Raw genomic sequence first — 52,684 nt, 5'->3', positions numbered from 1 at the left:
AATGCCACAGATTGCAAAGGTTTTTTGTCTCTCGCAGATCCCGCAGATTTAGCAGATAATTTTTAAAGAAATCTGCGAAAATCTTTATTCGGTATCCAAATCTGCTTTATCTGCAAAATCTGCGAGAAAAAATGCCACAGATTGCAAAGGTTTTTTGTCTCTCGCAGATCCCGCAGATTTAGCAGATAATTTTTAAAGAAATCTGCGGAAATCTTTATTCGGTATCCAAATCTGCTATATCTGCAAAATCTGCGAGAAAAAATAGCCACAGATTAGAAGAATTAAAAAGATTTTTATTAGCCACTAATTACACGAATTTTCACGAATTGATTTGTGCCAATTAGTGTAATTCGTGGCAACATAAAAAAAAATCTGCGAAAATCCTTTTAATCTGTGGCAAACTAAAAAAAGAATTTCAACCGGACTATCTATAATTATAAAACTGGTATGCTTTATTGGTACGGTAAGAAGCTACTTTTGCCAAAAAAATAGCAAACCAAAATGAAAAAAATCTATTTTGCTGTATTTACAGTAATTTGTACCAATTTTTACGCACAGACAAAGCAAGATTCCATTAACCAAATGGATGAAGTTATTATTAATGAAGGGCGTTTTAACACACCAATTTCCAAACAAAACAGAAACGTCTATGTGATTTCTAGCGAAACCATAAAAAAACTGCCAGGAAGAACATTGCAAGAAGTATTGCAATATGCCAACGGAGTAGACATTCGCCAAAGAGGACCGTTTGGAACTCAAGCCGACATTAGCGTTGACGGAGGAAGTTTTGAGCAGACTGTAGTTTTGCTAAACGGAGCCAAAGTTATCGATTCGCAAACGGCACATAATATGCTGAATCTGCCTCTTCCGGTTGAAGCGATCGAAAGAATTGAAGTGGTGCGTGGTCCGGCAGCGAGAATTTACGGAATCAATAGTTTAACGGGAGCGATTAATATCATTACAAAAAAGCCAACCGATTCTGGATTTATGGTAAGCACTTACGCGGGTTCTAATTTCGAAAAAGATACACAAGATACAGGAGATACTTTTTACGGAGCGGGAATTCAGGCAGGAGCAGTTTTAGGAAAAGAAAAACAGCAGCATTTAATTTTTGCTTCACACGATAAAAGCAACGGTTACCGTTACAATACAGCATTCGAAAACAATAAAATTTTCTATCAAGGAAATGTACAAATCAATGATAAAAACGAAATTTTAGGTTCTGCAGGTTACATCAACAACGGATTTGGTGCTAACGGATTTTACGCTGCGCCGGGAGATAAAAATTCTACTGAAATTGTGCAGACTACATTTGCCAATCTTCAGTCAAATCATCAAATTACAGACAGTTGGAAAATTATGCCGAGAGTAACGTATCGCTACAATTATGACGATTACCGTTATTTAGGAAATTCAAATTTAGCAGTTGGAAGAAGCCAGCATTATACGAATTCTATTGCGGGAGAATTGAACTCTACAGTGAAATTGTCTAAAGGCGAAATTGGTTTTGGAGCCGAGTTTAGAAACGAAAATATTCATTCTTCAAATATTGGAGATCACGATCGCGAAAATGTTGGTCTTTATGCAGAATATAGAACAAGTTTTACGGAAAAACTAGATGTAAATATCGGAACATATTTAAACTATAATTCCGATTATAAATGGCAGATTTATCCAGGAATTGATGCAAGTTATGCGATTACAGACGCTTTTAAAATTATTGGAAATGTGGGAACTAGCCAAAGAATTCCGTCATTCACCGATTTGTATTTGAAGCAAACAGGAAACATTGGAAACGCAGATTTAGATTCAGAAAATGCTTTTCAGAGCGAGATCGGATTTAAATACAATAAAAGAGCTTTGAGTTTTAATGCCAATTATTTCTACAGAAAAATCGACAACTATATCGACTGGATGCGTAATCTTACGACACAGCCATGGCAAAGCCAGAACACTGGAGATTTGAATACTAACGGAATCAATTTGCGTGGAACTTATAGATTCGATTTTTCTAAAGATTCTAGATTGAATATTCTTTTAGGGTACACGTATTTAGATTCTGAATTTAAAACGATGCGTACAGAAACGTATTCAAAATATGCTATTTCATCCTTAAAACATCAAATTACCAATACAATAGATTATCAGTTTAAAAACTTATCGGTAATGTTTGCTACTCGTTTTAACGAAAGAATTACAGGACCGTCTTATTGGGTAAATGATTTTAGAGTAAGTCAGACAATAAATAAATTTACTATTTTCTTAGACGGACAAAATATATTTAATGCAACTTATTATGAAGTTGGAGCAGTGCCATTGCCTTCTAGATGGTTTACTTTGGGAGTAAAACTGGTTACTTTTTAAAAATACTTTTATTTAGGATTAGATTGTTATAAAAGCCTGCAAACTTTGTGTTTGCAGGTTTTTTGATCTATAAATATTCTTATATTCGCTAGAATATATTTAAAATATCAACAAAAAAACGTTTTGTTGGCATATAAAAGGAGGTAACAATTGTTTTATTCGAAATGATAAAAAAATAGAAATGAAAATAAAATTAATCAGTACAATTATTCTGCTAACTTTTTTTACAAAGGCTCAATGTCAGTATGTAACAAACTTTAAAGCTGATTTTAAATTGTCTTTGAACAAATCATTTAATGAAGATCAACTAAATGATTTATTTACAAAATATTCAAATCTTTTAACTCCGCAAAGCGATATTACACAATTGAGCTCTAGGTTGAAAGGAGAAACTTTGTCGAATTTTCCTTTAAGCGATTTCAAAAATGACGATTTATATATTGAGAACATTGATAAAATGTTGAATTCAGTAAACGCTTATCAACGCTTATTTTCCTATTTAATTATTGGCGCCTCCAATGATCTAACTAGAGAAGAACAATTATTAAATAAACTAAAAACAGAGAAGGATAAAGGGAATTTGATTTGGTGCGGAATGGCGCTTCTTCATTTAAAAACAAAGCATACTACTGAATTGTTTGATTTTTTAGTAGAAAATGAAAATTTTGGAGATGCTCATTTACTACCATTATTTTTTAAATTAGATAAAAATAATTTACAAGAAACAGCTTATCAAAGATATAATAGTGATAACATAAAAGCTAGAATTTTAGCAATTCAGATCTTATCAAAAACTGGAAAAAACCCCGAAACGGAGAAAATTGTTTTAGATGCTGTTAAAAATTGGGATATGAACATTAAAGGATATGCAATTTATACGGTAAAAGAACTTCAAATAGGGAATTTGCTAGAAACCGTTAAACCATTTTTAGATAATGATAATACAAGAAAAATTACTTTGCAAGCTTTAGCAAATAGTCCAACCAGTAGTGACAATGAGTATTTAAAATTATTAATAAATGAAAAAGAGACTGTTTCAGATGATTTATTAAATTGTTTTCTTGAATCGAAAAACATTGAAAATGTAAAATACTGGTTAGAATTACTGAAATCGAAAAAGGTTTCAAATGATTATTACTTTTCAGTTCCGCTAAATAAAATTCTTTATTCTGACGAATTATTGCCCTATATTCAAAATACTTTAAAAGAATGTAAAAACGAAAAAATAATTGAAGAACTAGTTAGAGCATTACAAAGTAGAAATGATGTTGAAAGTACAACTATTTTGTTAGGCTTTTTAAAACACAAAAACGAAACGATAAGATATTGGAGTGCAGATGCATTAAAAGGAAATAAAAGTCAAAAATTAATTGACCTTTTGCCAAGTTTAATAAATGATGAGAAATATAGAACAGTAGCTTTGGTAAATTTATTTGTTGAGAATAATGTTAATGATCAGCAAATTACATTTGAAAAAATATATAAAAATAATAGCAAAGACTCCGATTGGGAAAGAGGATCAATAGAATATTTAGCAAATTTTCCTTTAGAAAGGTATACACAACTTTTTAGAAAAATTTTAAAAAATAATCAATCAGATTTTGCCATTAGATATGATGCCGCATTGGGATTAGGAAGATTAAAAGATGTTGATTCTGTTGATTTACTGATTCAAGTTTGTGAAGAAACCAGAAAAGAAAGCGATGTAAATTCAAGAATATACCTGCAGGCATTAGCAATGATTAAAGGAGAAAAAGCACGAAATGAAATTAAATCATTTTTAAATAGCAATGAACAAGTTGTGGTAGAACTTGCAATCGAATTATTAGACAATTGGGATTAAATATGGACAATGCCAATTAATGAGCTATCAAATAGAATCATATAAACTTTCTCCAAAATAATGTAACAATTTCTTGGCGTAATTTGCTGAATTTTACCAATCTATGAAAACGAAGTAATAATCATACTTTCAGTTTCTTCAGTTTCTGATGGTATAAAAAACGAATTAAAAATGGATACAAGAAATGAACCAAACGATTTATTCCAAGATGGAATCGATCGTACGCAAGAATCAAATTGGGATCCTATTTTGGGTTATCAGATGTATTTTCCAAGTGAAGAAAATAAAGATGATCAGCTGAGTGAAAGAAATAATCCTATTCAACAGCCTAATACTGGAGATTGGGGAGATGATGCCGATTATGAAGAACTTAGGCATAAAGATAATTTGCACAGAGACATTGCAGAAAATGATGCCACAAAAATAGATTAAGAAAGAGAGCAGTATTACTACTGCTCTTTTTTTGTTGATTTTGTTACAAAATATCAAAATAAAAACACCTGCACAGTAAATTGCACAGGTGTTTTCAAATTAAAAAAATGAAAAAAGTGAGGGTTTATTTTTAAATAATTTGCAAATGAGGTCTTACTTGGATACTGACTATATCGCAACGTTTCGGCTGTGCCAAACAGAACAAAACGCTCATTGCGATGTCTTTTGCTTCAAGCATTTCCATATCTTTTATTTTTTCTTTTTGTTCTTCTTTTGAATCCGGCTGCATATCGCTCATTACTGCTCCCGGTTCTACATGCGAAACTTTAATTCCCAACGGATTTATTTCTTTTCGAAGTGCAGTGCTAAATCCTCTAATCGCGGTTTTGGTTGCGACATAGATAACGCCTGTTTTTTCTTTTACTTCGGCACTCATAGAACCAATATTGACAATATGACCTGATTTCTGTTCTTTCATTCGATTGACAGCTTCTTTCGCGAAAGCGATATATCCAAGAATATTAGTTTCTAAAATATATTTCCAGTCATCATATTCGCCTTCAATAATTCCTCTGGCAGGAAGAGCAGCATTATTAATTAAAATATCGATGCCGCCAAGAACTTTATCGACCCTGTCCCAGATTCTTTCAATATCTTCTTTTTGGGTAATATCTGCTGTTTCTCCATAGATTTCTCCTTTCGATGATTTCTCCTTAATATCATCCATGGCTTTGTAAAAGTCGTGTTCGTCCCTTCCAAAAATAAACACACGGCCACCAAGAGAAACAAGCAAATCTGCAATTGCTTTACCAATTCCTGTTGTACCGCCAGTGATCACAATTCGTTTGTGGCAGATAGTATCTTTAAAGTAATTCGACAAGATTTCCATATTATATATTTTTATTATTTTATTTTAAGATCTTTTAAGTTGCTTTCGGCTGGGCCATTAATTACCGTTCCATCAGAAGAAAATCTCGAGCCGTGGCAAGGACAGTCAAACGATTTTTCGTCAGAATTCCATTGTACCACACAGCCCAAATGCGGACAAACCGCTGAAAAAGCATGTAAGGTTTTGTCATAATCTCGGTACACCGCAATTTTTCGCAAGCCGACAGAAAGAATCCCGCCGTCTCCAGCTTCTAAGTCAGCTGTATTGTTAAGGTCAGATGCCGTAATCCAGTCCAGATATTGTGAAGCCATATTTCCAGCTTCTTTCAAATAATCGCCCATAGCTTTAAAAGTTATTCGCGACGGACTGTACAAATCCTGCCATTTGTTTTCAATTCCCTGAATCATATCTGTAATAATCATAGCTCCAATCGTAGCATGCGTCATTCCGTTTCCAGAATCTCCTGTAATCACAAATACATTTTTGTCTCCAGGATTTCTGCCAAGAAAACCTAAAGAATCAAAAGGTTCCATAACTTGTCCTGACCATTTATAACTGATTTCGTCTAAAAGAGGAAAGTATTTTTTAGCCCAAATTTCCAAAAGTTCGTAGCGCGAAAATTCAGAAACTCCTTCTTCATCGGATTGTCCGGTTTTGTGGTCTTCTCCGCCAACAATCAGTAAATCATATTCATCATCAAAATTTTGCAAGCGTACATAATGATAAGGCTGCGCGACCCATTTCGATTCTGGATCTCCAGTATCCCACCATAAAGCGTGAGGGAGACTGCCTTTCGGAATTTTTCCTGCAATCACATATGTTCTGTAAGCGTGCTGTTTGGTATGCATGGTAAGAACATCATTAATAGGCGTATTGGTTGCCACAACTATATATTGAGCAGAAAAATTATAGCCATTTACAGTGGCACCTTTATCGTCTATATTTTCTGCGTGAGCTTCGGTATAAATAGTTCCGCCCAAATCTATTACCGCTTTAGAAAGAGCTTTTAAATAATGCAAAACATGAAACTGCGCCTGATTTTTAAATGCTAAACATCTTTGATCCTGAGCTTCTGCCAAAGAAGGAGTATGATTTAAAAGAACCGTTTCCAGTCCTGCGTTTTGAGTGGCTTCAAACTCTTTATCGAGATTTTTTTCCTTGTCATTTGGGTGAAGAAATAAATAGCCATTTACGCGTTCAAAGTCGCAATCTATATTTAATTCAGTAACAATTTTTTCAATTTCGTCAATAGCAACAGAATGGCTTTCGGCAGCAAGTCTTGCATTTTCTTTTCCAAAAGTGCTTTGAAGGTAGTAATATCGATCGTCTAGCGCACAAGTCAGATGTGCTGTAGTTCGTCCAGTTTCTCCGCTACCAATGAAACCGTCTTCAGCCAAAACTACTTTTTTTCCTGCTTTCAAAAGTTTATAAGCAGTTGTAAGTCCAGCAATACCGCCTCCAATAATCAAAACTTCCGTTTTAATATCCTGATTTGGCTTTTCAAAGGCAATTATATCGGTAGAATCAATCCAGAAAGAAACATTATCGCCAGATGAGATACTGCCTTCATTTATATTTTGATTTAGATTTTCCATTGTTTATTCTTTTTAAGGCGCTAAAACATTTATATCAAAGCTACTAAGTAAAAATAGGAGAAGGCTTACAGCATTATTTCTAAAATTTTATAGGATTTCCAGTATGATTTTATATAACAATAAAAAGAAATGGTATAAACGTAACCGATTTATAAATAGTTACTTAGCTTTTACGAAATCAAACAAGTTTAAAAATAGAAAAGCAATTATTATGAAAGCAATTCAGCAAACGACAATTATGATTCTGATTATCTTCAGCGGATTATTAATTTCTTGTAAAAACAATAAAGACGGCTATAGTGATGAAATAGATACCGTTATTTCACCCCTTGACAGTGCAAAAAGTACAACAGACAGCATAAAAACGGAAGAACATATTTCTACCAATATCGAAACGACACAAAAAAACGGTTCTGAAAGTACGGCGGGAACAGGAAGTGGACCTGGAGAAAGTTCGCAAGACGGCTCGACTTATACCAGTGCTGCCGGACTGCAGAAAGATAGTTTGAGACACCAAAGAGATACGGTAAAAAGTAAAAAGAAGTAATTCATTATATAAGAAGTTTTTAAAATTGTGTAAAAATCACATTTGTAAAAACGGTTATTTTTATACTTATTAAATTAAAAATATTCATTTAAAAATATAATTATGAAAACGCAGATTTTAACTAGAGCCGCTTTCTTGGTTCTTCTGACAGGATTGGTATTTTCTTGCAAGAAAAATGAAAGCGCAACAATAGATTCATACGAAAATGATACTATTCAAAATACGATTGACACAGTGGGACCAGAAGTTGATACGATCAATATGGACACCACAACGACCGTTAAAGCCGATTCTATCAAGCAATAACGATTCGTAATAAAAACAAGTAAAAGCTGAATCTTCATGATTCGGCTTTTTTTGATTTTTTAATTCAAATACAAAGAATTTATAGATGATTAAATTCACTTTAACAAATCTTTAAAGTAATTGCCTTTTTCTCTATATTTGAGAAAGAATTTAACAAATTTATATGCCTTTGGTATCCAGAAACAACATTAGAAAGTATTCTTACTCAGTACGATAATGGAGCTAATAAATAATTTAGACCTTTTTCAGACCGTTTTTAATTCTGCACCAAATGGTATTGCAGTGCTAAAATCTTTGCGCAATAGCAAAAATAAAATTCAAGATTTTTCGATACTGTTATTGAATACTTACTTTGTCAACTGGATCAAAAATGAAGACTACAAGGGAAAAAGATTCAGCCATATTTTCTCCAAAATAGAAGGCAATATTCTTGAAAAGCTTATTGAAACTGCAGAAACTGGAATTGCCACCAATTTCGAACAATCGTACCAAGGCGAGACCGCAAAATTCTGTCTCAAATTTACCGCTGTCAAACAAGATGATTTGTTAGTAGTGACAATGGAAGACATTACCGAAAAGAAAGAGGCAGAAAGGGCTTTGACCAATGCATTGGCAGACGCAGAGAAACAGAAAAGACTTTATAATTCCATTATATATGCAACTCCCGATTTGGTTTACGTATTTGATCTTGACTATAAGTTCACGTACGCAAACAAAGCCTTATTGAATATGTGGGGGAAATCGGCAGAGGATGCCATCGGCCGCGGATTAAGAGAAAATGGTTATGAAGAATGGCATGCCGAAATGCATGAACGAGAGATAGATACTGTAGTGGCAGAAAAAAGAGCCGTGAGAGGAACAGTTTCTTTTCCGCATGCTGAATTGGGAAGAAGAATTTACGATTATATTTTAGTTCCTGTATTTAATGATAAAGGGGAGGTTGAGGTGGTTGCCGGAACGACTCGAGATATTACAGAGAGCAAGCAGGCCGAAGAAAAATTGCAGCAAAGCGAAAATCGTTTCCGAAAAATGATTCATCAGACTCCTGCACCAACTTTAGTGCTTAAAGGTGACGATCTTGTTATTGAGCAAATCAATAAACACATGTTGCAAATGATTGGCCGCGGAGAAGAAATTATCGGCATGCGATTGATCGATGTCTTGCCCGAACTCGAAGGTCAATATGTGTGGGAACAGGTTCTAAAGGTTTATAACGAAGGAATTCCTTTTGACCAGAGTGAAGTTTTGGTGCCGCACAATCGTACAGGAGAACTTAAAAATTACTATTATAATCTGGCTTATCGTCCATTAATAGAAGATGGACAGATAACAGGAATGATTCAGGTAGCCGTTGAGGTGACACAGCAAGTTGTGGCACGCCAAAAGATGGAAGAAAGTGAAAGCCGTTTTAGAGCTTTAGTCAATGCCTCATCCGATTTGGTTTACCGTATGGACGCCGACTGGATGATTATGCACAGTCTCGAAGGAGGTGGAAGACTTTCTGGCGCTGGCGGACACGGCATTAACTGGCTGGATAAGTTTGTGCATCCTAGCGATTTGGAACAGGCTGTTCATCTCATTTCTAAATCTATTGTAGAGAAAAGCATTTTTGAAATGGAGCACAAAGTCATCAATGCAGACGATTCTGTTAGCTGGGTTTTTTCGAGAGTGGTACCGATATTAGATGACAAACAAAGAATAATAGAATGGTTTGGTGCAGCAAGTGATATTACTTCGCAAAAAGAACTTCAAAATGTAATTGCAGAAAGCGAGGAAAAATTCAGACAGCTTGCAGATCTGGTTCCGCAAATTATTTGGACAGCCCAGCCAGACGGATTTATAGATTATTATAACAGCCGCTGGTACGAATATACAGGTTTTAACAAAAATGAATTTGGCGATTCGAGTTGGGTTCCGACACTTCATCCAGATGATGTTTCTATGGTTTTAAAAACTTGGTACCAAAGTGTTCATGCAGGGACTTCGTATCAGATAGAATTTCGTTTAAAAAATGGAAGCACAGGCGAATACCGCTGGTTTTTGAGTAAAGCGCTTCCTATTAGAGATAAAGAGGGAATAATTACGAATTGGTTTGGTACGTGTACCGATATTCACGAGCAAAAATCTATTACCGAAAAATTAGAAATTTTGGTAGCAGACCGCACCAAAGAATTGCAAAGATCGAATGATGATTTACAGCAGTTTGCGCATGTTGCGTCGCACGATTTAAAAGAACCTGTCCGAAAAATAAAAACTTTTGTAAGCCGTCTAGAAGATCACTTGGAAGGAAAACTAGACGAATCGGCATCCAAATATATTGAGAGAGTTCACGTTGCGGCAGACCGTATGTTTAATATGATTGATGGCGTGCTGGCGTATTCTAAAATCAATGCCGATTCGCAAAAAGCAACAATGGTCGATTTAAATGAAGTCATTAAAAATATAGAAACCGATCTCGAAATTGCACTTCAAAAAACAGGCGGTAAAATTTATTATGAAGAACTTCCAGTTTTGGAAGGAGCTTTGGTATTATTGTATCAGCTTTTCTATAATTTGATTAACAATTCCATTAAATTTGCTAGAGAAAATACGCCTTCGCAAATTACGGTTACAGCGACTGAAAAGATGGAAGACGGCAACAGAATTGCAATAATTACTGTAGAAGATAACGGAATTGGTTTTGACCTCGATCAGACGGGACGTATTTTTGAAACTTTTACCCGCCTAAATTCTAAAGACCGTTACGAAGGAACTGGCCTAGGTTTATCGCTGTGTAAAAAAATAGCAGAACGTCATGGAGGAAGTATTACCGCAACAGGAATTGCCAATAAAGGAGCTGTTTTTATTGTTACATTGCCATTTGAACAAAAAGAAAAAGACATTTAATTATGAGTAAAAAGATAATTTTATTAGCTGATGATGACAGAGACGATACAGAAATGTTTTGTGAAGCTCTGGCTGATATCGATGAAAATATTATTTGTCATTGTGCTGAAAATGGTGATAAAGCACTAAAAATGCTTAAAAACGAAGATAAAATTCCAGGTGTTGTTTTTCTAGATTTAAATATGCCCATTCTAAATGGCTGGGAATGTTTGAAAGAATTAAAAGCAGATGAGCGCTATAAAGAAATCCCTGTGATTATGATTTCTACTTCTTCGCATAAAAATGATATGGACACAGCAGCAAATCTTGGCGCTGTCTGTTATTTTGTAAAGCCAAATAATTTTAACGATTTAAAACAAGTGCTTCAATTTATTACTTCTAATCTCGAAAAAGGATTAAAAGAAGCGCTTCCAACTCTCGAAAAAAATAAATACTTGCATGTTTTTTCTTTTTAAATGAATAAAACGTCTGAATTTCTTTTATAAAAAAGGTATCATAACAAAAAATAACTTTGTTTTAATTTGTTGTTTTTCAGTTGCTAAAGTGTGCTGAAAGAGTTTTTAAATAAATTTTACAAAAAAACACAATTCAAACTATACTAATTCGGTAGAATTAATATATATTTGTAACACAGAAAATTTATATAATGATACTTATCCAGAAAGACTGAGGGAATAGGCCCATTGATGTCTTAGCAACCTGTTGCCGAATAAGGTGCTAAATCCTTCCGCTGTGTGCGGGCAGATAAGAAAGATTTCTCCGTAAATCTGTTTAAGATCATAATGTTAATCTTTAATTTTTTTTAAATGAAAGCAGAATCCATTTTGTACGCGAGTTACGAGCTTTTGAATTTAATTTTCGAAGAAAACAGCTTTGCCTTTTTCTGAATGAGAAAATTCTAGTTCCACGAGATTCTTTCTTTAATCATATCGCTAATGGCTTTTGTCATTGGCCTGAAATTCTTTTGTCTAATCTAAAAACTAAAAATAAAATGAAAAAAATACTATTAGGTTTTGCTTTGCTTCTGGGTGCTTTTCAAACTCAAGCGCAGGAAAATAATTTACAGTTAAAAGGAACCGTTGTCGATACTGTGGTACAATATGTCTACTTGCAGAAGTTTCACAATAAAATGTTTACCACAATTGATTCGGCAAAAGTAAAAGACGGAAATTTTAGTTTTAAAACCAAAGTAAAAACACCAGAATTATACGGATTAAGCGTTAATACCGAAAGTTCGCCTTTGTATATTTTTCTCGAAAAAGATCCCATTACAGTAAAATTAAATCCGAAGAAATATTATACCGCTTCAGTTGTTGCAGGTTCGGCCTCTCAGGACTTGTTCGAAACTTACAAAAAAACGAAGGACGTCGAAATCAGCAAATTCATAACAGAACATCCAAAATCTATTGTTTCGGCTTATGTGCTGTATAGAAACTGGTCGTACCGATTAACGCCAGAACAGATTACGCAAAACATTGCTTTATTAGATAAAAGTCTTCAAAATACCACTTACGTGAAAGAATTAAAAGAACTGGTTACCGTTTTAGACGGATTAGCGGTGGGTAAAAAAGCCCCTGATTTTACAGCCAATGATCCTGAAGGAAAACCAGTTCGCCTTTATGAAAACTTAAAAGGCTACACTTTGGTCGATTTTTGGGCTTCTTGGTGTGGACCATGCAGAAAAGAGAATCCGAATATTGTGGCGGCTTACAAGGAATTTCACGATAAAGGATTCAATATTGTGGCAATCTCATTAGATAAAAAGAAAGAAAATTGGATTAAAGGAATTAAAGACGATAATCTAACATGGACACACGTTTCTGATTTGCTTTTCTGGAACAGTGCCGTTGCCAAATTATACGGAGTAAGAGCCATTCCGGGAAATTATTTAATTGATTCTAAAGGAACAATCGTTGCCAAAAACCTTCACGGAGAAGAATTGCAGACTACGTTAAAATCACTTTTAGAGAATAAAATTTAAGACCCAATCTTGTCATTCCGAGGAACGAGGAATCACACTAGAGAATCCATATAGAAAGTCGCCAATCTTTGTCGAGTTGCGTGTGAGATTCCTCGTTCCTCGGAATGACAAAAATTGGAGTGAACAATACAACAATACAATTTAGTTAATTTAAAAAATGTAAAGGATATGAATGCTATTGAGCCAACAGTAAAACCAACAGAACCGGAGTGTTACTTTTCTAAGTTTAGAGAAAACACGGTAGGAATTAATCATACTTTCGAATCGGTTTATGGAGAACAGAATTTAGTATACGCCGACTGGGTGGCCAGCGGAAGATTATACCATCCGATCGAAGAGATAATGCTTAATAAAATTGGTCCAATGATTGCCAATACGCATTCACTTTCAAGTCAGACCGGAAAAACGTCGACTTATGCTTATCAATATGCGAGAGATATTATAAAAAAATCGGTCAATGCGAGCGAGTCGGATGTTTTGGTCGCTACGGGAAGCGGGATGACGGCGGCTTTATCGAAATTGCAACGCATTATGGCGCTCCGAACAAAATCAGAAGAAGACAGGCCTGTGGTTTTTATTACGCATATGGAACACCATTCGAATCAAGTTTCTTGGTACGAAACAAATGCTGAAGTTGTGATTTTGGAACCTGATGAAAATAATTTGGTCAATCCAGAAGCACTTTCTTTAGCAATGAAAAAATATGCGAATAGAACTTTAAAAATCGGTTCGTTTACAGCTTGTTCGAATGTTACTGGAATTATTACGCCTTATCATGAATTGGCCAAAATCATGCATCAAAATGGCGGACTTTGTTTTGTCGATTTTGCTGCTTCGGCACCGTATGTTGCAATCGATATGCATCCAGAAGATCCAGAACAGCAATTGGATGCGATTTTCTTTTCTCCGCATAAATTTTTGGGCGGACCTGGGACTTGCGGCATTTTGGTTTTTGATGAAAAATTATACCAATCCGATTTTCCAGATAATCCGGGCGGTGGAAACGTAAAATGGACGAATCCGTTAGGGAAATATTGTTACAGCGATAGTATAGAAGTTAAAGAAGATGGCGGAACTCCGGGGTTTCTACAAGTTATTCGAACTGCTTTGGCTTTAGAATTAAAAGAACAAATGGGAGTGGAGAATATCAAAAATAGAGAAAAAGAATTGCTTGATCTCTGTTTTTCAAGACTTCAGAAAATATCAGGATTGTCCATTTTAGGAGATTTAACAACAGAAAGAATTGGCTGTGTTTCTTTTGTGATCGAAGACATTCATTACAATTTGATTGTACGTCTTCTAAATGACCGTTTCGGAATTCAGGTTCGCGGTGGCTGGTCTTGTGCGAGTACGTATGCGCACTATCTTTTTAATATTAATGAAAAGAAGTCGGCTGAAATTACAAATGAATTGTTGCAACGAAATCAGACCAATAAGCCAGGTTGGGTTCGTTTGTCGCTGCATCCGATTATGAGCAATGAAGAGCTTTTTTATATCTGCGACGCGATTGAAAAAATAGCTTTGAATTATAAAAAATGGAAGAAAGATTATGAATATAATCCCGTTTCAAATGAATTTGAAAATCCAGCAATAAAAGATAACATCACGAGAGATGTAGAAGATTGGTTTAAGTTAGTTGAGTAGTTAAGTGTTCCGTAGGAATATCTAGTCAGTAGTTCTGCGGAATTAAGTTTTGTTTTTTTTTGTTAAACCCGACAGTTCCGAGATTTCGCAACTGTCGGGTTTTAAAATAACATAACAGAGATAATTATAAATTCCGTAGGAATATCTCATCGGTAGAAAAAAAATAGGATTGTTTGGTGTTTGTGCCCTGTAGGGACACCCTGATAGAGAATTATATTTTGTGTCAATCAAACGTTCCTACGGAACGTATAATCGCTACCTAAATTTGATTGTACCAACGAAACATTCCTATGGAATGAAGTTGTTGTTTTGTGTTTAAACCTGACAGGTTTTTAAAACCTGTCAGGTTTCTGAGACAACCTCACGAGCAATGCAAGTTAGATTGAGGAATATATATTCCGTAGGAATATCTCGTCGGTAGAAAAAATAGGATTGTTTGGTGTTTGTGTCCTGTAGGGACACCTGATAGAGAGAATTAAATTTCCGTTTAATCAAACGTTCCTACGGAACGCATAATCGCTACCTAAATTTGATTGTACCAACGAAACATTCCTATGGAATGAGGTTGTTGTTTTGTGTTAAACCTGACAGGTTTTAAAAACCTGTCAGGTTTCTAATTGACTTAAGTAAATAAAATAAATAATGAGAACAATACCACGAAGAATCGTAACGGGTTTACGAGATGGAAAATCAATTATAGAACAAGATGCAATTGTTACCAATGTGTCGGAACATTTTCCGGGACTGATTATTTCAGATATTTGGTCGACAGATTCGACACCAGCAAAATTTGAAGAAAAAGTTATAGAGAATACCGCTTTTCCAAATACGCCAAAAAACGGAAGCTATTTTCGTTATGTCCAGATTCCGCCCGATAAAGATTTGGGAATAATAGCGCCAGAAGGACAGCCTCATCCATTAATGCACCAGACGGATACTTTGGATTATATCATTATTATTTCGGGAGAAATTTACCTGATTGTCGATGAAGAAGAAACTTTACTGCAAGCTGGAGATATTGTAATTCAGCGCGGAACCAATCATGCTTGGAGTAATCGATCGGAGTCGCCATGTATTCAATTGGCTGTTTTATTAGATGCAGTGAAAGTAGGCTAATAATTAAGACTAGGTTTGTCTGTTATTTCTATGATTCACAATTCAGAATTTACAACTGACAATTAACAATTACTACCATGTATTTTGTTTATTTTTGCAGGATTATAATTCTAGCAAATGAAACGTTCGGGCACAGCAGATCTTCCTCTTCATTATGGACACGTTCCATTGTGGCTTGCCGAACGAATGTCTAAATTGGGTTTGGCCATTGTCGAAACCATTGCGATGGAATTTTCAACAGCTGAGGTTATCAGCAAATTAAGCAATCCGTTCTGGTTTCAGAGTTTTGGAGCCGTTATGGGAATGGACTGGCATTCTTCAGGCATTACCACTTCGGTGCTTGGAGCATTAAAAAAATCGGTTAATCCGCATTCTAAAGAACTCGGAATTTACATTTGCGGAGGCAAAGGAAAACATTCTATGGCAACGCCGCAGGAACTTTTATTCGTCGGAGAAAAAACTGGTCTTGACGGAAATAATCTTGCCAGTTGCAGCCGACTTACCGCAAAAGTGGACAATACCGCCATTCAAGACGGATTTCAATTGTATCAGCATAATTTTATTGTCGATAATAAAGGGCAATGGGCGGTTATTCAGCAGGGAATGAATCCGAATTCTCGAACAGCCAGAAGATATCATTGGCATTCACAAGATTTAAAGTCTTTTATAAACGAGCCGCATACTTTTATTTATGGTGAAAATCAAGGCGCTATTTTAAATCTTACGGCCAACGCTGCAACCAAATCTAGAGAAGGCATTTTAGAATTGGTAAAAGAATCTCCAGTTAAAATCACAAAAGAAATGCAGCATCTTTCTATGCCTTCTCATCACGATGTGAGAATGGAAGATGTGAACATGAAAAGATTGGGTGCCATGCTTTGGGCTACTCACGAAAACAAGCCAGAAGATTTTGAAGAACTATTGCTTTTAAAAGGAATGGGGCCAAGAGCTTTACAGTCATTAGCCTTAGTAAGCGAAATAATTTATGGAACACCGACACGATTTGAAGATCCGGCACGTTTTTCATTTGCTCACGGCGGAAAAGACGGACATCCGTTTCCTGTTCCCGTAAAAATTTACGACGAAACCATAGATACACTTCAAAGAGCTATTAATCGTGCTAAAATCGGTAATAGCGATAAACTGAGCGCCATTCAGAAACTATCTGAAATTTCGCGAAAAGCAGAAGAAAGTTTCACCCCAAATTCCAATTTTGATGCTTTGATTCAGAGAGAAAGAGAAGAATCGCATAAATATGGCGGAAGAACCGTTTTTGGAGAAGCAAAACCTCCTAAAAAGAAACCCGATACGCCAAACAATCAGCTGGAATTGTTTTAAAAATTACAATTTTCTTCCAGCCTTTAGTTATTTAAAAGTTCAATAATGCCACAAAACGAAAAATCAATTTATACTCTACAGTTCATTTTACTTTGCTTGAGTTCTTTACTATTTTCATCAAGCTTTAATATGATGATTCCCGAGCTTCCCAATTATTTGAGCAGTTTGGGAGGAGCAGAATACAAAGGACTTATTATTTCTTTATTTACCTTAACAGCAGCTATTTCGCGTCCATTTAGCGGTAAGCTGACAGACAAATGGGGACGTGTTCCCGTTATGGCAATAGGTTCGTCGGTTTGTGTAGTTTGCGGATGCCTTTATCCTGTTTTGAGTTCTGTTTCAGGATTTTTATTGTTGCGCTTGGTTCATGGTTTTTCTACAGGATTTAAACCGACATCAACATCAGCTTATGTGGCAGATATTATTCCGCAGCACAGATGGGGAGAAGCGCTCGGAATGCACGGATTGTGTTTTAGTATTGGCGGTGCATTAGGGCCAGCATTGGGTAGTATGATTGTAAATCTATACGGCATTAATGCGATGTTTTACAGCTCGTCTTTTCTAGCGTTTTTTTCAATCATTATTGTAATGAACATGAAAGAAACTCTTGCCAAAAAAGAAAAACTGAACAGATCAATGTTTATTATTGGTCGAAAAGATATTGTTGATAGAAATGTATTTCCGGCGGGAATTATCACGTTTCTTTCTTACACCGCATTCGGACTTATTTTGACTTTAATTCCAGATTGGAGCGAGCATTTGGGAGCCACAAATAAAGGAATATTTTTCACGGCATTTACAGTAGCTTCGGTTATGGTTCGTTTTGGAGCGGGAAAAGTTTCAGACAGATACGGACGGCCAAAGGTTATAATGGCGGGATTATTTATAACGGCTTTTGCTCTTTTTATGATAAGTGAAGGAAAAGATATTCAGATGCTTTTAGTCGGAGCTGGAATTTACGGAATTGGTACGGGTATTTTATCTCCCGCAATTAGTGCTTGGACTATTGATTTAAGTAATCCCGATCATCGCGGAAAAGCGGTTGCAACCATGTATATTTCGATGGAACTCGGAATTGGATGTGGTGCACTTTTAGGAGGAAGTTATTACAGCGATCAGATTACGCGAATTCCACAGATCATGAAATTTGATATTATGCTTTTCGTTATAGGAATTTTGTATTTGACTTATTGGGCTAGAAATAAAAAGAAAAATCGCGAAACTTTATCATAAAGTATAAAGAATCCGAAGGATTCAAATGTTTATAGCAGACAAATCTCTCGTTGCTATTTGACCCCGAAGGGGTCATATTCACAGTGAGATATACAATTCTATAAACATTTGAATCCTTCGGATTCTTTATAGTGAACTTCAAAATAAAATAAAAAGCACATCAGAAAACCTGTAAATTTATTTTCACAGTTTTGATTAACTCGTTGGGTGTGATGATGTAAAAATGCAATTTGTGTGAATTAGCATTCCGAAATAAGGGATGAAGAAAAATCGCGAAAATTTTTTATCAAGTAAAAGAATCCGGAGGATTCAAATATTTATAGCAGACAATTCCCTGGATGCTATGTGACCCCGAAGGGGTCATACTCACGGTGCAACATAAAATTCTACAAACATTTGAATCCTTCGGATTCTTGTACATGTTAAATCGTTTTTTGAACTAGAATACTGCTATTCAATATTATTAAGATTAATCACATTGAATTTTATGCAAAAATCTTTACGAAATCCTTTGCGCTTTTTTAAACTTAATAATCATTTGGCTTTTAACATAAAAATTGTTTAATATTGCGTTTTTGATCCTCACTTTTTATTAATTAATGTCTGTTTATAGCAAATATGCTGATCATATTTTATTAAATCTTCTCAAAGAAGATGATCAGTTGGCCTATACAGAAATTTTTGAAAGATATTCCAGACTTTTAGTAAATCATGCTTATAAAATAACGGGCAATCAAGATGAAGCTAATGATGTGGTTCAGGAAGTATTTTTATCTATTTGGAACAAACGTAACGAACTGACCGTTACAAGTTCCCTTTCTTCTTATTTATACAAAGCAACAAAAAACAGAATTCTAAATCATATCGCCCACGAAAAAGTAGTTTCGCGTTATGCCGATTCTATATCTGATTTTATTGAAAACGACTATGTTTTTGCCGATTCTAAACTTAGAGAAAAAGAATTGGAAGCGCTTATTGAAAGTGAAATTGCCTTACTTCCAGAAAAAATGCGCGAAGTTTTCCTTTTGAGAAAAGTGGAAGAACTTTCGTATGACGAAATTGCACTTCAGTTAAATATTACCGACAAAACAGCGAAACAGCAAGTATATAATTCGCTAAAAATTCTTCGCGGAAAACTAAAATCGGCGCTGAATGTTTTTATCTGGTAAATTTTTCTTCTTCTTTTTGTTAAATTTTAAAATAAATTATCTTCATAACCCTCTCATTAATAAAGAGAAACTAACGTTTTGCGAAATTTATTAATGATAAATTAATATTTTTTTGATTTTCATCTATGACAAAACCCCTTTATAACTGTCTTATTATAAAACAAGACAAAATTTCGTATTGTAATTATGAATAAAACGGAACTTCTAGAATTGCTTAAAAAGTATCAAAACGGCACTTTATCTAATGAAGAAAAAGATAAATTGGATGCTTGGTATCTGCATAAAGCGTCTGATAAAAGACAGCTGAATGAGTACGAACTGGAAGACAGTTACGAATATTTAAAATCGAAACTGCCATTGGTGCAAGAGAAAAAAGTAATCAGTCTTTGGCCTCGTGTTGCTGCTGCGGCATCAATTGCTTTATTGTTGGGCACTGGAATATTCTATTTTGCAAAACCAGAAATTGAAACTCAAGAGAAGAGTATTCAAGTTGTCGAAAAAACAAAAGAAATCGCTCCAGGCGGAAACAGAGGAATTTTGACACTTTCAAACGGAAAGCAGATTATACTTTCAGATATCAATTCAAAAGATATTATTGCAAAAGAAGATCAGGATGAAGTGACCATTAAAATGGATGCCAATGGTGTGATCACTTATGTTATAAATCCGAACGCAGAAACTTCAAAAGAAGATGCGAATTCTTTCAACACACTTTCAACCCCAACCGGCGGACAATATAATATTGTTTTGGCAGATGGTACAAAAGTATTCTTGAATGCCGTTTCTTCGATCAAATATCCAACTCAGTTTAATGGTGACCAAAGAATCGTTGAATTGGAAGGAGAGGCTTATTTTGAAGTGGCTAAAAATAAAAGCAAACCTTTTATTGTAAAATCAGACCATCAGACAATCGAAGTTTTAGGAACGCATTTTAATGTTCACGCTTACGCGAATGAATCTGCTGTAAAAACGACTTTATTAGAAGGAAGTGTTGCGGTTTCTTCTAAAAATCAGAAAGCAATTTTGAAACCTGGCCAGCAATCTAGTTTAACAGCTACTGCATCTAAAATTTCAATTAAAGAAGTAGATACAGAAGCTGCAATAGCTTGGAAAAACGGCCGATTTAAATTTGATAACGCAGATCTGAAAACGGTGATGAAGCAGCTGGAACGCTGGTACGGAATTAAAACAGAATACCGAGGTGATGTCTCTGATGTGAGATTTAACGGAGGAACATTTAGAAATAAAAATTTGTCTGAAGTATTAAAAGTGCTTGAGCTTAGCGATATAAAATTTAAGGTTGAAGGAAAAACGATTATAGTTTATCCGTAAGATCTTTTTTAACCGAATTATATTGAGTTTATAAACTAAAAAACCAGAGGCAGTTGCGATGCTTCTGGTTTGTTTAAAAGTTTATAGCCAATATAAGTTGTCCACCTATTGTTTAACTATAACCAATGTAAATGTATGAAATTAAATTTACAACCAAAAAAACCTTACAAAAAACTTAAAAAAAAGATTCCTAAAGCTTATTTATGGGTGCTAAGTGCTGTATTTATAATGCTTTGCAGTTTTACTGGGCGAGCGCAGCAAGTTACCCTAAATTTTAAGGAAGCTCCACTAGAAAAAGTGCTGAAAGAAATTGCAAAACAATCCAATTACGAAGTTTTGTATACGCAGAAATTGCTTAAAGATTCAAAGCCAGTTACTATTAATGTAAAGAATGCTAGTTTGAACGAAACTTTAAGTCAAGTTTTTAAAAATCAGAGTATAAAATATACGCTTACCAATCAAACGATTGTGGTTACTGCTCCAAAAGAAAAAAATGAGAGCGTGGGAAACGGATTAATCGATATCAAAGGAAAAGTAGTAAATAATAAAAATGAATCGTTTCCAGGAGTAACCGTTACCATTGCAGGAACAAACAGAACAAGCATAACGGATTTTGATGGAAGTTTTTCTTTTGATAAAATTTCGCCAAATGCCGTTCTTGAATTGTCTGGTTTAACTATTGAAAGCAAATCTTTTGGTATAGGAGGACGCACAGATTTTACGCTTGTCGCTGAAGATAAAGTAGCGGCAATGAAAGAAGTTGTGGTAACAGGTTATCAGACTATTGCAAGAAGCAATTTTACGGGTGCCATTGCTAAAGTGGATGAGAAAACACTAAACGAAAATATCAATTCTAATTTATCGGGTGCAATTGAAGGACGTGTTGCGGGTTTGATGTTTCAGAAAAATCCAAACGGACTTGGTTCTGATACGCCTATTTTGAGAGGTATTGGTACTTTTTCTGAGAATGTGGGCTACAGTCCGCTTATTGTAATTGATGGTCTTCCAAGTGAATTGACTTTGGATGAAATTAACCCGTATGATATTGAAAGTGTTGACGTACTTAAAGATGCTGCAGCGGCTTCTATCTATGGTTCAAGAGCTGCAAACGGTATCATTGTTTTAACGACTAAAAAAGGAAACGGTAAATTAAAAGTAACCGTAAATTCCGATTTCTTTATCTCAGAGAAACCAAATTTGAGAGATATGAACTATGCCTCAACAAGCGAACTTATCGACTTTGAACAGGCAGTTTACAACAGAGAAAGAGCCAGATTTGCAGATACTGCAACAATGTTTAGCAATTATGGAGATATTGGAAACAGCAGTACAAAATACTACAGTCCGCTTTACCAGTTAAACAGAAATTTGGAAGAGGGAAAAATCGATAATGCTACATACAACACGACTCTTGCGCAATGGAGAAAAAACGATTACAATAGAGATTATCGTGATAATGTTTGGCAAAATGAATTAAGACAGCGTTATAATGTTGCTTTTTCAGGAAGTACAAGCAAGCAGAATACATATGTTTCGCTTAACTATGACGAATCAAAAGGTCGTATAAAATACAATGCAGGACGCTCGTTTAACCTTTATGCAAAAAGTAGTTTTCAGGTCAATAACTGGCTAAATGCTACTTTTGGAGTGAACGGAACGTATAGTAATGCTGAAGTGACCGAATATGATCTTGGAAATTATGATATCCAAAAACGATATGAGCGTATTACAGACGATAACGGAAATTTGGTGCAATCTTCATTTGCATCAATCAGAGACGGCTTTACTTCAAGCGGAGCTCTAAATCCGGCTATGGTTGAGAAAATGCAAGGTTTAAGTGGTTTTAAATCAACGAATTTTAATGTTTTAGATGCACTTAAAGAAGGTATTGAAGAACAAAATGCATTGAGCTTAAGAACTTTTGCCAACATAAAAGCAAAACTATATAAAGGATTAAGCTTTAATACACAATTTCAGTACGAAGTAAGAAAAGTTGATAATGAACAGTATCACGACGTTAATTCGTATAGAATGCGTTATGCGATCAACGCATTGACAGGATACAATCCTACTACAAATGCCTACACCTATGTGGATGGTTTTTCTACAGGCGGACGCTACAAACAAAGCAGTGCTCAGGCAAGCAATTATTCTTTTAGAAATCAATTAGATTTTAATCAAGAATTTGCAGATGGAAAACACTCTGTCAACGCTTTGGTAGGTACCGAAATGCGCGAAACCTATGCCCCAAGAAGTATCGAGCAGTTACGATATGGTTACGACCCTGTAACACTTACTTCTGCAGTATTAAACAACCTTGCGCTAAGTCAGACAGGGGTTTCTAGTTATTTGTTTGGAAACAACCGTACGCTTGCAGCTTTAGCAAGAACACAGATGGAGACCCTACACCGTTATTTTTCTGTTTTTAGTACGGCAAGCTATACGTATTTGTCAAAATATAATATCACAGGAAGTTACCGTGTCGATCAAGCCGATTTGTTTGGTGTTGATCCAAAATATAAAAACCGCCCATTATGGTCGGCAGGTTTAGGATGGAACATAAGCAATGAAGAATTTATGAAACCGGTAAAATGGGTGAGTATGCTTAAGTTGAGATCAACTTATGGTATTAACGGAAACGTAGATCAAAGTACAACACCTTATATCACGGCAACGCGAAGAAACGATAACTTGTACCAGTCTTTACAGTACACCAATATCACTTCGCAGCCCAATCCGATGTTGCGATGGGAAAAAACACAAAGTACCAATCTTGGTGTGGATTATAGTTTATTCCGAGCTAAATTAAATGGTTCTATTGACGTTTACCGCAAATACAGCACCGATTTGTTGGCTACCACAGATCTTGATCCTACTGTTGGTGCTACATCAAGAAGAATTAATGCGGGAGCATTATTAAATAAAGGTGTTGAATTTACTGTGGGTTCTGAATGGTACAATGATGGTAATTTCAAAATTAATTCCAATTTCGTTTTCGCGTTTAACAGAACGACAGTGAAAAAAGTAACTAGAGCAGAATCTACGGCTACAGTTTATGTTGCTTCTCCAACCAGTTTTTTTGTAGAAAACGATTATTTCAATAGTATGTATGCTTACAAATATGGCGGAACAGTAAATGGTTATCCGTATGTTTTGGATGAAAATGGAAATCCGTCTATCACTTTTGACGAAAATGGAAATCCAATTTCAACGAGCATAAAAACAATTACAAATCCAGATGCTTTACAGAATATGGGATCTTTGATGCCGACTTACACAGGTTCGTTGTCACAACGTTTTTCGTATAAACAATTTGATTTAAACTTCTTATTTGTTTTCTCTGGAGGAAATGTAATGCGTAAAGAAACCATAGATATGAGTTCTGATAATGTAAATCTTTCTGGAATTGCAGATCGCTATACCGATGACAATAGAAATGGCAATACTCGTTTGTATGTAGATTTAGACGAAAGTGTTAGAAACTATGCTGGAACGATGAGCAGCCAATGGCGATATTCATCAGCCAATGTGGTGGATGGCGATTATATTAAATTGAGAAATGTTTCTTTAGGATATAACTTGCCTAAGGCATTCGCAAATAAAATTAAAATGGTTTCGGCAAAGTTCACTTTCCAAATGAATAATATCTGGTATTGGAGCGCAGCCGGAAACCGCATTGATCCAGAGGTTTACAGCTTAAATTCTGGTGTTCGCAGCTTACCATCGCCAAAAACGTATTTATTTGGCTTTAATCTTACTCTTTAAAAAAATGAAAAAGATATATATAACACTACTGTCGCTTTTGATGTTAACTGCATCATCTTGCGAAGATTATACAGAAATCACACCCAAAGGAGCTTTAGTAATTGAAACTCCAGAACAATTTCTAGAATTGGTATCATTACCAAACAGAGGTTATCCAATCAATAACTTTCAGTACTTGTCAGACGATCAATGGATGAGAGAGGCCAATGTAATCGGAAGAACTCCAAACATTGATATTATTAATTTTACTTTTGATGAAAGTATAGATAGAGTTTCGTTATTGACGGGTTCAAGTTTTTACAATCAAGCTTATAGTTATATCAACAGATGGAATACCATTATTTCATTGGTAGATGAGAGTAAAGGAGATGGAAATATCAAACAATTAGCCAAAGCTGAAGCTAAAATATTCAGAGCTTACGATCACTTTTTATTAGTGAATACGTATGCGAAAGCGTATGATCCGCAGACTGCAGCTACAGATGGAGGAATCTGTATAATGGATAAATTTGATTTAGAAGCACAGCCTTCAAAATCTACTGTTGCACAGGTTTATGATTTTATTCAGAGAGATATTGAAGATGCATTGCCCTTTATTCAAGAAAAACCTGCCGATGTTTATCACCCGTCATTAGCATTTGCGTACGCGTTTAAAGCAAAAGTGCATTTGTTTAAACGTGAAATTGCAAAAGCTAAAGAAGCGGCAGAAAAATCATTAAGCTATAACAATCAGATTTTCGATTTGGTAGCTTACAGTAAACAGGGCGGACCAACGGCGGTTGCTGTTCCGGCGGCAAGCAACGTAGAAGTTTTGAGTTACATGTACATGACGGGTTATAACGAAATGAACTTTGCTCAGAGTTACATCATCAGTCCAGAATTGAGAACTTTATTTGGAATAAACGATGGTCGTTTCAATTTGTTTTTCAACTCAACAAGCACAACAAACTTAGATCAAGGTTCAAACACAGCCTATTGGGGAACACAATACACGAGATTTTTCTACCCAACTGTTGGAATGAAAACTACAGAAGTATATTTAATTCTAGCAGAATGTTATGCAAGAGAGAACCAGTTTAATGAAGCGGTTAATGTTTTAAATACATTAAGAGCAAAACGTATTCTTTCTGGTACTGTTAATTTGGCCGTTCCAGCGACAAGAAAAGAAACAATGGAATTGGTCATTAATGAAAGAAGAAAAGAATTGCTTTTAGGATTTAACCGTTTCTTCGATTTGAAACGATTAAATACCGAAACAGAATATGCAAAAACAATTACGAGAGTATTTCCAATTGTAAACAAAACGGTTCCTCAAAAAACATATACTTTACAGCCCAATTCTCGATTGTATATTATTCCGTTCCCATTATCGGTTTTACAGAAAAATCCGAAATTGACATTAAACACAGACGAAAAAGTCCCATTTTAATTTAGATGAAAAAGTTAATTTTAATTCTAATCATGCTGTCGGCCTGGCAGCATGGTTTTGCCCAAACTCCAGAAAAAAAAGCCGATAGCACCAGTACACAGCCAAAAGGCATGCAGGCTTACAACAAAGTTATTACCGATAAAGCGAAAACTAAATCAGGTCTTTTTACTGTAAGTCAGGTCGATGCTAAATACTACTTTCAGATTCCCGATAGTCTATTTAATCGCTACATGTTGGTGGTAACGCGCTATCTTTCGACCCCTGAAGGTTTTGGAAGTTTTGGTGGAGAAAAAGCCAACGAACAGACTATTTATTTTGAAAAAGGGGCTAACAATACTGTTTATTTAAGATCGCTGCAATACAAACAAGACGTTCGTTATGCCGATTCGATGCTGGCAAAAGCATTAGAAGGAAGCAATGAAAATCCGATTGTTGCAGCTTTTCCAATAAAAACAACCAATCCAGATACAAAAGATGTGGTTATTGAAGTAACAGATGTTTTCAAAAAAGACAATGCCATGTTTGCTATTGGAAGTCAGGAAAAAACAGAAAAAAAATTAACGTCTCTGGCGGATGACAAAACGTTTGTTGAAAGTATAGATGTTTACCCAATTAACATCGAAACCAAAACAACAAAAACCTATACAAGTTCTACAGCAAGCAGCGGAAGTATCACTTTACGATTAAACACCTCAATCGTATTGTTGCCGAAAACGCCAATGCGCAAACGTTTCTTTGACGAAAGAGTAGGTTATTTTGCCAATAAATATGTTTTGTTTGATGATGACGAACAGCGCGCTCAAAAGAAATTTATTGTGCAGCGTTACCGTTTGGAGCCAAAAGAAAAAGACATTAAAAAGTACTTAAGAGGCGAATTAGTAGAACCAAAAAAACAAATTGTCTACTATATCGATCCTGCGACTCCAAAAAAATGGAGACCTTATTTAATTGCAGGAATCAACGATTGGCAGAAAGCTTTTGAAGCTGCTGGTTTTAAAAATGCCATTGTAGGTAAAGAATGGCCAGAAGATGATAAAACCATGAGTCTAGAAGATGCAAGATATTCTGTAGTTCGATATTTAGCTTCTGAAACGCCAAACGCTTATGGGCCAAGAATTAGCGATCCAAGAAGCGGTGAAATTATGGAAAGCCACGTAGGCTGGTACCATAATGTAATGAAATTGGTGCAGAGATGGTACATGATTCAAGCAGGACCTTTAGACCCAAGAGCCAGAAAAATGCATTTGGATGATGAATTGATGGGGCAGTTAATCCGTTTTGTTTCTTCTCACGAAATTGGTCATACGATTGGTTTGCGTCATAATATGGGAGCGAGCAGTGCAACACCGGTAGAAAAACTTCGTGATAAAAAATGGGTAGAAGAAAACGGACACACCGTTTCTATTATGGATTATGCTCGTTTTAATTATGTAGCGCAGCCAGAAGATAATATTAGTCCGAAAGGTCTTTATCCGCGAATTGGAAGTTATGATAAATGGGCTGTTGAATGGGGTTACAAATATTATCCGAACGGGAAAGACGAGTTTGAAGAAGAAAAAATATTAGCCAAACTAACAACGGATAGTTTAACTGCAAATCCGAAATTATGGTTTGGAGGAGAAGGCAAAGACGAAGATCCTCGAAGCCAAGCAGAAGATCTTGGAGATGATTCAGTAAAAGCCAGCGATTACGGAATTAAAAACCTAAAACGTGTCGTGCCTCACCTTATCGAATGGACCTATCAGCCAAACGATCCGTACGATAATTTAGCCGATATGCACAAGGCTGTAGTGAGACAATATGGTTTGTATTTGTACCATGTTCTGAAAAATATTGGAAATAACTATATCACAAAACGAACTGTTGACGAAAAAGGAGCAGTCTATAAGCCAGTTCCTAAAGCAAAAGTAAAAGCAGCAATAGATTATCTGGGAAGACAATTGTTTGTTGCACCGCTTTGGATGTATCCGCAAGAAATTGATGATCTTATTGCTTTAAAAAGAGAAGATCAAATCTCAGATCAGCAAAATCAAGTTTTGAATATGTTATTAAGTTCTGGCATGCTTTACAATATCAGCCTGAAATCGATGCAGTTTGAAGGTGCCTATACAGTTCCTGAGTTCTTAAACGATTTACAGCAAACGGTTTGGGTGAAATTTAGCGGAGACGAAAAACAAGATTTTTATAGAAGAGGTTTTCAGCGCGGTTACATCGAAAAGTTGGGAATGCTTTTATTGCCAAAAGAATTAGAGCCAGGAAAAGCAGCCAATACAGCACAGCGAAGCGATGTTAAATTGTATGCAAAACAGCATCTTTTAAAATTGAAAACAGATATCACAAAGCTTATGAATGCTTCAACAGGAATCAACAAAGATCATTACGAAAGCATTTTAATAGATATAGATAAAATCATTACAAAATTAGATAAACCTACATCATGAAAAATTTAATAGTTATCTCATTTCTTTTTCTTAGCGTTATGGCTCAGGCTCAAATAACTTCAAAAGAAGAAGTGGTGCCAGAATTAGTGCAAAAAAGAGAAACCGAAAAAAAGGAAATCACAAAAAATTATCTGGCTTTAAAAAACAGTTTTCTGACTTCAGATAGTCTTGCGGTTGTTAAAAATGCAGAAGCTTTTAAAAATTCATTAAAAAACTTCAAGTTTAAAAAATTGAGTTTACCAGACATGAATGCAGCTACCACTTCGAGAAAAGAAATTATCGAATTGGCAACAGCGATAGCTTCAACTAAAAACATCAACAAACAGCGCAAGATTTTTGAAACACTTTCTGTAAAATATTGGGATCAGGCAGCAAAATTTAAACCTGCCGATGAGACATTATATTTACAAGTTTGCCCAATGACAGGCGCAGTTTGGACAAGTGACAGTAAGGAAATCAAAAATCCGTATTACCCGAAAAATATGCTGACTTGTGGAGAAGTCAAAGCAAGTTTATAGTTTTTTTTAATTTTGAATTAGTTTGATAAATGCGGTCTTCTGAGAGGGAGCCGTATTTGTCGTTTATTGAAATACACAACTTTTTGTTGAATAAAAAACCTTGGAAACCGCAATGATTTCCAAGGTTTTTTTATGTGAACGGATTTTTTATAATTTACAAAAACATGCTAATTTGTATATATTTGCACAAAACCAATATCCTTCTAAGATGAAGAAATTTTTTATTCTTATTTCCGTTTGCCTATTTTCAATATTTAACGCACGATGCCAAGAGTCCGTATCAAAAGCAATCACTTTAGAAAAAGCATTGGCGCAAAAGAATGTTTATACCGCAAGGAAGGATAAAAAAACAGGCGAATATAGAAAACAGCTGACCATAACAAGAAGCAGTGAAACTGTTTATGCAATCAACAATAAATTATATCAGGAGTATAGAAAATATAAAATAGATTCGGCACTTTACTTCACTCGTCAGAACTTATTAATTGCCAAAAAACCGTATGATTCTTATAAAGAAAAACAGGCTTTAATTGAACTTTCAAACCTGTATTCTTCAAACGGAAGTTTTTTAGAATCGAGAGCAATTCTCGAAAAAATAAACAGCCATGAACTTCCGAATGAATTAAAAGCTAAATATTATGAGTTTTACAGTCAGTTTTTTGAACATTACGCGACCAATAATCCGAACACGCATTACCGCAGACAAATAGAAGTTTACAGAGATTCTCTGCTAGGAGTTTTAGATCCTAAAAGCAATAAATACAAGATCAATTTTGCGCAAAAACTGATGTACAATAAAAAATATGCAGAAGCGCAGAAGCTGTTAATCGGACTTTTGAATAAAAGCACCAAAAGAGATTACGATTATGCGATGTATACCTATCTGCTTGGAGACATCAAAATGGTTTTTAAAGAAGAGCAGGAAGGAATTAAATATTACAGACTTGCAGCCGTTGCCGATCTTGAAAACGGCATAAAAGATCATGGAGCTATTCAGAATCTTGCCATTTACAATTATTATCGCGGTGATATCGACAAGGCGTATCGTTATGCCAAATCAGCTTTGGAAGATGCTGTTTTCTGCAATGTCAAATTCAGAACTTTGATGATGTCCGAGTTTTATTCTATTATCAATACCGTTTATCAGGAACGAGAAGAAGAAAATAAAAATAAACTGCATTTATTGATTTTCGCCATTACAATGCTGAGCGCAGGACTGCTGGTTACTGCGGTTTATGTCTACAGACAGATGAAAAAAATCTCCAAAATAAAAGAAGAACTTTCTATTTCGTCAGAACAATTAAAAATCGTTAATTCTGATATTCAAGAAGCAAACAATAAACTCAACGAATATAATATCGAACTTCATGAAGCCAATAGAATCAAGCAGACTTATATTGCGCAGTTTTTTGATATGTGTTCTTCTTATATCGGAAAATTGGACGAATACAGAATAAAACTCAATAAAAAAGCGTTAAGCAAACAATTTGACGAATTGTCATTGATGCTGCGTTCTAGTAATCTGGTTGACGAAGAACTTCAAGATCTTTACCAGCGTTTTGATGAGATTTTTATTAGCCTCTATCCCGATTTTGTTTCTGATTTTAATACTCTTCTCATTCCCGAAGAACGCATCATTTTAAAAGACGGAGAAATTTTAAATCCAGAACTCCGAATTTATGCTTTGGAGCGTCTTGGTTTTTCAGACAGCGTTAAGATTGCTTCGTTTCTTCGTTATTCACTCAGTACAATTTATAATTACAGAACCAAGGTTAGAAACCGCACTTCATTGTCCAAAGAAGAGTTTGAATTCAGGCTTCAGAAAATTGGAATGTCAGGAAACAGTGAATCTTAGATTTTAAAGGCATTCGCAAAAGCAATTCTGTCAGTCCATATATTTTTGTAGGACTGATGATGAGGTGTTTTGCATTCTAAATTACACTATTTTTTGCTCTGCAGAAACTACTTTTTTTAATCTAAACTTATTTATAAGTGTTTGTTATTTAGGTTTTTATGGTTTTTTATAGGCTACATTTTTAAATTACGGTGCAAAAACAATACTATATCGTTATAGTTTTGCACAAAAGGATTTAAACTTTTGTACTAACGAAATAAATAACCAAAAACCCAAAAATTAATGAATGTAAAATCTGTACAGGAATCTATTTTTCCTGATTCTAAAAAACATTATGAAATACTCGACGGACTTCGCGGAGTTGCAGCAGTAATCGTAGTAGCGTTTCATATTCTAGAAGTATTTTCTGGAGGCGATCACACCAAACAGCTTATTAACCACGGCTATTTGGCTGTCGATTTTTTCTTTCTTCTTTCTGGATTTGTAATAGCGCATGCTTATGATGATTGTTGGGGAAAGATGTCTATAAAAGAATTTTTTAAAAGAAGGCTTATCAGACTTCATCCTATGATTTTAATCGGTATGCTGCTTGGAGCTGTTTGTTTTTACCCAAGTGCATCAGAAATGTTTACTGCTGTAGCTGGAACTTCGCTCTGGAAAATGTTGGTGGTTTTGGTACTTGGAATCTTTTTAATTCCAGTTCCTGGTTCTTTAGATATTAGAGGATGGGGCGAAATGTATCCATTAAACGGTCCAGCTTGGTCGCTTTTTTTTGAATACATTGCCAATATTGTCTACGCTATTTTTCTTAGAAAAGCATCCAATGCAATTATATGGATATTAACGATAATTGCAGCTTTTTTTCTAATCCATCTTGCGGTTACAAGCAGTCATGGAGATATTATTGGAGGCTGGTCACTTGATCCTGCACAACTTAGAATTGGTTTTACAAGACTGGCTTTCCCGTTCCTTGCTGGAATTCTACTTAGGCGATTAACAAAACCAGGAAATATGGGAAGCACCTTTGTACTCAGCAGTGTCCTTATTGCTATCGTGCTGGCTTTTCCAAGAGTAGGCGGAAGCGAAAATTTATGGGTGAACGGAATTTATGATTCGCTTATGATTATTATAATGTTTCCTCTTATCGTATACATTGGAGCTTCGGGCACGGTAAAAGGAAAAACAATGCAGAAGGTTTGCACCTTTCTAGGAGACATTTCGTATCCTATTTACATTACGCATTTTCCAATTTTGTATGTGTATTATTCTTATGTAGTAAAAAATAAAATCACGCTAGAAAATTCTTTTTCGGCGGCGGCATTAGTATTTGTTTTGTCAATAACGGTGGCTTATGTTTCATTAAAGTTCTATGATGCTCCGTTTAGAAACTATTTGGCAAAACGTTTTTTAAAGAGAAGTTAAGGGTTGGTTAAGTTAGTAATGATTGCGGACGTGCGGGAATAACAACAGCCCTTCCCATAAGCGCGTCCGTTTTTGCAGAATAGTACAGTATTCTGTATAGAAATCGGCTGCTGCTTTTTTATTGTATTCGAATGCCTGTAAAAGAAACAGTAAATAGTAAGAGATTTGTCCTGCATGCCAATACAATTTTATTCAAACTTTTAAATTAAATGAGTTATGATCCAGTTTGAATGGTTTGATAATCCCTTAATTAAAGCAGTAGCTGTTTTTCTTTTTTGTGCTTTTTTAGCTTCAGCGCTATATATTATTTTAGGCAATTCAAAAAGCGGAAAAGAACAGCAAGATATTTTAGCCCAAAAACATTCCAATGTTTTAAATGAGCTTGAAAAGAAAGTTACTTTGAGAAAGAAAAATATTAATGGGGGAGTCTCTTTAAAAACTCAAATTAAAATTCAGAATACTTCAGACTTTTATGATGAGCAGTATTTAGAAAGAGAAAAACAAAGTACAGCTATTCTTCAAAAAGCAATTTTTAGTCTTCGAAATGGCAGAGAAGTAGAAGGGGCAAAATATTTAATCGCGGCTTGCAAAATTTGGAAAAATGATGAAAAACTAGGGAAACTTCTTATGGCGCTTCCTATTCTAGAAGATATATTGATTCATTTAAGTAGAGAAGATTTTGTTTTAGTAGAACTCGATTCAGAGCATAAATTTTCGGACATTGATAAAGTCATCAACTTTGTGCTTTCTTCACAAATTTCTTCAACCGACCGAAAAATGATTTCCGAAATCAAAAAAATAATTCATATCAAAAGATTAGATTATCTGTAAGGAAATTAAAATATAAACCGCCCCGTTGGCGGTTTTTTTATGCCTAATAAATAAAATGCTATTATTCGCAAATTTGCATAAATTTGCATAATATTGCAATCTATAATTTTTTTAAATATTTTATGAATACTACTGTAAACAAGGCGATACCCGCCATTAAAAGCATATTTTTTGTATGCGGTTTTGCACTTTCAAGCTGGGCGCCAATGGTTCCTTTTGCAAAAAACAGATTGAATTTGAATGATGGTGAACTCGGTCTGCTTCTTTTAATGTTGGGTGGAGGTGCTATATTAATGATGCCAATCTCTGGATATCTAGGACAAAAATTTGGAAACAGAATTGTAATTACGATTTCCTGTATTGCAATTGCTTTTATACTGCCATTTCTGGTATTCTTGGATGGAGTTACCGCTATGGCTGTGGCACTTTTTATTTTTGGAGCCGGCATCGGAACTGTAGATGTTTCTATGAATGCGGTTGGAGTAAACCTTCAGAATTTATACGGACGTCCAATAATGTCTTCGCTTCACGGACTTTTTAGTGTGGGCGGTCTTGTGGGATCTCTAGGTTTGGGACTTCTTATAAAAACGGGACTAGAGCCTCTTCATGCAGCGGTATTTATAGCTGCATTAGTGCTTTTAACGGTTGCCTTTCAGTACAGAAAATTATTTGATGCGTCAAGCGAAAGACAGACAGCATCAACACATGCAGAAGAGAAAGAAAGTGTTTCAGGCGGAAAATTTGCTTGGATGAACAGAGGTGTGCTGTTTTTAGGAATGTTATGTTTTATCGTTTTTATGTCGGAAGGCGCTATGCTAGATTGGAGCGCTTTATTCCTTCACGAAAACCGCGGAATGGATGAATCTTGGGCGGGAATTGGCTATGCCGTTTTCTCTGTTGCTATGGCAATAATGCGTCTGTTTGGAGATGGTCTTGTAGAAAAATTAAGTCATCGTACTGTGGTTACGGGCGGAGCGCTTACCGCTTCGGCTGGTCTTTTAATGGTCATTGTATCTCCGTGGATTTCTTTGACAATCTTAGGCTTTTTTATTCTGGGTTGCGGAGCGGCCAACATTGTTCCAGTATTTTTTAATGAAGCTGGAAAGCTGAAAAATGTTCCTGTTGCTGCTGCGGTGGCCGCAATTTCGACAATGGGATATTCTGGTCAGTTGCTAGGACCCGTTTCTGTTGGGTTTATTGCAGAGCTATCATCATTGGGATTGGCATTAGGAATTTGTAGTTTGCTTTTAGCAGGAGTTGGAATATCTTATTTTTTATTTATGAATAAAAGCAAATCTTAATCATTTAAATCTAAAGAAATGAAAATAGAACATATCGCAATCTGGGTAGAAAATCTTGAAGTCATGAAGGAATTTTACCAAAAGTATTTTAAAGCATCAGCAGGAGAAAAATATACGAATTCGCTCAAAAAATTTGAATCGTATTTTTTAAATTTTGAATCGGGAAGTAGGATTGAAATCATGTGTATGCAGGGAATTGAAAATGCATCCAAAGATGTAACAAGACAAAAAACAGGATATGCACATTTGGCTATGGAAGTAAAGTCGAAAGAAGAACTTAACCAGATGACTGAAATTTTTAGAAAAGACGGATACACCATAGCAGGAGAACCCAGAATTACGGGCGACGGTTACTATGAAAGCGTCATTCTTGATCCCGAAAACAATATAATCGAATTGGTTTTCTAATCATTAATTAAAAAAGCATTAAACAATTTTAGTTTCTTTTCTGCGGTAACCGTCTAGTCTGCTGTCGTTGCTGGCAAGATCGGTTATAAGCACGGCTACCTCTTCTATAGCGCAGACTTTAAAAGGTTCGGTCGTATTTAGCTTTTCCTCATTCGCAAGAGCGATAATATTTTTAGCAGCCTTAGACATAGCTGTTTTAATACCGCTGTCTCCAAAGAAACTGGCTGTTACGCCAAATTTGCTATCAACGCCGCAAGTTCCCAAAAGATAAATATCAGCAATATACAAACCTATTTCCTCGCAGGCCTTAACGCCTTCAGTGGTTTGGGTTTGTGTATTGTATATTCCGCCAAGTAAGATAACTTCAACATTTTTATGATTCGAAAGTACTTGTACTAAAGGAATATTATTGGTTATAATTTTCAATTTAATTCCGATCGGAAGTTTAGCCGCTATACTGCAGTTCGTCGTTCCGCCATCCATAAAAATAGTCTGGCCATCTTGAATAAACTGCTGCGCTTTGAGTGCTATAATTTCTTTTTTGTCTGTTTGATACGAAGCTCGGTCTACAAAACTTAAAGGATTTTTTAATATCGGAATAGCGCCTCCGCGGACTTTAGAAAGCAGTCCGTTGTTATGAAGCTGTTCAATATCTCTTCTGACGGTATCTTCAGAAACATTCAGTTCCTGTGCCAATCCGCTGTAGTTGACTTTCTCATCTCGGCTTAGCAATTTTAATATTTTGTCAAAACGTTCTTCCTTTAGCATTCAAAAAATGTTTTTATGAAATGCAAATATACATTGTTTAATGAATATTTGCCTACTATCGCCTACATAGGAAATATAGTGCAGCAGTCTTTCGTAGTGTAATTTAACACAAAGTTAAATTAGCTTTTTAGGTATTTTTTGTTTGATGCTTTTCATTTGCTTTTTTAACTATTATGAAAAAAGATCTTTTGAAAATGACAGACGATGAACTTCAAAAACTGATTTTTGAGGGAAACGATACTGCGTTTTCAATTATTTTTAATAGGTATTGGAAAAAGCTTTATTCGTATGCTTTTAAAATCTACAAAGACGAAGCAGTCTGCGAAGATATCGTTCAGGAAATCTTTATTAGTCTTTGGAAAAATGCTTCAAATACGATAATCCTAAACCTTGAAGCCTACTTGTTTAGGGCTGTAAAATACAAAATTGCAAATCAGCTTAGAAACCTCAAATTTGATCAGCAGCATATTGAAGTATTAGAAACTATTCCAGATCCAAGTTTATCTTTAAACGATCTAGAATATGTTGATTTCGAAAGAAATATCAATGAACAGATCAATAAATTGACTCCAAAATGCCGAGAAGTCTTTTTACTCAGCAGAATGGATCATTTTTCGAATGCCGAAATTGCAGCAAAATTAAACCTCTCCATTCATACCGTAGAAAAACATATCAGCAATGCGCTTAAGCAGCTGCGTTTAAATTCTGCGTCTTATAATTATCTTCTTTTTTACTGGGCAGCTTTCTTTTATGTTAACTAAAAAATACTCGTTTTAAGAAAACGTTAAGCCTGTATTTTCGACTACTTGTTTGATTCAAAAAATGTGACTTGTCTATAAAAGCATATATTTTGAAAAAAGAAAACTTTTTGCTTCTGGCAAAAAAATACGAAGAAGGTACCTGCACACCCGAAGAAAAAGCAGCTGTTGAAACATTTTTTGATAAAATGCAGGAGCAGTCATCAGATTTAGAAAATAATATATCTGATGAAAAAGGCGACGTTATTCTAAATAAAATACTTTTAGAATTACAGGTTAAGCCAAAAAAATATTCATTTAGAAAAGCATTAAAAGTAGCAGCCGTTTTAGTTACCGGACTTACTATTGCATTTACCGCGGCTAAATTTATTTTCAAACCAAAAGAAATCACTCAGATTACTGCCAAAGGAGAAAAGAAAGAAATTTATCTGGAAGACGGCAGTGTCATTGTATTAAACTCCAACAGTAGTGTTACGTATCCCGAAGAATTTCAAACGACAAGAAATATACAACTGACAGGACAGGCTTATTTTAAAGTTTTTAGAGATGTCAAAAGACCTTTTATAGTGCAAACCCACGATGTAAAAGTGAGAGTTTTAGGAACTTCATTTGACATTAATTCTTATAATCATCACGATACGAAAGTAAGCGTGATTACAGGAAAAGTTGAAGTTACTTCACCAACTGGAAAAAAAGTGCAGATTACCAAAAATCAGCAAGCCGATTTAATCAAGAATTCCGATTTACAGATTTCTACCGAAAACAGCGATGATAAAATTGCTTGGATCAGCAACACCATCATACTTAAGAATACCAAACTTTCAGAAACCGTTAAAATTATTGAAAATTGGTACAATGTCGATATCGTGATTGAAGATCAGGAATTGAACGACCTTACTATTTCTGGAAAGTTTAAAGACGAAAAACTAGAAAATGTCTTAGAAAGTATTGCCTATTTGAAACAGCTAAAAATAAATTACACAACTAAAAACCAAATTACTATAAGAAAAAAGACGCCTTAAAAAAAGAAAAAAACAAAACCCGCCTCCGGTGCAACGGAAACGGGCATTTTAAAGACTAAAAATAAAATTTATAGCCTAACAGTAATGAACACGAAACTACAATTTTTTTTCAATAAGTATATAAAGATGAAAAATCTTTACTTAATGATTTTATTAATTTTTTCCTTTAACGGATTTGCCTTAGGACAATCTGCGAAGGACGTACAAATAAGCCTGAATCTAAAAGATGCAACTATCACCGATTTTTTTAAGGCAGTAGAACAGAAAACGACTTTTACTTTTGTTTTTGATGAAAAAATATCAGCAACATCACAGCGCATTTCGATCTATGCAGAAAAAGAAAGTCTAGACGGAGTATTGACAAAAATCTCGGCTAAAACGGGATTGTCATTCAGAAAACTCAACAATACGATTACCGTTACCAAAAATCTTCGCGCTCAAATGAATGTTCGCGGAAAAGTTTTGGACGAAAGCGGTATGCCAATGCCTGGTGTTACCGTTCTAGAAAAAGGAACCAGAACCAGCACCATGACCGATATGGAAGGGAATTTCAGTTTTGCTGTAAGCTCTTCTGCTGTTTTGGTTATTTCGTACGTAGGTTATATTTCTCAGGAAGTTGCTGCTAGTGCAAACCCCATTACGGTAACAATGAAATTGAGTACAAGCGAATTGAACGAAGTTGTCGTAACGGCTTTAGGAATTAAAAGAGAAGAAAAACGATTAGGATTTTCGCAGCAGACCATAAAATCTGAAAGTTTATCGCAAGGAAGACCAAATAACTGGTCGTCTGGATTAAAAGGAAAAGTGGCTGGATTAAGCATTACTTCTACAGGTTCAGGACCTTTAAATTCACAACAAATTACCCTTAGAGGAAATAGATCGTTGAGTCCGAAAGGAAATTATGCACTGATTGTGGTAGACGGAGTTCCTGTAAACGCAGAAATGACTACTTCTGGTTCAACAAGCGCGTATATGGGAGAAGATTCTCCAATTGATTACGGAAACGGTATTTCAGACCTTAATCTGGATGATATTGATGCGGTAACAGTGCTTAAAGGTGCAGGTGCAACTGCGCTATATGGTAGCCGTGCGGCAAACGGTGCTTTAATTATTACCACAAAATCGGGAAAGAAAAACAAAGGTTTAGGAATTTCTTTCAATACAGGAGCCACTTTCGACGTCATCCAAAGATGGCCAGATTATCAATATAAATACGGGCAAGGGACTGGAAATTCGCCAGATGCTGCGGGAAATCAATATTACTCTTACGGAAATTCTGAAGACGGAACTTCGACAAGCGGAACGAGCAGTGCTTGGGGACCAGCTTTTACAGGACAGAATTTCTACCAGTATGATCCTGCTGTGCAAGGACAATCTCCAGAAAGAACGCCTTGGCAATCTTACAGAGACAACCGTAAAGATTTTTGGAGAACAGGTGTTACTTTAAACAATAATATTTCTATTCAAGGAGGCGACAACAAAGGCTCGATGCGTCTTTCTCTTGGAAATCAGAAGAACGAATGGATTATGCCAAATACTGGTTTTGACAGAGTTACCGCTGCTGTAAATGCTAATTATCAGGTTTCTGATAAAATTAAATTGGGAACAACGGTAAATTATAATACGAGAAACAGTGATAATCTTCCTTCTACAGGTTATAACAATGGTTCTATCGCGTATTTCATGATTTTCCAACAGCCAAACATTGATTTAGATTGGTACCGTCCAATTTGGGAGAAAGGCAAAGAGCAGATTGCGCAGCTGCATCCGTTCAGTTCTTTCATAGATAATCCGTATTTGATTGCTTATGAAGCGACTAATACATTAGACAGCGATCAAATTGTAGGGAATTTGTTTGCCAATATTACGTTGTCTCCAAATCTGGAATTAATGTTGCGTTCTTCTATGAACACTTACAATCAGACTAGAGAACAGAAAAGACCGTACAGCATCAACAGATATGCGAAAGGATTTTACGAAAGACAAGACGTTTTTAAACAAGAAATCAACTCTGACTTTTTGCTTTCATACAAAAAAGATTTTGGAGACAAATTCTCGCTTTCGGCTTCAGCAGGAGGAAACGCGATGAGCTATAAATACAGAAGAACAGAGGCTGAAGTAACTGGTTTAGTAGTTCCTGGCGTTTACAAACTTTCAAATGGTTCAAGCGCACCGATTTTAACTTTAGGCGATGCCAATAAAAAAATGAATAGTTTGTACGGTTTGGTTTCTATGTCGTACCGAGATATGCTTTTTGTAGATATCACAGGAAGAAATGACTGGACTAGTACGCTTCCAGTAGAAAACAATTCTTTCTTTTATCCGTCGATTAATACAAGTGCGGTTCTTTCAGAAATGTTCAGTCTTCCAAAAGCGATTGATTTCTTAAAATACAGACTTTCTTTTGCTCAGGTAGGAAACGATACAGAACCTTATAAAACACAGAAATATTATGGGCAAAGTGCTTTTCCAAGTTCGGCTCAGACTTTAACAGTTTTATATAATGATCATTTTAAACCAGAAATTACGACAAGTTTTGAGACTGGTTTTGAAATTAGAATGCTGAAAAACAGACTTACGTTTGATGGTACAGTTTACGAAAGTGTGACTAAAAACCAGATTATCGATATTCCGATGGATTTTTCTACAGGTTACAGCGGAGCAGTTTTAAACGGAGGTAAAGTGAGAAACCGCGGAATCGAACTTACGCTTGGCGGAAAAATTATTGATGGCGAGAATTTCAAATGGAATGCAACGATGAACTGGTCAAGAAACTGGAACAAAGTAATGGAACTGCCAGAAGGGATTGACGGACAGCAGATTATTGGTACGGGAGGAACAGCCTCAATCATTGCAAAAGTTGGCGGAACTACAAGTGCTATTTATGGTTTCGGATTTGTGAGATCTCCTGATGGACAGATTGTATACGACAATGCAGGGCTTCCTGCATATCCTGAAGCGATTCAATATATCGGCGATGCAAGTCCAAAATGGAAAGGCGGTTTGACTAACGGTTTTTCTATTGGAAATTTTACCATGAATGTAACAATTGATGGTCAGTACGGCGGTATTATTTATTCGCAGACACACCACAAACTTTCTGAACAAGGGAAATTAAATTCTAACGAAATGGGTAGAGCAGACGGCTTTATCATTGGAGATGGAGTAGTTCAAAATACTGATGGATCGTACTCTCCAAATACCAAAAAAGTAGCAACAGCAGACTGGTATGTTCGTTATTACAGAAGAGCCAATATTGAGTCAAACTCTTTTGATGCTTCTTTTGGAAAGCTTCGCGAAATCAGTCTTCAATATAATCTGCCAAAAAGATGGCTGAAAAATACAGGATTGCAATCGCTTCAGTTTTCCATTTTCGGAAGAGATTTAGCAACCGTTTCCGATTTTCCAATTTACGATCCTGAAACAGCAGCGCTAAACGGAGATACTATTTTGCCAGGTATAGAAATGGGGCAGATGCCTTCGCCTGCTACTTATGGTTTCAATTTAAGTTTGACTTTATAATTAGACAATGAAAAAGATAAAAATCACAGCAATAATTCTACTTCTTACAGGACTGACAATTTCTTGTTCAAATGGTTTTGAAGAACTTAATGAGAATCCGAATCTGATTACCGAAATAAGTCCGGGAACTTTATTAAACCCAATTATTTACGGAATTGCTTCGCAGAATGCCACGCAGAGTGTAGATGTTACCTTCAATTTAATGCAGGTTTCGCTTCCTTATCCAAGTATCACAGGCGGACTTCACCGTTATGATGTAAGCAATAATATCGGAAACTCGGCTTGGAACAATTATTACAAATGGCTTTCGAATATCAGAGAAATGCGTATGGCTTCTGTAAAAGCAGGAGACGGCAATTACGAAGCGATTGCTTTAACGTTAAATGCATTGGTTTACGCCAATCTTACCGATCTTTTTGGTCCAGTGCCAATGACCGAAGCAGTACGCGGAGAAGACGCCATACTATATCCGAAGTACGATACGCAGGAGTTTATTTATGAAACCATTTTAGCCGATTTAGAAAAAGCCAATACGCTTTACGATACTGGTAAAGCGATGATTTATAGTGAAGATATTTTGTTTCAAAACAATGTTCTGAAATGGAAAAAATTTACCAACTCTCTTAAAATGAGATTGCTGTTAAGAGTTTCCAACCGAACAGAAACAGGGGCTTTTACAAAACTGGCTTATATGGCAGATCATCCAGAAATTTACCCGGTTTTTACCAATACAGCTGAAGGTGCAATTCTGAAAGTGACGGGAGTTTCTCCAAATGTTTCTCCTTGGGGAAGACCGCAAGATTTTAACCTGAGTATCAAAATGGCTTCTTTTTTTCTAGATAATTTAAATACGCTTGAAGACCCAAGAAGAGCCATAATTGCAACAGGGGCGACAGCTTTGGTAACCAATGCTCCAATTGGATTTAAAGGAATTGACAGCGGTTATGCAGGTTCAGATTCGCAGTTTAAATACAATGCCTCAACACTTTTGAATGTTCAGGCTCAAAACCCAATGCAGATTTTTATTCTGACGTATGCTGAGGTTGAATTTATTAAAGCAGAATTGGCGCAACGCGGACTTATTGCAGACGCACAAGGACATTACGAAAAAGGGGTTAAATCGGCAATCGAACATGTAAAAGCGGTTGTTCCAGCAACTTATTTTAATAAACCAGAAGCACAGTACAATGGAACATTAGAAAGAATCATGCTGCAAAAATATTATGCATTGTATTTTACAGATTACCAGCAATGGTTTGAATACCGCCGAACAGGATTTCCTGTACTGCCAAAAACTACAGCGATGCTAAATGATGGAATTATGCCATCAAGATTTACGTATCCAGATAATCAGCAGATAAAAAATAACGAAAACTATTTGGAAGCTGTTGAAATGGTAGGAGGCGACAATATCAATACTAAAGTTTGGTGGGACAAATAAATTTTAAAATGAAAAAGACATTTATATATAGTGCAATGTTATTTTGTGGTGTTCTGACAGCACAAACAGCTGTAAAAGGAATCGTTTTTGAAGATGTAAATCAAAACGGTAAAAAAGAAAAAAAAGAAAAAGGAATTGCCAATGTTGCTGTTACTAACGGGCGTGAAGTGGTTTTGACTGATAAAAAAGGAAACTACGAACTGCCGTTAGCCAATGATGCTATTATTGCCGTAATTAAACCTTCGGGGTATAAAATTCAGGTCAATAAAGATAATATACCTCAGTTTTTCTACAATTATAAACCAGCGGGTTCTCCAAAAGGTAAATTTGAAGGCGTTGCACCAACAGGAAAACTTCCAGAATCTGTAGATTTTGGATTGACTCCTCAAAAAGAAACCAACGATTTTACAGCACTTATTTTTGGTGATCCACAACCGTACAATCTAGAAGAAGTTGATTTTTTTGCCAGAGGAATTGTGGCTGAAGTAGAAGGAATCAAAAATATTCCATTCGGATTAAGTATGGGAGATTTGGTTGGAAATGACCTTAGTTTATTCAATCCGTATATTCAGGCCGTAAAAAAAGTTGGAATTCCGTGGTACAATCTTTTAGGAAACCACGATTTAAATTTTGATGCTAAAGCCGATAATTTAGCCGATGAAACTTACGAGGCTCATTTTGGTCCTGCGAATTATGCTTTCAATTACGGAAAAGTGCATTTTATTGTTCTAGACGATGTTTTATATCCTGACCCAAGAGATCACGAAGGCTATTGGGGCGGTTTTACAGATGAGCAAATGCAGTTTATAGCAAATGATTTGAAATTAGTTCCGAAAGACAATTTAATCGTATTGGCTTTCCACATTCCGATAAGCGAACCAGACCCTAAAGATGATGCTTTTAGAGATGAAGACCGTCAGAAATTATTTGAGTTATTGAAAGATTTCCCAAATACGCTTTCGCTTTCGGCGCATACACACATGCAGAGACAAGATTTCTTAGGTAAAAAAGAAGGATGGTTACAAGAAACTCCGCATCATCATTACAATATCGGAACCACTTCTGGTGACTGGTATTCAGGAAAACTGGATGAGAAAGGAATTCCAATTTCGGTTATGAGAGACGGAACGCCAAAAGGATATGCTTTTATTCATTTTAACGGAAATAAATATACCGTAGATTACAAAGTAGCAGGAAAACCGGAGAATTATCAGATGAAAGTTTTTGCTCCAAAAGTGGTTGCAAAAGCAAAACGCACCAAATCGGGTGTATTTGCCAATTTCTTTATGGGAAGCAAAAAAGACAAAGTGCTTTACCGAGTGGATCAAGGCGAATGGAAAGAAATGGAATATGTTGAGGTTCAAGATCCTTCATACGTAGAATTGGTTTACGAATGGGAATTGTCTGAAGTGCTAATGCCAGGAAAACGTTCTTCAGATCCTGAAAAAAGCACGCACGTTTGGAGAGGAAACATTCCTTCTGATCTTGCTATTGGCGAACATGCTATTGAAATTAAAGCAACCGATATGTTTGGCAAAACGCATACTGCCAATACGACTTACAGAATTGATAAAGTAAAATAATCGATTAAGGATGTTTAAAATCAAAGAGATCAGCTGTGTTTTGGTAGCGGTTTTAGCGGCATATTCTTGCGGAAATCAAAAAGCAGTTCCTTCAAAAAAAGTAATTGAAGTGCAGGGGCATCGCGGCGATCGCGGCAATTTTCCAGAGAATTCTATTTCGGCTTTTATAAGCGCTGTAAAAAAAGGTGTCGATGTTATAGAATTGGATGTTGTGATTTCTGAAGACCAAAAAGTAGTCGTTTCGCACGAACCTTTTATGTCTTCGCAATATATGCTGGATTCACAAGGAAAACCAATTTCGAAAGAAAAAGAAAAGAGCTTTAACCTTTATGAAATGACGTATGACAGCATTAGAAAATTTGACAGCGGTTCAAGAGGAAATTCAAATTTTCCGCAGCAGCAAAAGCAAAAAACATACAAGCCATTGCTGTCTGAAGTTATTGATGCTGTTGAGGAATACATTTCCGAAAACAAGCTAAAACCAGTGCGATATAATATCGAAATCAAATCTGAAAAATCGGAATATGGCAAAAGTCAACCAGAGCCAGAAGTTTTTACAGAAATGGTCATGAAAATCATTCAAGAAAAAGGAATTGAACAAAAGATCAATATTCAGTCTTTTGATCCTGAAATATTAAATGTCATGCATAAAAGATTTCCAAAGACAAAAATCGCTTATCTAGTTGGAAAAGGCAGTTTGTCCAAAAATCTCTTGTTGCTTGATTTCAGACCAGAAATTTACAGTCCGAATTACAAATTATTAAACCAAACAGCAATTGATTCTATTCGACTGCTGAAGATGAAAGTAATACCTTGGACAGTCAATGATGAGGCAGATATCGACAATATGATACAGCTTCAAGTTGATGGAATCATTACAGATTATCCAGAAAGAGTTTTGAGAAAAAGATAAAATTTTTTTCAAGTTTGTGTTTTTTTTAATTGGCCTTCAATTTATTGGAGGCCTTTTTACTTTAGATAAAAATAAGAAAACACACAAAAAGTTATAAATATGCCTGTTAGCTATTTTTTTTGTTTCTTTCTTACACTTTAACAAAATTTCCTTTTAGGAACCTTACCTTTGTGAAAATCACTTTTGAGTCAAAAGTTTGAAGACAAGATTCTTAATTGCGACGAATCTATAATTCCTATTTTGTTGACTTTTAATCTTCTAAATAAATTTAAGCCCCAATGAAGTAAGGAAGCAAAATGTCCTTACAATTTTATCCGCAAGTAACAACTCCTCCCAAATGAATACCAGAATTACCACCTGTGCCCGTATAAAAAAGGCACTAAAAAGCTATAGTTTACTACTATGCATCATTTTTACCACTACAACAGGATTTGCACAAAAAAAATCATCTTTTAACAGTGTAATGTATTACACCGCTGTTGACTTAGCAAGCAAAGACATTAAAAAAGCATTACAGACTGCAGACTCACTCTATGAGCATTCCGTAGAACCGATTCATAAAGTGAAATCACTTATGCTGATAGCCGATTTACAAAAGAATACAGGAGATCTTGAAAAATCGATTGACCATGCCGTTACGGCCGAAAATATCGCAGAGATCAATAAATTGTATGAATGGCAAGTTAGAATAGCAGGTTTTTTATCAGCACAATATCGTACACTCGGCTTAAAAGAGCAAAGTGTTTTGTCTTTAAAAAAGGTATTGAAAATTATTCCTAAAATTGATAACCCGAAAATTTCAAATCAGTTGCAGGCCATTACTAATCAGCAGATTGCCAAATATGCAATTGAAGATGAAGATTTTAATCAAGCCATTTCGTATTTGAAAATTACCAAAATCTATCTTGATAAAACAAGAAACTCTAAGGTAAAGTTTTTTCATTATGCCACAAACGAATACATGTTTGGTCAGGCTTACTTGGGACTGAAGGATTATTCAAAATCCCTTTACTATTATAATTCTTCTTTATCCTTACTTTTTAAGAATGATATAGCAAAAGAAGGTACTATTTTGAGCGGTTTTGTATATAGCGATATAGGAGAAATATATTTTGCGCTCAACGACTTAAAAAATGCGTCACTTTATTATAATAAAGCGCTTTTAGTAGCAGAGCAGTCTGATTTTCTAGAATTAAAAGAAGAAGTGTATTATAATCTGGCCGTTTATTATGACAGCAAACAAGATGTGAAAAACTACGCACGTTTTAGCAAACTTTATGAAAAAACGCAGCTTAGATTAATGGATTCTCATAAAGAGGGAGTAAATAGCATTGTAAACAGATTACAGGAAAAAGAAGCAAAATTATCTCAAATGCAGGGCATAATTATAGCTTCAAGTGTTGTTGTTGCAATTCTTCTCATTACAGGATTAGTGCTTATTATTAGAAGAAGAAAATCGGATATCAGAAAGTTTGAAGAAATTATCAGCAAAATAGAAAACAGTTCTTTTAAACCAGAGTACAAAGAAGAAAAAACGGTTGCAGAAGAAGTTGAAAAAAAGGTGTTAATGACCGAAGAAACGGAACAATTAATACTGAAAAAGCTGAAGAAATTTGAGGAAAAAGATGGTTATATCAATAGAAGCATCAGTCTTTCGAGTTTGTCAGCGAAGTTTGAAATCAATAGCAAATATCTTTCTTATGTAATTAATAAGCACAAAGGGAAAGATTTTAATAATTACATCAACACGCTCAGAATTTATTATATCATAAGAAAAATGGAAAGTGATCCAGTATATCTAAGTTATAAAATTAGCTATTTGGCAGAAGAATGCGGCTTCTCTTCTCACAGTAAATTTACCGCAATTTTTAAAGCCGAAATGGGAATTTCCCCATCTGTTTTTATGCAATACGCAGCCGAAAAAAATAACAAGATGAAAGCGTAAATATCTCTCCAATCTCTTCCAAAAAGTCCTGTTTTTTAGCAGGACTTTTTTGCTTTAATGCGTATTTCACCTCATTGTTACTACATCATGAGGTACTTATTGCGGATATATTTTTAGATTTTTTGAAAAGCAATAAATTGATCTTATTTGTTCTGATAATGAGTTTTTTATAAATATTTTTATGCTGTTCACTTTCACGATAGTGTACAGCAATTGGGTTTAGTTGGGATATTTATCAGGGTATTTTTGACAGATTTTTCGTGGAGCGAGAATGCGCTATTTTATGGCAAATCTGTCTCTTTTTCTCAATATTAATTTATACCCAAAAAACGTGAAGAAACTTTACTTATTGTTTACTGTCTTGTTCTTCCTGGTTTCAGGAAATCTACTAGCTCAGGAAATTTGTAATAATGGAATTGACGATGACGGCGATGGTTATGTAGACCAATATGACCCTGATTGTAATGCTGGCCCGGCACCGACTTGTTTTGCTCCGGCACCGGCACCAAATTTCCAGATCAAGCTGGCGCTGCAAGGACCAGCGAATACATTAGATACCTCAGTGTCTCCTTCAATTGGTGACCTTGATGGCGACGGAATTCCAGAAATTATTGCGCCTCTTGGAAATAGTAATCTTGGTTATACAACTTACCGTGTAGTTGGAGGTGTTCTTCAAGATGCTGGAATTAATTTTCAATTACAAGTACAAGCACCTGTTTATGGATCTGTTGTACAGCCTGCTATTGCAGATCTTGATGGTGATGGAACTGCGGAAGTGGTTTGTGTAGAATATACTGGTTTTGTTTATGTTTTTAGCCATACTGGAGGTACTACTACAACATACGAGTTTAAATCTGATTTGCCAACGAATATTGTACAAGGGTCTCCAAGGATTGCCGATATCAATGAAGATGGAGTTCCTGAAATTATTATAGGGAATCAAGTTTTTGTATTGGATTTAGTAAACCATACTTTGAAAAGGTTGCCTGTCATGCATATCAACTATCCATTTGGTCGTGACGGAGTAAGTTGGGGAGCAGACCCAGTTGTAGTAGACATTTTGCCAAATAATCCAGGTAAAGAAATTGTAGCGGGAGGAATTGTTTACGGAGTTAATATGACGACAGGACCATTTGTTCTAAAAAGTTTAAATGCTATTAATAGCTCGATACCTTTAGCTGCAGATGGACCTACAGCAGTTGCAGATCTTGATTTGGATGGAGATTTAGATGTCGCCTTTTCCATAGGAACCCGTCTTTACGTTTGGGATCCAGTTGGAAATGCTTTTTTATTAAATGTTCCTTCATCTCCTGCTGTAAGAAGAAGTATACCGACTATTTCGTATGTCTATAATGATATTACAAATAACGGAATGGCTGTCGATTATCCTGAAATTCTTGTAGGATATGTTAATTCGATTAAAGCTTTTAATTTACAAATTCCAGGAAATTTAGTGTGGGATCTTGCTACAACAGACAGTTCTGGTGAAACCGGCATTTCGTCATTTGACTTTAATGGAGATGGAATTCAGGAATTAGTATATAACGATGAAACCCAAATTAGAATTATTAATGGAAACACTACAACTCCAGTTAATTTAGCGGTATTCAATTCGGGTACAGAAACTTGGATGGAGCATCCAGTAATTGCTGATGTAGATAATGATGGCCAGGCTGAAATGGTTGCTTTTACAGGAGCTGCTCGTGCAGGAAATAGTAAAGGACAGATAAATATTTTTAAATCAGACGGAGGAACCATATGGCAGCCTGCAAGAAAAATTTGGAACCAACGCGGCTATCATGTGATCAATATCAATGATGATTTAACGGTGCCAAAGCAGGAAACTAAAATGAATAATTTTATGCCTGCTGGTTCTACTGCGTATAAAGTTTTAAATCAATATAACGTACAGTTTAATCCAAATAACTTTTTGTTAGAGCCAGGAACTGTTGCAGCGGCAGATGTACAGCTAAACAGCTTGCAGAATTTTGATTTGACTACAGGTCAGTTGACGCTTAACATAAGTGTTCTAGGAAATTTAAGCTTGCCTGCAGGGACTCCAATTACGGTGTATAATGGAAACCCAACAACTGGACCTGCGGCTGTAGTGGGAACTGGTTATACTAGCACTGCAATAGCATCTGGAACTACTCAAACGATGACAATTACAATTCCGACAGTTCAAAGTTATAGATTGTATGCCATTGTAAACGATAGCGGATCGATTCCGACACCATTTAACTTAACAACTGATTTTCCTTCAACGGGAATTGTTGAATGTAATTATTTGAACAATATCGCTTCTATAGTGCCGCCAGTTTATGATACAGATGGCGATGGAAAAAATGATTTAATCGACGAAGATGCCGATAATGATGGTATTTTGAATGTGGATGAATCGCATGGATACGACATGTATGGCGATGAAGATGGAGATGGAATTCTAAATTTCCAAGATGTTAACAGAGGGCCGGGCCCAGGTGATGGTTCTTTAACAGATTACACAGACTCCAATGGCGACGGAATTGCCGATGTTTTCGATACGGATGGCGACGGAATTATCGACGCTTATGATTTAGATAGCGATAACGACGGATGTCCAGATTCTAATGAATTTTATGAAGATTCTAATGCAGATGGAGGAGACGGAGGTCAGTTTGGAATAGGTCCAGATCCAGTAGCAACTTTTGCGAATGGAAGAGTATCTAATCCTGCAGCTACCTATTCAGGTGTTTTACCTCCTGTTTTTGCTGCTGTAACGATGACTGTAGCGACTCCAATGGCAGACCAAACAGCTACTATAGGAGATAATATTACATTTTCATCTGGAATAACAGCTGAAAAAGTTACCAATTTTTATACGACTCCTGTTACTAAAGCAGATGCGACAGCAGAGTTAACGTATCAATGGTATGTAAGTACAGATGGCGGAACATTGTTTAACAGTCTGCCAGCAGAGACAAATGCTACTTTGAATGTAAATAATGTACAGCTTACAAACGATCAATATATTTACAGAGTTGTTGCTTCTCATACAGGCAGCAGTATAGGATGTTCTGAAACAGTAGATGAGGTTCTTTTAAGAGTGCCGCAAGATGCAAGTCTAGCTCTTGTTAAGACTGCTTCGGTAGGAACAGCTGTGTCAGCAGGTGACCAAATTACATATACTTTTACAGTAACCAATACTGGAAATGTACCTTTAAGCAATGTCGTAATCGACGATGCCAAAACAGGAAGCACGGCATTGGCAGTAAATCCGTCAACGATTGCACCGGGAGCATCAGGAAATATTACGGCTACTTATACTATTACCCAAGCTGATTTAAATGCGGGAAGCGTGAGCAATACAGCAACAGCAACAGGAACAGCTCCTGATACTACTACCGTAACTGATATTTCGGGAACAGCCCAAAATAATGACACACTAACAGAGACAACTCTTACGCAAAGTCCAGCCATTGCAGTTGTGAAAACAGCATCAGTAGGCGGAACGGGAGCGGTTGGCGACCAGATCACGTATACATTTAATGTTACCAATACAGGAAATGTAAATTTAAGCAATGTTGTAATTGACGATGCTAAGACAGGAAGCGTAGCATTGGCGGTGAGCCCATCAACTATTGCACCTGGAGCGTCAGGAAGCATTACAGCAGTTTATACGATTACTCAAGCAGATATTGATGCGGGAAGTGTAACCAATTCAGCGACAGCTACTGGAACAGCTCCGAATGCATCGACAGTGAATGATACTTCGGGTACAGCTCAAAATAATAACACTCCGACAGAAACCTCACTTACTCAAAGTCCGGCTATTGCGCTTGTAAAAACAGCATCTATAGGAGGAACAGGAGCGGTAGGAGATGAAATTACCTATACTTTCAGCGTAACAAACACAGGAAATGTAAGTTTGACCGATATTATTATTGAGGATCCAATGATTGGTAATACGGGACTTACACTTAATTCGTCGTCTCTTGCACCAGGTGTGTCAGAAAGTGTTACAGCAACTTATACCATTACTCAAGGAGATCTTGATGCAGGAAGCGTAACCAACTCGGCAACTGCGACAGGAACAGCTCCAAATGCATCGACAGTAAGCGACACTTCTGGAACAGCAACAAATAATGATGATGACACGGTAACCAATCTTACCCAAAGTCCAGCGATTGCAGTTGTTAAAACAGCAGCAGTAGGCGGAACGGGATCGGTTGGCGATCAGATCACGTACACATTTGATGTGACCAATACAGGAAATGTCACTTTAAGCAATGTTGTAATTGACGATGCTAAAACAGGAAGCACGGCATTGGCGGTAAGCCCGTCAACAATCGCGCCCGGAGGAACTGGAACTATCACAGCTACATACACGATTACCCAAGCGGACCTGAATGCTGGAAGCGTAACCAACTCAGCGACTGCCACAGGAACAGCTCCAAATGCATCGACAGTAAGCGACACTTCTGGAACGGCATTGACTAATGATGACGACACGGTAACAAATCTTACACAGAGCCCTTCAATCGCAGTTGTAAAAACAGCATCAGTTGGAGGAACGGGAGCGGTTGGCGATCAGATTACCTATACATTTGATGTGACCAATACAGGAAATGTTACGTTAAGCAATGTTGTAATCGACGATGCTAAAACAGGAAGCACGGCATTGGCGGTAAGCCCGTCAACTATTGTACCTGGCGCATCAGGAAGCATAACGGCTACGTACACTATTACCCAAGCTGACTTAAATACAGGAAGCGTGAGCAATACAGCAACAGCAACAGGAACAGCTCCTGATACTACTACGGTAACTGATACTTCGGGAACAGCTCAAAATAATGACACGCCAACAGAGACAACTCTTACCCAAAGCCCAGCTATTGCCGTTGTAAAAACAGCATCAGTAGGCGGAACGGGAGCGGTTGGCGATCAGATTACCTATACATTTGATGTGACCAATACAGGAAACGTAACTCTAAGCAATGTTGTAATCGACGATGCGAAGACAGCAAGCGCAGCTTTGGCGGTAAGCCCGTCAACTATTGCGCCAGGAGGAACTGGAACTATTACGGCAACTTACACGATAACCCAAACTGACTTAAATGCAGGAAGCGTAACCAATTCGGCTACTGCAACAGGAACAGCTCCAAATGCAGCAACGGTAAGCGATACTTCTGGAACAGCAGTTACGAATGATGATGACACGGTAACCAATCTTACGCAAAGCCCAGCGATTGCAGTTGTGAAAACGGCAGCAGTAGGAGGAACGGGAGCGGTTGGCGATCAGATCACCTATACTTTTGATGTGACCAATACAGGAAACGTCACTTTAAGCAATGTCGTAATTGATGATGCGAAAACAGGAAGCACAGCATTGGCAGTAAATCCGTCAACAATTGCACCTGGCGCATCAGGAAGCATAACGGCTACTTACACTATTACCCAAGCTGACTTAAATGCAGGAAGCGTAACCAACTCAGCGACTGGAACAGGGACAGCTCCGAATGCAGCAACGGTAAGCGACACTTCGGGAACTGCATTGGCTAATGATGATGATACGGTAACGAATCTTACCCAAAGTCCAGCGATTGCAGTTGTAAAAACAGCTTCAGTAGGCGGAACGGGAGCGGTTGGCGATCAGATCACCTATACTTTTGATGTAACCAATACAGGAAATGTTACGTTAACAAATGTTGTAATTGATGATGCGAAAACCGGAAGCACTGCATTGGCGGTAAGCCCTTCAACAATCGCGCCTGGAGCATCAGGAACTATTACAGCAACTTACACAATTACGCAGGCTGACCTGAATGCAGGAAGCGTAACCAACTCGGCGACTGCAACAGGAACAGCTCCAAATGCATCGACAGTAAGCGACACTTCGGGAACTGCAACAAACAATGATGACGATACGGTAACTAATCTTACGCAAAGCCCAGCGATTGCCGTTGTAAAAACGGCATCAATAGGAGGAACTGGATCAGTTGGAGATCAAATCACCTATACATTTGATGTGACCAATACAGGAAATGTTACGTTAACAAATGTTGTAATTGATGATGCGAAAACCGGAAGCACTGCATTGGCGGTAAG

General features: G+C 36.1%; 34 protein-coding genes and 1 riboswitch. Of the genes, 31 read left to right on the top strand and 3 right to left on the bottom strand.

The genetic code is table 11. The features are described from left to right. Nucleotides 1-501 precede the first annotated feature (501 nt). From Q9Q97_RS22195 to Q9Q97_RS22185, 3 genes are all read left to right on the top strand, one after another. Nucleotides 502-2,364 carry a TonB-dependent siderophore receptor gene (locus Q9Q97_RS22195; RefSeq protein ID WP_306161157.1) on the top strand — a complete coding sequence of 621 codons (1,863 nt, stop codon included), beginning with the start codon at nt 502-504 and terminating at the stop codon, nt 2,362-2,364. Between the two features lie 181 nt (nt 2,365-2,545). Beyond that, nucleotides 2,546-4,207: a HEAT repeat domain-containing protein gene (locus Q9Q97_RS22190; RefSeq protein ID WP_306161155.1), complete on the top strand. Its 1,662-nt coding sequence runs from the start codon at nt 2,546-2,548 to the stop codon at nt 4,205-4,207. 171 nt (nt 4,208-4,378) lie between these two features. Next, nucleotides 4,379-4,639, top strand: coding sequence for a hypothetical protein (locus Q9Q97_RS22185; protein WP_306161153.1), 261 nt, complete (start codon nt 4,379-4,381; stop codon nt 4,637-4,639). Between the two features lie 130 nt (nt 4,640-4,769). Here the strand turns inward: Q9Q97_RS22185 and Q9Q97_RS22180 are convergent, their stop codons facing one another. Both Q9Q97_RS22180 and Q9Q97_RS22175 read right to left on the bottom strand, forming a co-directional pair. Next, nucleotides 4,770-5,528, bottom strand: a complete 759-nt coding sequence (locus tag Q9Q97_RS22180; protein WP_306161151.1) for an SDR family oxidoreductase — start codon at nt 5,526-5,528, stop codon at nt 4,770-4,772. Between the two features lie 14 nt (nt 5,529-5,542). Continuing rightward, nucleotides 5,543-7,123 (bottom strand): FAD-dependent oxidoreductase, encoded by a 1,581-nt coding sequence (locus Q9Q97_RS22175; RefSeq protein WP_306161149.1) that lies wholly within the window; start codon nt 7,121-7,123, stop codon nt 5,543-5,545. A gap of 211 nt (nt 7,124-7,334) precedes the next feature. Between Q9Q97_RS22175 and Q9Q97_RS22170 the strand changes: the two genes are divergently transcribed. The 20 genes from Q9Q97_RS22170 (at nt 7,335) to Q9Q97_RS22075 (ending at nt 34,645) form a co-directional block, all read left to right on the top strand. Continuing rightward, nucleotides 7,335-7,670: a hypothetical protein gene (locus tag Q9Q97_RS22170; protein ID WP_306161147.1), complete on the top strand. Its 336-nt coding sequence runs from the start codon at nt 7,335-7,337 to the stop codon at nt 7,668-7,670. 102 nt (nt 7,671-7,772) lie between these two features. Beyond that, a complete protein-coding gene (locus Q9Q97_RS22165) occupies nt 7,773-7,976 on the top strand; it encodes a hypothetical protein (RefSeq protein ID WP_306161145.1) in 204 nt (67 codons plus the stop codon). A gap of 216 nt (nt 7,977-8,192) precedes the next feature. Next, nucleotides 8,193-10,862, top strand: coding sequence for a PAS domain S-box protein (locus Q9Q97_RS22160; RefSeq protein WP_306161143.1), 2,670 nt, complete (start codon nt 8,193-8,195; stop codon nt 10,860-10,862). A gap of 2 nt (nt 10,863-10,864) precedes the next feature. Further along, a complete protein-coding gene (locus Q9Q97_RS22155) occupies nt 10,865-11,317 on the top strand; it encodes a response regulator (RefSeq protein ID WP_306161141.1) in 453 nt (150 codons plus the stop codon). Nucleotides 11,318-11,512: 195 nt separating this feature from the next. Then, nucleotides 11,513-11,613: riboswitch (SAM riboswitch) on the top strand. Between the two features lie 240 nt (nt 11,614-11,853). Then, nucleotides 11,854-12,843, top strand: a complete 990-nt coding sequence (locus Q9Q97_RS22150) for a TlpA disulfide reductase family protein (RefSeq protein ID WP_306161139.1) — start codon at nt 11,854-11,856, stop codon at nt 12,841-12,843. A 168-nt stretch (nt 12,844-13,011) separates the two neighbouring features. Then, on the top strand, nt 13,012-14,487 hold the full coding sequence (locus Q9Q97_RS22145) for an aminotransferase class V-fold PLP-dependent enzyme (RefSeq protein WP_306161137.1): 1,476 nt from the start codon (nt 13,012-13,014) through the stop codon (nt 14,485-14,487). A 642-nt stretch (nt 14,488-15,129) separates the two neighbouring features. Beyond that, entirely contained in the window at nt 15,130-15,603 is a 474-nt protein-coding gene (locus Q9Q97_RS22140) for a cupin domain-containing protein (protein ID WP_306161136.1), read from the top strand. A gap of 117 nt (nt 15,604-15,720) precedes the next feature. Next, nucleotides 15,721-16,941 carry a DUF763 domain-containing protein gene (locus Q9Q97_RS22135; RefSeq protein ID WP_306161134.1) on the top strand — a complete coding sequence of 407 codons (1,221 nt, stop codon included), beginning with the start codon at nt 15,721-15,723 and terminating at the stop codon, nt 16,939-16,941. Between the two features lie 45 nt (nt 16,942-16,986). Continuing rightward, a complete protein-coding gene (locus Q9Q97_RS22130) occupies nt 16,987-18,174 on the top strand; it encodes an MFS transporter (protein WP_306161132.1) in 1,188 nt (395 codons plus the stop codon). A gap of 599 nt (nt 18,175-18,773) precedes the next feature. Further along, nucleotides 18,774-19,343 carry an RNA polymerase sigma factor gene (locus tag Q9Q97_RS22125; RefSeq protein ID WP_306161130.1) on the top strand — a complete coding sequence of 190 codons (570 nt, stop codon included), beginning with the start codon at nt 18,774-18,776 and terminating at the stop codon, nt 19,341-19,343. A gap of 186 nt (nt 19,344-19,529) precedes the next feature. After that, on the top strand, nt 19,530-20,675 hold the full coding sequence (locus tag Q9Q97_RS22120) for a FecR family protein (protein ID WP_306161128.1): 1,146 nt from the start codon (nt 19,530-19,532) through the stop codon (nt 20,673-20,675). Between the two features lie 135 nt (nt 20,676-20,810). Beyond that, nucleotides 20,811-24,440: a SusC/RagA family TonB-linked outer membrane protein gene (locus Q9Q97_RS22115; RefSeq protein ID WP_306161126.1), complete on the top strand. Its 3,630-nt coding sequence runs from the start codon at nt 20,811-20,813 to the stop codon at nt 24,438-24,440. A 4-nt stretch (nt 24,441-24,444) separates the two neighbouring features. After that, nucleotides 24,445-25,869: a RagB/SusD family nutrient uptake outer membrane protein gene (locus Q9Q97_RS22110; RefSeq protein ID WP_306161124.1), complete on the top strand. Its 1,425-nt coding sequence runs from the start codon at nt 24,445-24,447 to the stop codon at nt 25,867-25,869. Between the two features lie 5 nt (nt 25,870-25,874). Then, complete coding sequence (locus Q9Q97_RS22105) at nt 25,875-28,310, top strand: zinc-dependent metalloprotease (RefSeq protein ID WP_306161122.1); 2,436 nt, start codon at nt 25,875-25,877, stop codon at nt 28,308-28,310. Then, nucleotides 28,307-28,828, top strand: a complete 522-nt coding sequence (locus tag Q9Q97_RS22100) for a DUF3347 domain-containing protein (RefSeq protein WP_306161120.1) — start codon at nt 28,307-28,309, stop codon at nt 28,826-28,828. The genes Q9Q97_RS22105 and Q9Q97_RS22100 overlap by 4 nt, the downstream gene beginning before the upstream one ends. A 208-nt stretch (nt 28,829-29,036) precedes the next feature. Continuing rightward, entirely contained in the window at nt 29,037-30,683 is a 1,647-nt protein-coding gene (locus Q9Q97_RS22095; protein ID WP_306161118.1) for a DUF6377 domain-containing protein, read from the top strand. Nucleotides 30,684-30,965: 282 nt separating this feature from the next. After that, nucleotides 30,966-32,105, top strand: coding sequence for an acyltransferase (locus Q9Q97_RS22090; RefSeq protein ID WP_306161117.1), 1,140 nt, complete (start codon nt 30,966-30,968; stop codon nt 32,103-32,105). A gap of 216 nt (nt 32,106-32,321) precedes the next feature. Then, complete coding sequence (locus tag Q9Q97_RS22085) at nt 32,322-32,936, top strand: hypothetical protein (RefSeq protein WP_306161115.1); 615 nt, start codon at nt 32,322-32,324, stop codon at nt 32,934-32,936. Between the two features lie 122 nt (nt 32,937-33,058). Then, nucleotides 33,059-34,237, top strand: coding sequence for an MFS transporter (locus Q9Q97_RS22080; RefSeq protein ID WP_306161113.1), 1,179 nt, complete (start codon nt 33,059-33,061; stop codon nt 34,235-34,237). Between the two features lie 18 nt (nt 34,238-34,255). After that, a complete protein-coding gene (locus Q9Q97_RS22075) occupies nt 34,256-34,645 on the top strand; it encodes a VOC family protein (protein ID WP_306161111.1) in 390 nt (129 codons plus the stop codon). Between the two features lie 18 nt (nt 34,646-34,663). Here Q9Q97_RS22075 and Q9Q97_RS22070 read toward each other — a convergent pair whose 3' ends face one another. Further along, entirely contained in the window at nt 34,664-35,413 is a 750-nt protein-coding gene (locus tag Q9Q97_RS22070) for a DeoR/GlpR family DNA-binding transcription regulator (RefSeq protein WP_306161109.1), read from the bottom strand. A 173-nt stretch (nt 35,414-35,586) separates the two neighbouring features. Between Q9Q97_RS22070 and Q9Q97_RS22065 the strand changes: the two genes are divergently transcribed. From Q9Q97_RS22065 to Q9Q97_RS22030, 8 genes are all read left to right on the top strand, one after another. Next, nucleotides 35,587-36,174 (top strand): RNA polymerase sigma-70 factor, encoded by a 588-nt coding sequence (locus Q9Q97_RS22065; RefSeq protein WP_306161106.1) that lies wholly within the window; start codon nt 35,587-35,589, stop codon nt 36,172-36,174. 89 nt (nt 36,175-36,263) lie between these two features. Beyond that, on the top strand, nt 36,264-37,193 hold the full coding sequence (locus tag Q9Q97_RS22060; RefSeq protein WP_306161104.1) for a FecR family protein: 930 nt from the start codon (nt 36,264-36,266) through the stop codon (nt 37,191-37,193). Between the two features lie 144 nt (nt 37,194-37,337). Further along, nucleotides 37,338-40,715: a SusC/RagA family TonB-linked outer membrane protein gene (locus tag Q9Q97_RS22055; protein WP_306161102.1), complete on the top strand. Its 3,378-nt coding sequence runs from the start codon at nt 37,338-37,340 to the stop codon at nt 40,713-40,715. A 7-nt stretch (nt 40,716-40,722) separates the two neighbouring features. Continuing rightward, on the top strand, nt 40,723-42,156 hold the full coding sequence (locus Q9Q97_RS22050; RefSeq protein ID WP_306161100.1) for a SusD/RagB family nutrient-binding outer membrane lipoprotein: 1,434 nt from the start codon (nt 40,723-40,725) through the stop codon (nt 42,154-42,156). Nucleotides 42,157-42,164: 8 nt separating this feature from the next. Further along, on the top strand, nt 42,165-43,739 hold the full coding sequence (locus Q9Q97_RS22045; RefSeq protein ID WP_306161098.1) for a calcineurin-like phosphoesterase C-terminal domain-containing protein: 1,575 nt from the start codon (nt 42,165-42,167) through the stop codon (nt 43,737-43,739). A 10-nt stretch (nt 43,740-43,749) separates the two neighbouring features. Continuing rightward, nucleotides 43,750-44,652: a glycerophosphodiester phosphodiesterase family protein gene (locus Q9Q97_RS22040; protein ID WP_306161095.1), complete on the top strand. Its 903-nt coding sequence runs from the start codon at nt 43,750-43,752 to the stop codon at nt 44,650-44,652. Nucleotides 44,653-44,989: 337 nt separating this feature from the next. Continuing rightward, nucleotides 44,990-46,597: a helix-turn-helix domain-containing protein gene (locus Q9Q97_RS22035; protein ID WP_306161093.1), complete on the top strand. Its 1,608-nt coding sequence runs from the start codon at nt 44,990-44,992 to the stop codon at nt 46,595-46,597. A gap of 331 nt (nt 46,598-46,928) precedes the next feature. Continuing rightward, a partial coding sequence (locus tag Q9Q97_RS22030; RefSeq protein ID WP_306161091.1) for a DUF1573 domain-containing protein occupies nt 46,929-52,684 on the top strand: 5,756 nt, incomplete at its 3' end.

This window comes from Flavobacterium sp. DG2-3 (assembly GCF_030730925.1).
Taxonomy (GTDB): Bacteria; Bacteroidota; Bacteroidia; order Flavobacteriales; family Flavobacteriaceae; genus Flavobacterium.
This window is presented reverse-complemented; position numbering and strand designations above follow the sequence as displayed.

What these genes read in the sequence shown, in the direction of transcription:
- Q9Q97_RS22195 (WP_306161157.1), top strand. Translation starts at nt 502, where the DNA reads ATGAAAAAAATCTATTTTGCTGTATTTACAGTAATTTGTACCAATTTT.
- Q9Q97_RS22190 (WP_306161155.1), top strand. Translation starts at nt 2,546, where the DNA reads ATGAAAATAAAATTAATCAGTACAATTATTCTGCTAACTTTTTTTACA.
- Q9Q97_RS22185 (WP_306161153.1), top strand. Translation starts at nt 4,379, where the DNA reads ATGGATACAAGAAATGAACCAAACGATTTATTCCAAGATGGAATCGAT.
- Q9Q97_RS22180 (WP_306161151.1), bottom strand. Translation starts at nt 5,528, where the DNA reads ATGGAAATCTTGTCGAATTACTTTAAAGATACTATCTGCCACAAACGA.
- Q9Q97_RS22175 (WP_306161149.1), bottom strand. Translation starts at nt 7,123, where the DNA reads ATGGAAAATCTAAATCAAAATATAAATGAAGGCAGTATCTCATCTGGC.
- Q9Q97_RS22170 (WP_306161147.1), top strand. Translation starts at nt 7,335, where the DNA reads ATGAAAGCAATTCAGCAAACGACAATTATGATTCTGATTATCTTCAGC.
- Q9Q97_RS22165 (WP_306161145.1), top strand. Translation starts at nt 7,773, where the DNA reads ATGAAAACGCAGATTTTAACTAGAGCCGCTTTCTTGGTTCTTCTGACA.
- Q9Q97_RS22160 (WP_306161143.1), top strand. Translation starts at nt 8,193, where the DNA reads ATGGAGCTAATAAATAATTTAGACCTTTTTCAGACCGTTTTTAATTCT.
- Q9Q97_RS22155 (WP_306161141.1), top strand. Translation starts at nt 10,865, where the DNA reads ATGAGTAAAAAGATAATTTTATTAGCTGATGATGACAGAGACGATACA.
- Q9Q97_RS22150 (WP_306161139.1), top strand. Translation starts at nt 11,854, where the DNA reads ATGAAAAAAATACTATTAGGTTTTGCTTTGCTTCTGGGTGCTTTTCAA.
- Q9Q97_RS22145 (WP_306161137.1), top strand. Translation starts at nt 13,012, where the DNA reads ATGAATGCTATTGAGCCAACAGTAAAACCAACAGAACCGGAGTGTTAC.
- Q9Q97_RS22140 (WP_306161136.1), top strand. Translation starts at nt 15,130, where the DNA reads ATGAGAACAATACCACGAAGAATCGTAACGGGTTTACGAGATGGAAAA.
- Q9Q97_RS22135 (WP_306161134.1), top strand. Translation starts at nt 15,721, where the DNA reads ATGAAACGTTCGGGCACAGCAGATCTTCCTCTTCATTATGGACACGTT.
- Q9Q97_RS22130 (WP_306161132.1), top strand. Translation starts at nt 16,987, where the DNA reads ATGCCACAAAACGAAAAATCAATTTATACTCTACAGTTCATTTTACTT.
- Q9Q97_RS22125 (WP_306161130.1), top strand. Translation starts at nt 18,774, where the DNA reads ATGTCTGTTTATAGCAAATATGCTGATCATATTTTATTAAATCTTCTC.
- Q9Q97_RS22120 (WP_306161128.1), top strand. Translation starts at nt 19,530, where the DNA reads ATGAATAAAACGGAACTTCTAGAATTGCTTAAAAAGTATCAAAACGGC.
- Q9Q97_RS22115 (WP_306161126.1), top strand. Translation starts at nt 20,811, where the DNA reads ATGAAATTAAATTTACAACCAAAAAAACCTTACAAAAAACTTAAAAAA.
- Q9Q97_RS22110 (WP_306161124.1), top strand. Translation starts at nt 24,445, where the DNA reads ATGAAAAAGATATATATAACACTACTGTCGCTTTTGATGTTAACTGCA.
- Q9Q97_RS22105 (WP_306161122.1), top strand. Translation starts at nt 25,875, where the DNA reads ATGAAAAAGTTAATTTTAATTCTAATCATGCTGTCGGCCTGGCAGCAT.
- Q9Q97_RS22100 (WP_306161120.1), top strand. Translation starts at nt 28,307, where the DNA reads ATGAAAAATTTAATAGTTATCTCATTTCTTTTTCTTAGCGTTATGGCT.
- Q9Q97_RS22095 (WP_306161118.1), top strand. Translation starts at nt 29,037, where the DNA reads ATGAAGAAATTTTTTATTCTTATTTCCGTTTGCCTATTTTCAATATTT.
- Q9Q97_RS22090 (WP_306161117.1), top strand. Translation starts at nt 30,966, where the DNA reads ATGAATGTAAAATCTGTACAGGAATCTATTTTTCCTGATTCTAAAAAA.
- Q9Q97_RS22085 (WP_306161115.1), top strand. Translation starts at nt 32,322, where the DNA reads ATGATCCAGTTTGAATGGTTTGATAATCCCTTAATTAAAGCAGTAGCT.
- Q9Q97_RS22080 (WP_306161113.1), top strand. Translation starts at nt 33,059, where the DNA reads ATGAATACTACTGTAAACAAGGCGATACCCGCCATTAAAAGCATATTT.
- Q9Q97_RS22075 (WP_306161111.1), top strand. Translation starts at nt 34,256, where the DNA reads ATGAAAATAGAACATATCGCAATCTGGGTAGAAAATCTTGAAGTCATG.
- Q9Q97_RS22070 (WP_306161109.1), bottom strand. Translation starts at nt 35,413, where the DNA reads ATGCTAAAGGAAGAACGTTTTGACAAAATATTAAAATTGCTAAGCCGA.
- Q9Q97_RS22065 (WP_306161106.1), top strand. Translation starts at nt 35,587, where the DNA reads ATGAAAAAAGATCTTTTGAAAATGACAGACGATGAACTTCAAAAACTG.
- Q9Q97_RS22055 (WP_306161102.1), top strand. Translation starts at nt 37,338, where the DNA reads ATGATTTTATTAATTTTTTCCTTTAACGGATTTGCCTTAGGACAATCT.
- Q9Q97_RS22050 (WP_306161100.1), top strand. Translation starts at nt 40,723, where the DNA reads ATGAAAAAGATAAAAATCACAGCAATAATTCTACTTCTTACAGGACTG.
- Q9Q97_RS22045 (WP_306161098.1), top strand. Translation starts at nt 42,165, where the DNA reads ATGAAAAAGACATTTATATATAGTGCAATGTTATTTTGTGGTGTTCTG.
- Q9Q97_RS22040 (WP_306161095.1), top strand. Translation starts at nt 43,750, where the DNA reads ATGTTTAAAATCAAAGAGATCAGCTGTGTTTTGGTAGCGGTTTTAGCG.
- Q9Q97_RS22035 (WP_306161093.1), top strand. Translation starts at nt 44,990, where the DNA reads ATGAATACCAGAATTACCACCTGTGCCCGTATAAAAAAGGCACTAAAA.